The 57,671-nt window shown below is 35.1% G+C and carries 49 protein-coding genes, 1 pseudogene and 1 CRISPR repeat array (2 of these 51 cut by a window edge); of the genes and pseudogenes, 43 read left to right on the top strand and 7 right to left on the bottom strand.

Annotated elements, in window-relative coordinates; genetic code table 11:
* Positions 1-707, bottom strand: the 5' portion of a protein-coding gene (locus JJQ93_RS09720; RefSeq protein ID WP_274893642.1) for an ERCC4 domain-containing protein. Its footprint begins 364 nt before the window's first position; the window shows 707 of its 1,071 coding nt (coding positions 1-707); the start codon lies at positions 705-707; its stop codon lies off the left edge, out of view.
* Positions 708-1,002: 295 nt separating this feature from the next.
* Between JJQ93_RS09720 and JJQ93_RS09715 the strand changes: the two genes are divergently transcribed.
* A complete protein-coding gene (locus JJQ93_RS09715) occupies positions 1,003-2,166 on the top strand; it encodes an amidase domain-containing protein (protein ID WP_274893641.1) in 1,164 nt (387 codons plus the stop codon).
* A 99-nt stretch (positions 2,167-2,265) separates the two neighbouring features.
* Here the strand turns inward: JJQ93_RS09715 and JJQ93_RS09710 are convergent, their stop codons facing one another.
* A complete protein-coding gene (locus tag JJQ93_RS09710) occupies positions 2,266-2,775 on the bottom strand; it encodes a hypothetical protein (RefSeq protein WP_274893640.1) in 510 nt (169 codons plus the stop codon).
* Between the two features lie 356 nt (positions 2,776-3,131).
* Here JJQ93_RS09710 and JJQ93_RS09705 point away from each other — a divergent pair, with 356 nt between their 5' ends.
* The 14 genes and pseudogenes from JJQ93_RS09705 to JJQ93_RS09640 all read left to right on the top strand — a co-directional run bounded on the left by JJQ93_RS09705 (position 3,132) and on the right by JJQ93_RS09640 (position 18,318).
* Complete coding sequence (locus JJQ93_RS09705) at positions 3,132-3,701, top strand: YqxI family protein (RefSeq protein ID WP_274893639.1); 570 nt, start codon at positions 3,132-3,134, stop codon at positions 3,699-3,701.
* 225 nt (positions 3,702-3,926) lie between these two features.
* Positions 3,927-5,109: pseudogene (locus tag JJQ93_RS09700) on the top strand (IS701 family transposase).
* Positions 5,110-5,403: 294 nt separating this feature from the next.
* Positions 5,404-5,970, top strand: coding sequence for a VanZ family protein (locus JJQ93_RS09695; RefSeq protein ID WP_274893638.1), 567 nt, complete (start codon positions 5,404-5,406; stop codon positions 5,968-5,970).
* A 250-nt stretch (positions 5,971-6,220) separates the two neighbouring features.
* Positions 6,221-6,982, top strand: a complete 762-nt coding sequence (locus JJQ93_RS09690; RefSeq protein WP_274893637.1) for a helix-turn-helix domain-containing protein — start codon at positions 6,221-6,223, stop codon at positions 6,980-6,982.
* A 209-nt stretch (positions 6,983-7,191) separates the two neighbouring features.
* Positions 7,192-8,028: a hypothetical protein gene (locus JJQ93_RS09685; RefSeq protein WP_274893636.1), complete on the top strand. Its 837-nt coding sequence runs from the start codon at positions 7,192-7,194 to the stop codon at positions 8,026-8,028.
* 22 nt (positions 8,029-8,050) lie between these two features.
* Positions 8,051-8,383, top strand: coding sequence for a hypothetical protein (locus JJQ93_RS09680; protein WP_274893635.1), 333 nt, complete (start codon positions 8,051-8,053; stop codon positions 8,381-8,383).
* Between the two features lie 269 nt (positions 8,384-8,652).
* Entirely contained in the window at positions 8,653-9,873 is a 1,221-nt protein-coding gene (locus JJQ93_RS09675) for a hypothetical protein (protein ID WP_274893634.1), read from the top strand.
* 72 nt (positions 9,874-9,945) lie between these two features.
* A complete protein-coding gene (locus tag JJQ93_RS09670) occupies positions 9,946-10,626 on the top strand; it encodes a hypothetical protein (protein WP_274893633.1) in 681 nt (226 codons plus the stop codon).
* 95 nt (positions 10,627-10,721) lie between these two features.
* On the top strand, positions 10,722-11,384 hold the full coding sequence (locus JJQ93_RS09665; protein WP_274894089.1) for a hypothetical protein: 663 nt from the start codon (positions 10,722-10,724) through the stop codon (positions 11,382-11,384).
* Positions 11,385-11,672: 288 nt separating this feature from the next.
* Complete coding sequence (locus JJQ93_RS09660) at positions 11,673-12,530, top strand: YitT family protein (RefSeq protein ID WP_085113422.1); 858 nt, start codon at positions 11,673-11,675, stop codon at positions 12,528-12,530.
* Between the two features lie 184 nt (positions 12,531-12,714).
* Positions 12,715-16,977 (top strand): acyl-CoA dehydratase activase-related protein, encoded by a 4,263-nt coding sequence (locus JJQ93_RS09655; RefSeq protein WP_274893632.1) that lies wholly within the window; start codon positions 12,715-12,717, stop codon positions 16,975-16,977.
* Between the two features lie 45 nt (positions 16,978-17,022).
* The gene (locus JJQ93_RS09650; RefSeq protein ID WP_274893631.1) at positions 17,023-17,229 is read left to right on the top strand and encodes an XkdF; all 207 of its coding nucleotides are present in this window, start codon (positions 17,023-17,025) and stop codon (positions 17,227-17,229) included.
* A 112-nt stretch (positions 17,230-17,341) separates the two neighbouring features.
* The gene (lepB, locus tag JJQ93_RS09645) at positions 17,342-18,004 is read left to right on the top strand and encodes a signal peptidase I (protein WP_274893630.1); all 663 of its coding nucleotides are present in this window, start codon (positions 17,342-17,344) and stop codon (positions 18,002-18,004) included.
* A 143-nt stretch (positions 18,005-18,147) separates the two neighbouring features.
* Entirely contained in the window at positions 18,148-18,318 is a 171-nt protein-coding gene (locus tag JJQ93_RS09640; RefSeq protein WP_085113419.1) for a zinc-ribbon domain-containing protein, read from the top strand.
* Positions 18,319-18,357: 39 nt separating this feature from the next.
* On the opposite strand, the gene JJQ93_RS09635 is transcribed toward JJQ93_RS09640, so the two are convergent.
* Positions 18,358-18,795 carry a DMT family transporter gene (locus JJQ93_RS09635; protein WP_085113418.1) on the bottom strand — a complete coding sequence of 146 codons (438 nt, stop codon included), beginning with the start codon at positions 18,793-18,795 and terminating at the stop codon, positions 18,358-18,360.
* A gap of 142 nt (positions 18,796-18,937) precedes the next feature.
* On the opposite strand from JJQ93_RS09635, the gene mgrA reads away from it, so the two are divergent.
* Together mgrA and hcp are read left to right on the top strand one after the other, a co-directional pair.
* Positions 18,938-19,921: an L-glyceraldehyde 3-phosphate reductase gene (mgrA, locus tag JJQ93_RS09630; protein WP_274893629.1), complete on the top strand. Its 984-nt coding sequence runs from the start codon at positions 18,938-18,940 to the stop codon at positions 19,919-19,921.
* A 146-nt stretch (positions 19,922-20,067) separates the two neighbouring features.
* A complete protein-coding gene (gene hcp / locus JJQ93_RS09625) occupies positions 20,068-21,708 on the top strand; it encodes a hydroxylamine reductase (RefSeq protein WP_085113416.1) in 1,641 nt (546 codons plus the stop codon).
* A gap of 63 nt (positions 21,709-21,771) precedes the next feature.
* Here hcp and adhE read toward each other — a convergent pair whose 3' ends face one another.
* On the bottom strand, positions 21,772-24,351 hold the full coding sequence (adhE, locus tag JJQ93_RS09620; protein ID WP_274893628.1) for a bifunctional acetaldehyde-CoA/alcohol dehydrogenase: 2,580 nt from the start codon (positions 24,349-24,351) through the stop codon (positions 21,772-21,774).
* A 310-nt stretch (positions 24,352-24,661) separates the two neighbouring features.
* Between adhE and JJQ93_RS09615 the strand changes: the two genes are divergently transcribed.
* The 3 genes from JJQ93_RS09615 (at position 24,662) to JJQ93_RS09605 (ending at position 27,657) form a co-directional block, all read left to right on the top strand.
* On the top strand, positions 24,662-25,267 hold the full coding sequence (locus tag JJQ93_RS09615) for a tropomyosin (protein ID WP_274893627.1): 606 nt from the start codon (positions 24,662-24,664) through the stop codon (positions 25,265-25,267).
* 58 nt (positions 25,268-25,325) lie between these two features.
* Positions 25,326-26,303 carry an SPL family radical SAM protein gene (locus JJQ93_RS09610; protein WP_274893626.1) on the top strand — a complete coding sequence of 326 codons (978 nt, stop codon included), beginning with the start codon at positions 25,326-25,328 and terminating at the stop codon, positions 26,301-26,303.
* Between the two features lie 133 nt (positions 26,304-26,436).
* Complete coding sequence (locus JJQ93_RS09605; RefSeq protein ID WP_274893625.1) at positions 26,437-27,657, top strand: DUF438 domain-containing protein; 1,221 nt, start codon at positions 26,437-26,439, stop codon at positions 27,655-27,657.
* A 47-nt stretch (positions 27,658-27,704) separates the two neighbouring features.
* Here the strand turns inward: JJQ93_RS09605 and JJQ93_RS09600 are convergent, their stop codons facing one another.
* Positions 27,705-27,893 carry an H-type small acid-soluble spore protein gene (locus JJQ93_RS09600; protein ID WP_274893624.1) on the bottom strand — a complete coding sequence of 63 codons (189 nt, stop codon included), beginning with the start codon at positions 27,891-27,893 and terminating at the stop codon, positions 27,705-27,707.
* A gap of 180 nt (positions 27,894-28,073) precedes the next feature.
* Here JJQ93_RS09600 and JJQ93_RS09595 point away from each other — a divergent pair, with 180 nt between their 5' ends.
* Together JJQ93_RS09595 and JJQ93_RS09590 are read left to right on the top strand one after the other, a co-directional pair.
* Positions 28,074-28,649: a glutaredoxin domain-containing protein gene (locus JJQ93_RS09595; RefSeq protein WP_274893623.1), complete on the top strand. Its 576-nt coding sequence runs from the start codon at positions 28,074-28,076 to the stop codon at positions 28,647-28,649.
* Positions 28,650-28,685: 36 nt separating this feature from the next.
* A complete protein-coding gene (locus tag JJQ93_RS09590) occupies positions 28,686-28,970 on the top strand; it encodes a co-chaperone GroES (RefSeq protein ID WP_041592273.1) in 285 nt (94 codons plus the stop codon).
* A 54-nt stretch (positions 28,971-29,024) separates the two neighbouring features.
* Here JJQ93_RS09590 and JJQ93_RS09585 read toward each other — a convergent pair whose 3' ends face one another.
* Together JJQ93_RS09585 and JJQ93_RS09580 are read right to left on the bottom strand one after the other, a co-directional pair.
* Positions 29,025-29,570, bottom strand: a complete 546-nt coding sequence (locus tag JJQ93_RS09585) for a DUF5673 domain-containing protein (protein WP_274893622.1) — start codon at positions 29,568-29,570, stop codon at positions 29,025-29,027.
* 236 nt (positions 29,571-29,806) lie between these two features.
* Positions 29,807-30,241 carry an RDD family protein gene (locus JJQ93_RS09580; protein WP_274893621.1) on the bottom strand — a complete coding sequence of 145 codons (435 nt, stop codon included), beginning with the start codon at positions 30,239-30,241 and terminating at the stop codon, positions 29,807-29,809.
* 478 nt (positions 30,242-30,719) lie between these two features.
* Between JJQ93_RS09580 and sufC the strand changes: the two genes are divergently transcribed.
* The 21 genes from sufC to cas4 form a co-directional block, all read left to right on the top strand.
* Positions 30,720-31,472: a Fe-S cluster assembly ATPase SufC gene (sufC, locus tag JJQ93_RS09575; RefSeq protein WP_274893620.1), complete on the top strand. Its 753-nt coding sequence runs from the start codon at positions 30,720-30,722 to the stop codon at positions 31,470-31,472.
* 13 nt (positions 31,473-31,485) lie between these two features.
* Complete coding sequence (gene sufB, locus JJQ93_RS09570; protein ID WP_085113405.1) at positions 31,486-32,889, top strand: Fe-S cluster assembly protein SufB; 1,404 nt, start codon at positions 31,486-31,488, stop codon at positions 32,887-32,889.
* 13 nt (positions 32,890-32,902) lie between these two features.
* Positions 32,903-34,069, top strand: a complete 1,167-nt coding sequence (gene sufD, locus JJQ93_RS09565) for a Fe-S cluster assembly protein SufD (protein WP_274893619.1) — start codon at positions 32,903-32,905, stop codon at positions 34,067-34,069.
* Positions 34,069-35,295 carry a cysteine desulfurase gene (locus tag JJQ93_RS09560; RefSeq protein WP_274893618.1) on the top strand — a complete coding sequence of 409 codons (1,227 nt, stop codon included), beginning with the start codon at positions 34,069-34,071 and terminating at the stop codon, positions 35,293-35,295. The genes sufD and JJQ93_RS09560 overlap by 1 nt, the downstream gene beginning before the upstream one ends.
* Positions 35,292-35,705: a Fe-S cluster assembly sulfur transfer protein SufU gene (sufU, locus tag JJQ93_RS09555; protein WP_085113402.1), complete on the top strand. Its 414-nt coding sequence runs from the start codon at positions 35,292-35,294 to the stop codon at positions 35,703-35,705. The genes JJQ93_RS09560 and sufU overlap by 4 nt, the downstream gene beginning before the upstream one ends.
* 167 nt (positions 35,706-35,872) lie before the next feature.
* On the top strand, positions 35,873-36,268 hold the full coding sequence (gene csx20 / locus JJQ93_RS09550; RefSeq protein ID WP_085113400.1) for a CRISPR-associated protein Csx20: 396 nt from the start codon (positions 35,873-35,875) through the stop codon (positions 36,266-36,268).
* A complete protein-coding gene (gene csx2, locus JJQ93_RS09545) occupies positions 36,268-37,563 on the top strand; it encodes a TIGR02221 family CRISPR-associated protein (protein ID WP_274893617.1) in 1,296 nt (431 codons plus the stop codon). The genes csx20 and csx2 overlap by 1 nt, the downstream gene beginning before the upstream one ends.
* 9 nt (positions 37,564-37,572) lie before the next feature.
* Positions 37,573-39,549, top strand: a complete 1,977-nt coding sequence (locus JJQ93_RS09540; RefSeq protein ID WP_274893616.1) for a Cas10/Cmr2 second palm domain-containing protein — start codon at positions 37,573-37,575, stop codon at positions 39,547-39,549.
* Between the two features lie 15 nt (positions 39,550-39,564).
* Entirely contained in the window at positions 39,565-40,116 is a 552-nt protein-coding gene (locus JJQ93_RS09535; protein WP_274893615.1) for an RAMP superfamily CRISPR-associated protein, read from the top strand.
* Positions 40,113-41,234 (top strand): RAMP superfamily CRISPR-associated protein, encoded by a 1,122-nt coding sequence (locus JJQ93_RS09530; RefSeq protein ID WP_274893614.1) that lies wholly within the window; start codon positions 40,113-40,115, stop codon positions 41,232-41,234. The genes JJQ93_RS09535 and JJQ93_RS09530 overlap by 4 nt, the downstream gene beginning before the upstream one ends.
* 3 nt (positions 41,235-41,237) lie before the next feature.
* On the top strand, positions 41,238-41,666 hold the full coding sequence (locus JJQ93_RS09525) for a hypothetical protein (RefSeq protein WP_274893613.1): 429 nt from the start codon (positions 41,238-41,240) through the stop codon (positions 41,664-41,666).
* 22 nt (positions 41,667-41,688) lie between these two features.
* The gene (csx7, locus tag JJQ93_RS09520) at positions 41,689-42,438 is read left to right on the top strand and encodes a type III CRISPR-associated RAMP protein Csx7 (RefSeq protein WP_085113392.1); all 750 of its coding nucleotides are present in this window, start codon (positions 41,689-41,691) and stop codon (positions 42,436-42,438) included.
* The gene (locus tag JJQ93_RS09515) at positions 42,431-43,210 is read left to right on the top strand and encodes an RAMP superfamily CRISPR-associated protein (protein ID WP_085113391.1); all 780 of its coding nucleotides are present in this window, start codon (positions 42,431-42,433) and stop codon (positions 43,208-43,210) included. Before csx7 ends, JJQ93_RS09515 begins: the two co-directional genes overlap by 8 nt.
* The gene (locus JJQ93_RS09510; protein ID WP_274893612.1) at positions 43,197-44,051 is read left to right on the top strand and encodes an RAMP superfamily CRISPR-associated protein; all 855 of its coding nucleotides are present in this window, start codon (positions 43,197-43,199) and stop codon (positions 44,049-44,051) included. Before JJQ93_RS09515 ends, JJQ93_RS09510 begins: the two co-directional genes overlap by 14 nt.
* 32 nt (positions 44,052-44,083) lie before the next feature.
* On the top strand, positions 44,084-44,443 hold the full coding sequence (locus JJQ93_RS09505) for a hypothetical protein (protein WP_274893611.1): 360 nt from the start codon (positions 44,084-44,086) through the stop codon (positions 44,441-44,443).
* 147 nt (positions 44,444-44,590) lie between these two features.
* Positions 44,591-45,331: a CRISPR-associated endoribonuclease Cas6 gene (gene cas6, locus JJQ93_RS09500; RefSeq protein WP_274893610.1), complete on the top strand. Its 741-nt coding sequence runs from the start codon at positions 44,591-44,593 to the stop codon at positions 45,329-45,331.
* A gap of 14 nt (positions 45,332-45,345) precedes the next feature.
* Positions 45,346-47,103, top strand: coding sequence for a TIGR02556 family CRISPR-associated protein (locus JJQ93_RS09495; protein ID WP_274893609.1), 1,758 nt, complete (start codon positions 45,346-45,348; stop codon positions 47,101-47,103).
* Positions 47,103-48,014 carry a type I-B CRISPR-associated protein Cas7/Csh2 gene (gene cas7b / locus JJQ93_RS09490; RefSeq protein WP_274893608.1) on the top strand — a complete coding sequence of 304 codons (912 nt, stop codon included), beginning with the start codon at positions 47,103-47,105 and terminating at the stop codon, positions 48,012-48,014. Before JJQ93_RS09495 ends, cas7b begins: the two co-directional genes overlap by 1 nt.
* Positions 48,015-48,077: 63 nt before the next feature.
* Positions 48,078-48,791 (top strand): type I-B CRISPR-associated protein Cas5b, encoded by a 714-nt coding sequence (gene cas5b / locus JJQ93_RS09485; protein ID WP_274893607.1) that lies wholly within the window; start codon positions 48,078-48,080, stop codon positions 48,789-48,791.
* Positions 48,769-51,132: a CRISPR-associated helicase/endonuclease Cas3 gene (locus JJQ93_RS09480; RefSeq protein ID WP_085113383.1), complete on the top strand. Its 2,364-nt coding sequence runs from the start codon at positions 48,769-48,771 to the stop codon at positions 51,130-51,132. The genes cas5b and JJQ93_RS09480 overlap by 23 nt, the downstream gene beginning before the upstream one ends.
* A 163-nt stretch (positions 51,133-51,295) precedes the next feature.
* A CRISPR array of direct repeats spans positions 51,296-57,102; the repeat unit is 30 nt; unit sequence GTTTTTAGCCTACCTATAAGGAATTGAAAC.
* A gap of 159 nt (positions 57,103-57,261) precedes the next feature.
* Positions 57,262-57,671, top strand: partial view of a CRISPR-associated protein Cas4 gene (gene cas4 / locus JJQ93_RS09475; RefSeq protein ID WP_274893606.1) — the 5' portion only. It continues 88 nt past the right edge of the window; only the first 410 of its 498 coding nucleotides appear in the window; it begins with the start codon at positions 57,262-57,264; its stop codon lies beyond the right edge, outside the window.

Below are 57,671 nucleotides of genomic sequence, written 5' to 3'. Positions count from 1 at the left end.
TCAGCTATCACCTTTGACATATACGATGGCGTATAGACGCCTAATTTGTCTGGATTTAAGTAATCAGAGTAGTTGGCTTCAATGACAAGTGCTGAATGCCTATATTTTTCTAATTCACCCAGCTTCTGATGTAAAATTGGCAAATTAGCGATGTCGGCTCTAAAGTTTTCAAAGCTTTTTCTTTCTACGACGGCTTCTATTTCATTATTGTAAAATAATGCGTAATCACCTGCTGGCAACTGTACTCTCTCAACAATGCAATTGGTAAATTTCCAGGGGTATTTTTCATTTGCATCAATCAATATGTGAAGGTTGTTGCTTCCTTTTGCAGTCAACTTGACACGAGGCTTGTGCTCCTTCAAGCCTTGCTGTGTTCTCCAAAATATCTGTTCGTATTCTCCTTCTTTATTTTTGTATTTCTTTTTAAGAAAGAGAAATTCACACCTTTTATTTACACCGCGGTCTAAAACTACAGATAGACGCTTTCCATATCGATCAATAGAAATAATGGGAACTTTCTCTACGATTTCATAATCATTAGATGAACTATTGCTTGCATCTTTAAGGCAAAATATCTGGCTTCCTGCACCAGGCCATTTGTTCTGCACAAACAATGATAAAAGTGTTGTATCGCCTTTTTTGATACTAAGCCTGTATGGGAATTTATCACTTTTTGTTGATTCAAGTACCCATAAAAGATCGCTCATAATGACCCTTTCCTAAACATAATTCATAATTACACAACTATTTTATTATGAAAAAGAGGTTGTTACAACTTTTTTCATGCGACAAGTACCATCTTAGTACTTTCGTATTAAAAAAATTAGTACTTTTGGTCAATTGACATATTTATGAATTGGATATATTATGAAGTTAAGAGAATTACCGGTAAGTTCTCGTTACGCGTACAAAAAAAGCATCATATGAAATTTCTGAAAATTTTAATAATGACAATGTATCAGAAAATATCACTTAGTAGCACACTAACATTACTATTTGTGCATGAGTGAAAAGGAAGGAATGTGGGTTAGTATGAAAAAAATCGGATACATTTTAGGAAGTATTTTAATAGTTGCAATTTTATTTGTTTCTGCAAGAATAAGCATAGCGGCAAGTTCATTGGAAAATATACCTCAAAATCCATATGTACAGCAGTACTTTAAAGAAAAAACGGAAAATGTGTCGCTACAGGAAAATGCAACCTCGGAAACATTGGTTGATCCGCAATTAGAAGAAAAGACATCTATAGCTACTTTAACCGAGTACTATAATGAAGATATAAAAGTAGCTAATATCATAAAAAAATATTGTCAGGATACAAAATTAATTGAGGAAACAACATCATTAATAAAAAATGACAAAATAAATGTAATGCATGCTATACAAAAAATATATCCTTCCGTTAATGATCTAAATGAGAAAAAAATATTAGTAGCATATTTAGAAAGATACGCAAGGGATTCAAAGGACAATGTATCAATCTCATTTTTGAATAAACTTATTCAACCAATAAAATCAACTAATACAAAAAAAGAAGAAGATTTACTCAAACAAAATAAAGAGTCTGTAAATGCCAATTCGGCAATCACTGCTTCATCGTATGCTGGATCATATTCAGGAGGAGCAGCGGCTGATTGGGCTTACAATCATTACAACACATATAGCACTGATTATCCAGCATTTAATAATCCAAACGGCAGTTATTCTGACTGCACAAATTTTGTGTCACAAGCTATGCATGTGGGTGGTGGTATGCTAATGCAGGGAAATTGGTACTGTTATAAGAAGAATTCTACGTACCCGAGTCCAATTAATGCAGATCAATTGAATTATAGTTGGTCCGTATCTGATCCAAGCCCTTGGATCAGTGTTGGACAGTTTGCAGAATTTTGGACTCCTAAAGCTAATGTAAGTTATTACTCACATGATGATTATGTAACTCGGCATGAAACAATTTATAACTTACCAATATATCGTGGGGATTCTGTTATATTTTACTCAGGAATAGCAAATTGGATTACTTATCCATCACATGCAATGATTATTTCTGGGTATGATACAACAAATAAAGATTTTTTACTTTCAGGACACTCAAATAATAGACGTAATTATCCATTACTTAGTGCAATCGCAAATTATAGCGAGATAGAATTTATTTCTTATTAAAATTAAAAGCATAGAGCTAAGTTATAGGTCTTTAGAAACATACCTAAATATTATATACACCAGAAATAACCTAATATAAGAAAATATTCTTATATTAGGTTATTTTGTAAGACTATTATTCAAATCTTCTTCTGCCCGAGTTTCAATAACTTTTACAAGATTTTTGATTTCTTCATTATTTGGGAATCTAATATTAGCCGGAAATAATTTTTTTACATCTTTATTATAGTTTACTCCATCTTTAGGAAAGTCATGGCTGATAATTGAAATGCCTTTACTGCTTTTTTTAATTTTTAGAACTACAGGTAATGATACACCTTGCCCCCTTTCAAGATTAGTTCCTGCCTTTATATATTCTTCTTTAACTAACCAGATGTAAATTTTGTCTTTGTATGTCCCTAGAAGCTCGAATGCACTATACATTTTTCCTTTATTTGGATAAGCAATGTCATTTGTTTTTGTGTCCAGATAATTTAATATAATTTTTTTATCATTTTGAGTAATTTTTAAAGGATTAGTTGTTGTAATTTTTTGGCTCGAATTACATCCTGCAAAAACAATAATAATTGATAATATCAAAACAAATACTAAAAAAGATCTAATTTTCATAATAAAAACATCTCCCTCAATAATCTTTTTATATTTGTGTGTTTTTGTGTATTCATATATAATATTCTTTTTTGTCTTTTTTCATATTAATACAGTGTTTTTAACATGAGGATATGGACTATTATTTTACAAGCTTTTTCGCAAAAAAATTGTTTATTACACATCTATTTTATTATAATAATAAGGTCATTACAACTTTTTTCATGCAACAAGTACCGTTTTAGTACTTTCGTACTAAAAAATTAGTACTTTTGGTCAGTTGACATATTTATGAAGTGGATATATTATGAAGCTAAGAGAATTACTGGTAGCATATAACAGTTTATGTTAAAAGGAAGGGAGGGAGATGTTAATATATGATAAAACGGTTTTTAACTTTGAAAAAATTCGTTTCATTGTTTTTAGTTGTAACACTTCTTTCAATTTCAACTTTGAGTTCAGTTTATGCTGCTAATCCAACGTTCAATGATACAAATTTAAAGAAATCAATTAATGACAACCGCGCATATACAACTATTGAAAATGATCCAATTGACAAACAAAAAGTTGAGAATGGATCAATGACTGCAGAATATGCACAACAAAAGGACACAAGTGTAGAAGAAAGTGGCAATATTAAACCACAAGGTTTAAAAGGTAAAGCTTTAAAACTATCTGTAAAAAGAATTGCTGGAATGTTAAGGTCAAGTGCGATAGATAAAATAGCTGGATGGATGGAAACTTATATTAATAAAGAAGCTGCAAAATATCTAAGAAAATATTCTATCAAGATTGCAAATAAATTGGATGAGTTTTCTACATGGGGAGATTTGGCACTTCAAGCGATTGAAGATCAAGTAATGGGTCTTCTGAATGGATTAGGTGTACCTTATAGCATTGCAAAAGGAATAGGGCTTGGTCTAAAATACATATGCTCTTCTCAATAAATATACAGCTTATGAAATACAAGAACTTGAGGGATTGTTAAAGTGGGCATTTAATAAAAGCATTGAAAATAATTTAAGTACTATAGATGAGAAAATTAGCTTACATAAATTACCATAATAAACTTACATGAAAAAATTAATAAAAAATAGAGACAAATGCTCACTTCTATGGTATTAATATGTTGTTGTCACACTATAACAATATTAAACATAGGAGTGGAGCAAATGTCTCATAATAAAAGAATAACAGAAAATTCATCAATAATCCAGTACTTAATGAAATTAAATTTTGCATTATATTTTACTAAACCTGTTATTCGCCATATTGTAGAATTTATAATTGCTGCCACTCAAAAAGGTTATAGTGGTACTGTTACTGATATAGTTAATTTAAGCTTTGCTAATTGCCATAGAACTACCTTTGGCAAATTCTTAAGTCAAGGTGTTTGGAATATAGAGTATGCATGGAGAGCTATAAGGCGGGAAGTTATTCGTATTATACTTGAATTATCACAAACTTACAAAAAGCCGATATTTGTGATTTTTGATGATACTATTGCTGAAAAAACTAGGCCTTCGTCACAGGCTAAACATTCTATCCAGGCAACAGGATTTCATCAATCACATTTAAAAGGAAAGCAAGTTTGGGGACATCAGCTTCTTACCATGATGCTATCATGCGGCAAAGTAGTATTGCCTTACTACATCGAACGCTATGAAAAAGGTGGCAAAAGCAAAATCGAAAGAATATGTGAAATGGTATCTATGCTTCCAATACCTAAAGGACCAGCATATGGACTATGTGATTCATGGTACATAAACAAGAAAGTAATAGAAGCACATTTTGAAAGAGGATACCATCTCATAGGAGCACTAAAAACTAATAGAATTATCTATCCACAAGGCATTAGAATTCAGATAAAAGACTTTGCCCAATATATCGAAAAGAACGAAGTTCACCTCGTTACAGTGAATGGTTCTAGGTACTGGGTATATCGCTATGAAGGAGCTTTAAATGGGATAGATAATGCTGTAGTTCTAATGTGCTGGATTGAGAAAGCTTTTAAAAATCAGAAGGCTCTACATGCATTTATCTGTACTGATACTGAATTAGATACTGAGACTATTCTAAAATACTATAGTCAGAGATGGCCTATATAAATATTTTTTAGACAGACAAAGAATAATCTTGGACTAAATCTCAACAAAATCAATAGATAGATTATTATGGCTTATATCATTGACATACCTTTATTGTACGACTTCGGGCGACGAATATTACAAATTTGGGCAGGGAATAAAAATGGTTCGTAAAGAAGTACAAAAGCAGCATGTTCAATGGCTATATGAACAAGCTAAAAACTATGTACCTATTGATGAAATTTTAGAACAACTAAAATTAGCATAGGCAGAGTGTATCTATTTGATGGTAATATTTGTTATTAATTTTTCTCATCTATAGTTAAGTAAAGAAGAATTTATTGAAGAGTTTAATAGACGTTTACCTAAAAGAAAAAATGAACTAAACTTTCTCTTCGAATGCTATAGAAGAGAGAACGTTCTGCCATATTTATGTAATTTAGTTTTAGGAGATAATTAAAAAGCATTTAAGAATAGATTTTTATTGTTGTGTCTTCATCTGGAGATTATGAAACAATATCGAGCCTAAATAATTTAAGTTATATTCGGGAGATGGATTATTTTGGGGATAAATTTTCCGATAGGATTAAAAGCTATTTTGTTTATTTTCTTCATTCCTCTTATTATAAAACAATTTAAGTCGACAAAAAATATTGTTATAGTCACATTTATGACGGGGTTTATTATATATGCAATTGAACTAATAAGTATAGTGTTTTTCCCGATCACATTTTATCCACCTATGCCTAATTATACTCCAAATGTAAATATTGTTCCTATGAAAGATATAATAATTTTTATGAGATCACAACCAATTAATATAGTTATAAAAAATGTGGTTGGGAATATTATACTTTTTATACCGCTTGGATTTTTTGTACCGATAATATATAGAAATATGAACAAATTTAATTATACGTTATTGTTGGGTTTGTGTGTTTCAGTATTTATAGAAATCGCTCAATTTACTATTGATTATTTGACAAAATACCCCAATCATACATCTGATATCAATGATGTTATATTGAATATTATTGGATTAATATTGGGGTTTATGATTCAAAGAGGAATTAGAAAAGTATCTTTTATGGTGAACTATATTAATAATGTTGCAAATAAAATTGAATAATCAGATATGATTTACAATTAATGCTTATTCCCGGAGGGCAGATATTAATCTGTCCCTTGTTTATTATTGATAAAAATTAAAAAATTTATTAAAAACATTAAGAATTTATTAAGAAATGTTAAGTTTTGGTTACATAAAAAGGAATTCAAAAGTTTTTGTAGAAATATGATTATAGAAAAAATACAATAATAAACTTGGACATTTTGAAAGTTGTTAATATTTTAACTTTGTTGTAATAAGGGAGATCAAGATGAAGTATGAAGTCATAAAATATGATACTCATAAATTTTTGTTTGATGAGGCAAGGAGAAGGTGTATAAAAAGAGAACTTAATCAAGATGTAAAGCCATTTATGTTTGTATCAGATCTTTACATTTCCGATGAGAAGAAGTTGCTAATCAAAGCCTTTAGAAAAAGCATTCATGAAATATCTAAGATTAATGGCCAATTTAAAAAATATACATATCTATTGACAGACGAAAACGGCATCATAATAGATTTGATTGTGCCTAACAAAAGTAGTTTTTCTTATTTAAATATAGGTGTTCAGTTAAAAGAAGAATTTGCAGGAATAAATGCAGTATCGATTGCTTTAAATGAAGGAGAAACTGCATTTGTCAAAAAGAATGAACATTATCTTAAGTGCCTCAGTGGGATAGACTGCATAGCTGTACCTGTCTTTGACAATACTTGTCAATTAATAGGAATAGTAGACATATCATCTGAATGTGGATTATTTGATGAATGTGTGTTTACGGCGTTTTTGATGGCAAAATATACAGAATACAATTTTATATTACTTAAAAAAGAAATGATAGAGGAAAAATTGGAAGAAGTAGAGCTAAAGATTTTGAAACTGACAGCGGAAGGAAAGACAGATGAAGAGATTGCAAAAATGATTAATAGATCAATAAGCAATGTAAAATATCACAAGAATAAGATCTTTGAAATATTAAACGTGAAAAATGTAAAAGACTGTATATACAAAGCGGCAAAGATGGACTTGGTGTAATATGCTTTAGTACTTTCGTACTAAAAAAATTAGTACTTTTGGTCAGTTGACACAATTTTGGAAGAAACATATAATGAAATCAAATATCGACTGGCAATTTTTTCAGAATAACTTAAAGCAGCAGAAGTGTCAGAACGAATAAAAAATGGAGGTGGTATTTGAAACTTGGATTGCTACTTTAAATTAAAAATGATGAGAGGATGGTTTAAATGAAAAAATTAGCAGTGTTATTATTAACTCTATGTTTATTTATAACAGCTAGTATTACATCTTTTGCTGCTATCCAATCTTCTTACAAAAATCCATCAAAAGTAAAATTACAAAACACGAATGTACCAGTTGAAGATAATCAAACACAAATTGTTGAAGAATTATCGAAATATGTTTTGCAAGAAAAGGATGGCACACTAACTTTGAATATACCGGATGATTTTGAAAAAAAGATAAATAAAGATATAGAGAAGCAAATAAAATTGAGCATGAATAGAGTAAATAATATAATAGAAAAACAAAAAATAAAAATAGATGTTCTTAAATTTAATTTTATTGATGAAAATAATTTATTGATTACTGGCTATTATAATGACAAGAATATACTAGCTATGAATTGCGTGAAAGTATGCTTATTACCTGAACCTACCAGCAACGTTAAAGACGATGACATCAAATTGGATAAAATAGATAATTCACTTAATAATAGTGAAATTGCTCCAAGTGATATTACTCCGGTTGTAGCGTATGTAGACGCTTATGTCACTTTAACAAGTTCTGGTATTTTATATTATAATGGTGATGTTACAGCAGATTACCCCATTAATGCTCAATTAACTATGAGTCTGTTATGGGCGCTTGGTAGTAGTTGGCAACAAGTAGCCACTCAAAAACCGTATTATGGAACGGGAACTGCGATATATACACCTCTATATTTATATTTAGATAAGACAATAGGCTCGTATATGAGTAGAAATTATTATGTTCTTTCAGCACCAGGACGTGCTGAAGTTATAGGAACTATGTACTCAAGCCAAATACATATTTGGCCATGAAAAATGTAGGTGGTGTATAGTCGTGATTAAGGGTTGTGGAAGGAAAAAAGTAATGCTTAGAAAAAAGGAAAATGGTATTGAATCAGAAAATATAGTTATAACTGAAGATGAACAGCCAACAGAACCATATGAAAAAGATAGATTTGAAAAGTTGTTGAAATATATAAAAGAAAATTTTGCTGAGCTAACAAAAGAATTTTCCGAGGAAGAAAAAGAATTATTAAAAATGCATTGGGGTATAGACATGTCTTTAATGACATTTAGCGAGATAGCTGAGATAAAACATATGGATGAAAGCATCTTAAGGTCTAAATTAAAAGATTTGGAAAAGCGATTTTTTCAGAGTACAAGATGAGTATGTTGATCTAAGAGTGTACATTACTCGATACAGCGATGTTTGAAGGAATTGGGGTGAATAGGTTTGGATAAATTTTTCAAATGGTTGTAATCTATCATTTTGGTTGTATTAGTTTTAAATCTTTTGTTTTTGTCGTTTGTCTTTATCATCAATTGGAAATCTCCTTAACAAGGCAATTTAGTGGACATACAAATGATAGGAATCAAGTAAATTACTCAAATGTATCAACCTATGAATATTATGTTCTGTGGAATTAAGATTAATGAGTGTTTAATTCATACAAAGAAGAAGCTTATTTTGCTTCTTCTTTGTATGAATTTTTAAGGAAGGAGTTTTTGTTCTTTATGAAAAAATTTTTCTTAATGGTCTTTACACTTATATTTATTGCTACAGGTTGTTATACTGTAGACAATACTAAAGTAACAGAAAATGAAAGCCCTAAGAGCGACTCTGAAGAGATAAAAATACCTTTTTTGATATATACAAATGAGCCAGATAATAAACATTCGGCGATGTTAGCTTATTGGGATTTGAATAATTCTAAAGTAAATTTAACTGAAAAGATAGTCTATGTCTCAGAAGACCCCAATTTTGTCACACCTTTATTTTGGGATGGAGATGGCAGGATAGTATTGAGGAAGACGTATTATCCAGTAGATGAATATAAAGACAAAGTAGATTTTGTCAAAGGCAATGATGTGGGTATGGTATACGGCAAGGACATTGAAGCTAAAGGGAATTTGGATGACAATCCTGAACCAATTAAAAAAGTAAAAAACTATACATTATACTTGCACAATGGCAGCGATGTAATGGAAAAGAATGTATCATTTCTGTATAAAACGAAGGATGACAAAGGCAATGATATTACAGTAGGTGAATATAATCAACCATGCTTTATAGATTATGAAAGCAAAACAGGTGATATAACATTTATCTTTGATTATCCATTTGAGACACATTCCAATATATACGTTGCCAAGTGCAATGTAGGCAACATTGACGAGATAAGCTGGGATGAGATAAGGCTTCCCGGAGGTGGCGTTGTTTATACACCTTGTCCAAATAATACAATGCTTGTAGGTTCTAAATACTACATCCAATGTTTCAAAACTTTAGGTGAAGTCGATCTTAAGACAAAAAAAACAACTTTGCTTGATGATGTTGCGAAAGAATGTAGAAGCATCGTGAAAGAGGGAAGTTTTAAGCCAGACTATTCTAAGGATATAACGCCTGTTGGAAAGTATAAAGACGTGTTGATTTTAAACCTTCCTATAAGTACAGATACAAATGTAGAGCCTTTAATATGCGCCTTTAAAGATAATAAGCTATTAGGTGCAATACATCTAAAAAGCGATGATACGTGGGATGTAATTGGTCTTGATAAAAAAGTTGCATCTTCGATGGATGTGAAAGGTAAAAATCTGTACAAAGAATTTGGTGCAGATTTGATGTACTTCCCAGGCCGGGAAGACATAAGTTATTAGCATATAATAAAACCAAAGATTGACTGATAATGTTTGCGAAATATTTTAATACCGAAAGGAGGTGGAATTAAAGTGAACAAAAAATCAATCCGAATATCAATATGTTTAATCTTGATACTCATCTTAAGTTTAAGCTTAAGTGGAACTTCATTTGCTTTACGAGGAGGAAATGTGGATACAGGTAGTAAACAAATTTCCGCCTCAAATGTAGAAAATTTTGAACCATCATCTGAGACGACAAAAATGACATCTCCGAGGCAAGTTCCTTCAAATGTGGATATAATCAGTAATCAAATAACTGTTTCAACTGAAGAAAATGCTAAACCAGCTTCTGAAACCACAAAAATGACATCACAAAAGGTAGCTTCTTTAAATGCAGATATAAATCCAATGTCCCTTAGTCGGCCGACTAAAGGAACAAATCTACCTTATGGCGGTGCTTTCAGTGGAGTTAACACGGAGATTTTTTCAAACTACTATTTTTTCACAAATGGTTCCACGCAGCTATATGTGGACTGGAATGTAAGAGCTGATTATACTGCTAATGTGTTATGGCACATTAATGTTTATCAAGCTGGCACGAATAAGTTTGTAATGAGCTCGGATCAATTTTCAACAGATTCTAATACTGGCTGGTGGACAACAAGATTTTACAATTTGGACCCCGCATACAATTACTATATTTCTTTTGTAAATGATGGACCACAGATTGGCTCTCCCATATCAGGCGATTTTACGGTTAGACTAAAGTAAAAACAATTCGAAGATAAACATATAAAGGCCTTCCACTTTATGTAGAGGGTCTTTATATTGGCAATATATATTTGGTGGTGGTATGATTGAGAAAAATGATATATGTTTTGTCATTTATTGCTGTGGTTTTGTTTGTCATCATAGCTTTTGATTTATCAAATGTCAATACACAGAAAGATACTGAAAGTACAAACGTTGATAATATGCCAGCAAAGACAATCAAATTGAAATATGGCCATATAGATGTGTCACGAGATAATATCAATATATCTGAGTCAAAGTTGGATTCTGATGGATTTTCAAGGATTGAAGTTTATGACAAAGACAACGGAAAATTCATTGAAGCTTATGGTGTAAAAGAAGAGCCTTTAAATGTATCGGGTTTTACCAATAAAGCATCAAAAGTGACAATTTACAAAGAGCGCAAAGATTATTCTGCCGTAGTGAGACTTTACGTAGTTTTGACGGTTTATTCCGATAGCTTAAGACAGATAAAAAGCATTGATAAGACGTATTGGGAGAAAGCTGATGATGGCGATTGGCAGTTGAAAAATCCACATGCGGCTGCGATTTCTACAACAGGTGTCTTTCCTTCAAAGGAAATCGAGGCAAGCGGTACTGCAACGATAGAAATGAAAGCCAATATATTTACGGTAGGGCTTTTAAATAAGTCTGGGTTTAATGTTTTTCAATCAGGTGAAAATGGATATTATATAAGAAAGACAGTAGAGTTGGGCTTTAGATACAGCCTGGATTAATGTGTAAACTTAATGTACAATTTTGGTATGCGGTAAAAATAGGGGAAAGTAAAGTGTCTTCTGTTCACATGAGGCGCCCACTATAATGTTGGGTTTCAATTAGATTAGCATTTATAGTATAATAATATGGGTTTTTTATGTAAAGCACTTTGTGTGAGAAAAGTTATTTATTAAAATGTGCTTATTTCATGCAATGAAGTTAATACACAAGATATGCCAAGTAAATGTTCTTAAGTGATTATCATATAAATTAAACAGTGATAAATTTTAATTTTAAGGAGGGATTATATGACGAAAAATCATCCAATTGTGCGAGAAATGATTAGATACATTTTCCTCTTTTTAGGATCGATTTTAGCAGCAGTAGGATTAGAAATATTTCTCATACCCAACAACATTATTGATGGTGGAATCACGGGAATATCAATAATCTCAAGCTATTTGACCAAATTGCCGCTTAGCTTATTCATAATCGTTTATAATCTTCCATTTCTATTTATAGGGTACAATCAGATAGGTCGGACATTTGTCTTGTCATCTTTGTTTTCCTTATTATCTCTGTCGTTATGGGTTTCAATTTTACACCCTATACCCGGTATCACAAATGATGTTTTGCTTGCGTCGGTTTTCGGCGGAGTAATCTTGGGGATTGGCGTAGGAATGATTATTCGATACGGCGGATCCCTTGATGGGACTGAAATGGTTGCAATCATAATAAATAAGCGTACGGCATTTTCAGTGGGAGAAATGGTGATGTTTTTTAACGTATTCATTCTAAGCAGTGCAGGATTAGTTTTTGGATGGGACAGAGCAATGTATTCTCTGATCGCTTATTTTATTGCGTTTAAGGTGATAGATATAACAATAGAAGGACTGGACGAAGCTAAGGCGGTCATTATCATTTCAGAATATGGTGAGGAGATTGCAGATGCCATAACTGCACGGTTAGGCAGGGGCGTCACATTTATTGAGGGAAAAGGAGGATTTTCGAAGAACCAGAAGACTATCATTTACTCTGTCGTCACTCGTCTAGAAGTGGCGAAGCTCAAATCCATCATATATGATAAAGATGAAAATGCCTTTGTCACTATCAATGATGTTTCTGATGTGATGGGAGGCAAGCATAGGAAAAGATCAATTCATTAAAAATTATTTGTTAAATAATTAGCCCATCATTTATTTTGGGCTTTAGATACAGCCTGGATTAATGTGTAAATAGGAATTTTGTTTTTAAACTAAATAGTGCTAACATAAATTTAAGGAATTATTTATAATTAAATCTATCTATTATATAATAATTACAATACGTATATCTGAAGGAGAAATTGAAGTGAATAGAAATTTGCACTATTTAGGAATAGACGTAGGTTCCACTACGGCCAAAATAGTCATCTTAAATGAAAATGATGAGATCATCTATAGTAGATATGAGCGGCACTTATCTAACATAAAAGATACTATTGTAAACTTGATAGATGACGCGTATTCTAAATTTGGTGACCTTGTTGTATCTGCTGCTGTAACAGGTTCTGGCGGTATGGCAGTGTCTGAGTGGCTTAATATGCCGTTTGTGCAGGAAGTGATTGCAGGTACCAAGACGGTGGAAAAGTTTTTCCCGGATGTAGATGTGGTCATAGAATTAGGCGGCGAGGATGCCAAGATTACATACTTTGACGGTACTATCGAACAGCGGATGAATAGCAGTTGCGCAGGCGGCACAGGTGCATTTATAGATCAGATGGCATCACTTTTAAAGACTGATGCACAAGGTTTAAATGAGCTTTCCAAAAACCACAAAGTCATATATCCAATAGCTGCAAGGTGTGGTGTTTTTGCAAAGACGGACATTCAGCCTCTTTTAAATGAAGGAACCGCAAGGGAAGATATAGCAGCCTCCATATTTCAAGCAGTTGTAAATCAGACCATAAGCGGACTGGCTTGTGGACGGCCTATAAAAGGGAATGTGGCATTTTTAGGTGGGCCTTTATATTTTCTTCCGGAATTAAGAAAGAGATTTATAGAAACATTGAACTTGAAAGATGAAGAGGTCATCGTTCCTGAAAATTCTCAATTGGCAGTTGCCATAGGTGCGGCATTATCTGCAAAAAATGATGAGATCATTGCATTAAGAGACTTATACAATAGAGTACATACGATTCCATACAAAGTGAAAAATGATGTGGAGAGATTAAGACCGCTATTTGTAGATGAAAATGAGTACAATGAATTTAAAGATAGGCACAAAGGCATTGATATTTTGGAGAAAGACATAAAAGATGCTAAAGGTGGTCTTTTCTTAGGAATAGATGCAGGTTCTACTACAACAAAGTTAGTTGTGATAGATGAGGATGGTGCAATTGTCTATTCTTACTACGGCAGTAACGAAGGAAATCCACTAAATTCTGTCATAAAAGTGCTATTAGACATATACGAAAAGATGCCTGATAGCGCATTTATTGCTAATTCTACTGTCACAGGATACGGCGAAAACCTTATTAAAGCAGCTTTGATGGTGGATATAGGTGAGATTGAGACAATTGCACATTACAAGGCATCAGAGCATTTTTTGCCTGGTGTCGACTTCATACTTGACATAGGCGGACAGGATATGAAGTGCATAAGGATAAGAGATGGCATAATCGACAGTATAATGCTAAATGAAGCATGTTCATCGGGTTGTGGTTCGTTTTTAGAGACATTTGCGTCGTCTCTCAACATGTCAATTGATGAGTTTACTGAAGCTGCTCTAAAAGCTCAAAACCCAGTCGATTTAGGTTCTCGTTGCACTGTCTTTATGAATTCAAGGGTAAAGCAGGCACAGAAGGAAGGGGCATCGTTAGGTGATATTTCTGCAGGTCTTTCGTATTCTGTCATAAAAAATGCCTTATACAAGGTCATAAAGATAAGAGATCCGAAAGAGCTGGGAGAAAAGATAATCGTTCAAGGTGGCACATTCCTTAACGATGCCATATTGAGAAGCTTCGAGCTTATTACAGGTAGAAATGCCGTAAGGCCTCAGATAGCAGGGCTAATGGGTGCGTACGGTGCAGCACTTATCGCAAAGGAAAGGTACAGTGGCGGTATAAGTACAATATTTACGAAAGACAAGCTCGAAAGCTTTAGTGTAGAAGTGTCAAGCGGCAGGTGCAATAAATGCACAAACAGATGCCTTTTAACTATAAATAAATTCAATGACGGCAGAGTATTTGTATCTGGAAACCGCTGTGAAAGAGGAGCAGGAAAAGAGATAACTAACAATGATATACCAAATCTTTACGACTACAAGTACAAAAAAATATTTGGATACAAGCCATTAAGTGAAGACGAGGCGTATAGAGGTATCATTGGCATACCGAGAGTTTTGAACATGTACGAAAACTATCCACTGTGGTTTACATTTTTCACAAGGCTTGGATTCAGGGTTATATTGTCTGACAGGTCGTCAAAAAGGCTTTATGAATCAGGCATGGATACTATACCGTCAGATTCCGCATGCTATCCGGCGAAAATCGTCCATGGACACATAGTCAACTTAATAAATAAAGGCATAAAGACGATATTTTATCCATGCATACCTGTTGAGCAGAATGTATTTGAAGATGCAGACAATCATTACAATTGCCCAATTGTGTCGTCATACGCTGAAGTAATTAGAAATAACATGTATGTTCTTAAGGAAAAAGACATTTTATTCATGAATCCATTTTTGGCATTGGATGACAAAGAAAAACTTGCCAAAAGGCTTTATGAAGAATTGAGAGTTTTTGGCGTATCAAAAGGTGAAGTGGAAAATGCCTTAAAAGAAGCATTTGATGAAGATAAAAGGGTAAAAGAAGATATAATGAGAAAAGGCGAAGAAGTCTTAAAATATCTGCGAGATACGGGAAAAAGAGGAATAGTTCTTGCAGGCAGACCATACCATATAGATCCAGAGATAAACCATGGCATACCGGAAATAATAACATCGTTGGGTGTGGCAGTATTGACGGAGGACTCTGTAGCGCATTTAGGCAAACTTGAGAGAAAGCTTAGAGTAGTTGACCAGTGGATGTACCACACAAGGCTTTATGCGGCGGCAAGCTTTGTGGCTGACAGCGATAACTTAGAGCTTGTACAGCTTACTTCCTTTGGATGCGGCATCGATGCTGTCACATCCGATCAGGTTCAGGAGATCTTAAGCTCCCGGGAAAAAATATTTACGCTTATAAAGATAGATGAAGGTACAAATGTAGGCTCTATAAAGATACGCATAAGGTCATTGATAGCCGCTATCAATGAAAGAAAAGATGAGAAAAGAAGCAAGACTTCATATACGATGAAAAGAATACTGTTTACGGACGAAATGAGGAAGAAGCACACTATACTGGCACCGCAGATGTCGCCAATACATTTCCAGTTTTTGCAGGAAGCCTTCAATGTATCAGGGTACAACTTGGAGGTTCTTCCATCTATAGATAAGCCGGCTGTTGAAGAAGGGCTTAAATATGTCAATAACGATGCATGTTTTCCTTCTATAATAGTCGTAGGGCAGCTTATTGAAGCATTGAAATCTGGTAAGTATGATTTAAACAATACGTCTGTCATAATCACACAGACAGGCGGTGGTTGCAGAGCTACCAACTACATAGGTTTCTTAAGAAAGGCTTTGAAAGATGCAGGATTTGAAAATATACCCGTCATATCATTGAATTTTGTTGGCATGGAGAAGAATCCTGGATTTAAAATAACGCCAGGACTTCTGAATAAAGCATTTATAGGCCTCGTATATGGTGACCTTCTACAAAATGTGCTGCTTAGGGTGAGGCCATATGAGAAGATACCTGGTTCTGCTAATAAGCTTTATGAAAAATGGGTGGCAAAGTGCATAGAGTCCGTAAAAAGTGGAGATTTGAAATTATTTAAGAGAAATGTCCATCAGATTGTTCAGGATTTTGAAAATCTTGAGATCAATAATGTAATTAAGCCTAAAGTTGGCATTGTCGGCGAGATACTTGTGAAGTATCATCCTACTGCAAATAACAGCATCGTGGATGTGCTTGAAAAAGAAGGAGCAGAAGTGATACTGCCGAATCTGATAGACTTTTTGATGTTTATACTGGATCATGCAAATGAAAAGTATAAGTATTTGTCAGGCAGCAAGATAAGGCAGGTTTTGCAGAATATAGGCATTGCAGGACTTGAGTTCTATCGAAAAGAGATGAGAAAGGCTTTAGAGAAAAGCAAAAGATTTATCTCTCCCAAAACCCTAAATGAGCTAAAGGAGTTGGCGTCACCTATAGTATCTCTTGGTAACATAACTGGCGAAGGCTGGTATCTTACTGCAGAAATGGTGGAGTTATTAAAAGAAGGCATATCAAATATTGTTTGCATACAGCCTTTCGCATGCCTTCCAAACCACATAACGGGGAAAGGCGTCATTAAAGCATTAAGGGAGCTTTATAAAGAAGCTAACATTGTGGCGGTTGATTATGATCCCGGCGCCAGCGAAGTAAATCAGCTAAATAGAATAAAGCTTATGCTGTCTGTAGCTTTCAAGAAATTAGAAAAAAGCAATGAAACATTCGAGCAGATTGCTGCCACAGAGAAAATATAGTTTTTTAAAATGTGGGCATTATAAATAGTACGGGAGGTTTTACGGATGGATAAGATTTCTTATGCAGTGAAACTTATTAAAGATGGCTATAAACCGTACTATTTTAAGCCCAGCAAAAACATACCTGCAACATTTGATTCTAAGCTTACTCTCATATCAGAAGATGGTGATAAAAAGACAATTGTGTTTAACGGAATGGAAGTAAGTGCCGCTGATAAGGCGTATATGAACTATTTTACCAGTGAGGAATAAGAAAAATTTGCTACCATAGATTAAAACATCAATTTTAGAAATATTTAGCGAAAATAGGCGAGTATTAGTAATCAATTGAGAAACATATATATTGAGATGGAGGAATTAATTCATGGGAAAATCCAAATTCGCAAAATCAGAAAGTAAGAAAACATTAAAAAGAGAAGTGTTTGAATGGATTTTGACATTATTTATTGCATTGACTATATCAATATTACTTAAAAGTACAGCTTTTGCTATGGTTCAAGTAAAAGGAAGTTCTATGGAAAATACTTTATTTAATGGTCAGAAATTATTTGAAAATAGGCTGGTATATAATTTTGAAGAGCCGAAAAGAGGGGATATAATTATATTTAATAAAGTAGAAAAAAGCAATGGGGTTTTATCAAATGTAACTTCAGAATTAAAAGAAACATATAATAATATCATTGGATATCAAGATGATAATATTTTAATAAAACGTGTGATTGGGATACCGGGTGATAAAATTGATATAAAAAATGGATATGTATACGTAAATGGCGTTAAACAAGATGAGTACTATGCTAAAGGAAAGACTTATCCATATGTTAAAGGGAATGGCTATCCTAATGCCTTAACATTCCCGTTAGTGGTTCCAAAAGGTAAAGTCTTTGTGTTGGGCGATAATCGCGAAGTCAGTCTAGATAGCAGGATAATAGGATTTGTAGATTATAAGCAAATAGAAGGAAAAGTATTATATAGGATATGGCCATTTGATGAGATTGGTTCTATTTATAGCAATAGCCGATATTAAATTAAATAAAAGTATTGCATATTGTGATGAAACGTGGTATACTTTAATTCGTAGTTAAAAAAGAGATTTAACAACATTTCCCCTTTTTAGGATGGAATTTGGTTTGTTTAAATCTTATAAATCTTAAAAAGGAGGAAAGTGTTGTGGCTGATAAGACATTAGTATGCAAAGACTGCGGCAAGGAATTCGTCTTTACAGAAGGCGAGCAAGCTTTCTATAAAGAAAAAGGCTTTGAGAATGAGCCTCAGAGATGCCCTGAATGCAGAAAAGCAAGAAAGCAGCAGTACAATAACAACAGAGGCTATAGAAGATAACCTGAGAAAAAACCTTATAGAAAAATCTATAAGGTTTTTTTATGCTTTTATTAACCTTACACCTATTATGAGAAGCACAACACCTATTACTTTGAACCAATTGATGGGAGTTTTTTCCACACCAAATAATCCAAAATTATCGATAAGCACAGCAGCAATCATTTGAGCTGAGACTATAATAGATGCAAAAGTCGCTGCACCAAGCTTTGGAATCAGAATGATTGATCCTAAAACGATTATAGATCCTAATACGCCGCCAAATAGAAGATATGTTGGTGCTTTAAATAAACTTGCAAATTGTTTTATACTGCCGTCTGATATGCTGATGAGGACTAATATTATAAGTCCAACTAAATTATTTAAGACTGCAGAGTTTTTTGGTAAAGCTATCTTGCCAAGAGCTGAATTCATCGGCGACTGCAGTCCTAAAGCAAGTCCAACAATAATGGCGCCTATATAAAGCATTATAGAATTCATTTGATGTTCCCCTTTCAAATAGTTTACTTATTTAATATACCATATTTTTAAATTGACAAAAATTAAATTAACTTTTAAATATTTTGTTTTTAATAATAATTATTATATAATTAAAATAGAAACCGATTTAGGAGGGAGAAAAATGAGCTACATACCAAACGAAAATAGATACGAAAAAATGATATATAGAAGGTGCGGAAGAAGTGGCATAATGCTTCCTGCGATTTCACTTGGACTATGGCACAACTTTGGCGGATATGATGTATTTGAAAACATGAGAGAGATGGTCAAAAAGGCGTTTGACCTTGGCATAACCCATTTTGATTTGGCAAACAATTACGGGCCGCCTCCAGGATCTGCTGAGGAAAACTTCGGCAAGATTTTAAGGACGGACTTAAAAGGCTACAGAGATGAATTGTTGATTTCCACAAAAGCTGGTTACACAATGTGGCCTGGCCCTTATGGTGATTGGGGCTCAAGGAAATATTTGCTATCAAGTTTGGACCAAAGTTTAAAGAGGATGGGCATAGATTACGTTGATATATTTTATTCCCACAGGAGAGATCCAAATACACCTTTGGAAGAAACCATGTCAGCGCTGGCACAGGCTGTGAGGCAAGGAAAGGCTTTATACGCTGGCATTTCAAATTACAATACTGAAGATACCAAGAAAGCCGCTGAAATCCTAAGGCAGCTTGGGACGCCGCTTCTAATACACCAGCCCAGCTACTCCATGTTTAACAGATGGATAGAAGATGGGCTTACAGATGTCCTTGAGGAAGAAGGCGTCGGAAGTATAGCATTTAGTCCATTGGCACAGGGACTACTTACTGATAAATACTTAAATGGAGTTCCGGACGATTCGAGAGCTGCCAGAAAGAACACTTCACTGAGAGGTAATCTTACAGAGGAGAATATAAATAAGGTAAGAGAACTGAAAAAAATCGCAGATAGAAGAGGCCAAAGCATTGCACAGATGGCTTTGGCGTGGGACTTAAGAAAAGTCACATCTGTTATAATTGGCGCCAGCCGGGTAAGCCAGATAGAGGAGAATGTAAAGGCGCTTGACAACCTGGAATTCAGCCATGAAGAATTGAAAGAAATAGATGATATACTGTCTAAATAAAATATGAGGGGAAAAACCCTCATATTTTTGTTATTGTGATATTTATCACAGAAAAAATCGGTTGACGATTGTATAATAATAAACGTACGAAATACTGTATACAATTCGCACATTGGCGAATTGAAATAAATGAAGGAGGAAATGATATGGGAATGTTTTGTTACCAATGTCAAGAAGCTTCAAAAGGCGTTGGCTGCACATTAAGAGGTGTGTGTGGCAAAACTGACGACACAGCAAGACTTCAGGATTTGCTCATATACACATTAAAGGGAATAGCAATAGTAAACCAAGAGGCCAGAAAACACGGTTTAAACAGTGAAAGCACGGATTCATTCATCATCGACGGATTGTTTTCAACGATAACAAATGTCAATTTTGACAAGAATTATTTTGTAGGAAAGATTAAAGAAGGCTTGAATTTAAGAGAGTCCATAAAAAGCCAATTAAGTGCAAATGGAGTACAGTTAAGCGGATTGCATGATGCGGCTACATGGACGAAAGATGAAAGCGAATTTGATGAAAAGGCTTTATCAGTAGGTGTCCTTGCTACTGAAAATGAAGACATAAGATCATTAAGAGAGCTTATAACTTACGGCATAAAGGGTATGGCTGCTTACGCATTCCACGCTGCAAACCTTGGCTTTAAAGATCCTAATATATCAGAGTTTATTGAAAAGGCGTTAGTTGCAACATTGGATGACAGCTTAGGTGCAAATGATTATGTATCACTTGCATTAGAGGCTGGTAAATACGGCGTCGATGTGATGGCGCTTTTAGACAAAGCAAATACGTCCACATACGGCAATCCTGAGATCACAAAGGTAAATATCGGCGTCAGAAACAATCCTGGCATATTGATAAGCGGACACGACTTAAAAGACTTGGAAGAGCTGTTGGAGCAGACAGAGGGAACAGGCGTTGATGTATATACACACGGTGAAATGCTTCCAGCCCACTACTATCCAGCATTTAAGAAGTATTCACACTTTGCAGGCAACTACGGCAATGCATGGTGGCAGCAGGATAAAGAATTTGAAAGCTTTAATGGCCCTATACTAATGACGACAAATTGCTTGACGCCGCCAAAAGATTCATACAAAGACAGACTTTACACGACAGGCGTCGTTGGATTTGAAGGTGTGAAGCATATTGATGCTGGTCCAGACGGCAAGAAAGATTTTACAGAGATAATAGAGCACGCAAAGAGATGCAAACCGCCAGTAGAGATTGAGAGTGGAGAGATAGTAGGAGGATTTGCCCACAACCAAGTATTAGCTTTGGCTAATCAAGTAGTTGATGCAGTAAAGACTGGAGCTATAAAGAGGTTCTTTGTAATGGCAGGCTGCGACGGCAGGATGAAGTCAAGAGAATACTACACAGAATTTGCAAAAGAACTTCCAAAAGATACGGTCATATTGACAGCAGGATGTGCAAAGTACAGATACAATAAATTAAATCTTGGCGACATAAACGGCATACCGAGAGTGCTTGATGCAGGACAGTGCAATGACTCGTATTCATTGGCTGTGATTGCGCTTAAGCTTAAAGAAGTATTTGGACTTGAAGATATAAATGAGCTTCCAATATCATTCAACATTGCATGGTATGAGCAAAAAGCTGTAATAGTATTACTTGCGCTTCTGTACCTGGGGGTAAAGAATATTCACTTAGGACCGACACTTCCAGCATTCTTGTCGCCTAATGTCGCAAAAGTTTTAGTTGAAAACTTCGGTATCGGCGGCATAACAAACGTGGAAGACGACATAAAGATGTTTATGGGGAATTAAATATAGATAAAAAAAGACGGCTTATAAGTTTTAATTTACTTGTAAGCCGTTCTTTTTTATTACTTATGCACCGTATGCCTTCCTGTAGATCTCTGCAATTTCTTTTGTGAGAGGCATTCTTGGATTTGTTCCTGTGCACTGATCGTTGAAGGCGATGTCTGACATTTCCTCGATTTCTTTTTCGAATTGTTCTTTGTTTATGCCAGCGTCTTTTAGAGTCAGCGGAATGTTAAGCTCTTTCATGAGATTCTTTATAGCTTCGATTAAGCTTTCTACGCCTTCTTCAACGGTTGATGCAGGCAGTCCTAAGAATTTGGCGATTTCTGCATATCTTTCTGCTGCCTTTGGATATTCGTATTGTGGGAATGCCACAAACTTTGTAGGCTTTTCTGCATTGTACCTTATTACATACGGCAGAAGTATTGCATTTGCTCTTCCGTGTGGTATGTGGAACTTTCCACCCAATATGTGTGCCATGCTGTGGTTTATTCCTAAGAATGCATTTGTAAATGCCATGCCAGCCATGCAGGAAGCATTGTGCATCTTTTCGCGGGCTTCTTCATCGTTGCCGTTTTTATAAGCCCTTGGCAGGTATTCAAATACGATCTTTATAGCCTTTTCTGCCAGCGCATCTGTGTAGTCTGATGCCATTACTGATACGTATGCTTCTATGGCGTGTGTCAACACATCCATACCTGTATCTGCTGTTACAGATGGTGGCACTGTCTTTGTAAGGTCAGGATCTATTATGGCTATATCAGGTGTAAGCTCGTAGTCTGCCAGTGGGTACTTGATATTTCTCTTTTTGTCGGTTATTACGGCAAATGCTGTAACTTCTGAGCCTGTACCGCTTGTCGTCGGTATTGCGATGAACAGCGCTTTTTTGCCAAGCTCTGGGAACTTAAATGCTCTCTTTCTTATATCAGCGAATTTAAGTCTCAATGTTTCAAACTCCGTGTCAGGATATTCGTAGAAAAGCCACATTCCCTTTGCTGCATCTATTGCAGAACCGCCGCCTACAGCGATTATTAAGTCTGGATTGTATGAATTCATTATTTTTACGCCGTTCATGACGGTGTCAACAGATGGATCTGGCTCAACTTCTGAGAATATTTCGTAGTCGATGTTTGCCTTGTCTAATTGATAAGTCACTTTGTCTACGAATCCAAGTTTAACCATGAATGGATCTGTGACGATAAAGGCTTTTTTCCTTTTGACCTTGCACAGATACTGCAGTGACCCGCTTTCAAAGTAAATCTTTGGTGGAATCTTGAACCATTTCATTCTATCCTTCCTTATCACGACACGCTTAATATTCAAAAGATTGTTGACACTTACATTGTCTGTTGTTGAGTTTCTTCCCATAGAACCGCAGCCTAATGTAAGTGATGGCGTGTTTGTATTGTATATATCTCCTATTGCTCCCTGTGATGATGGTGAATTTACGATAAGTCTTCCTGTGCGGACTCGCCTTGCAAATTCATTTATGACGTCTTGGTTTTCAGAGTGTATTACAGCAGAGTGGCCTAAACCTCCAAATTCAGTCATTTCCTCGCACTTTTTGATTCCTTCGTTGTAATCTTTGACAGTGTAGCAAGCAAGAATTGGACTTAGTTTCTCCCTTGATAGAGGATATTTTGGACCTACTCCTTCGTATTCTGCCACTAATATCTTTGTGCCTTCAGGAACTTTGAAGCCTGCCATCTCGGCAATCTTCGTGGCTGGCTGACCTACCACTGCAGGGCTCATAGCACAGCTTTGCTCGTCGATTGCGAATTTTTCAAGCTTCTTGATTTCATCTTTATTTAGGAAGTAGCAGCCGTACTCTTTCATAAGCTTTTTGACTTCATCTGCTATTTCCTCATCTATTATCACAGCTTGCTCTGATGCGCATATTACTCCATTGTCAAATGTCTTGCTTAAGATGAGATCTGATACAGCTCTTTTTATGTTTGCTGATTTCTCAATGTAGCATGGCACGTTGCCAGGACCTACGCCTAATGCTGGTTTTCCTGAGCTGTATGCTGCTTTTACCATTCCTGCACCGCCTGTTGCAAGGATTAGAGATACGCCTGGATGTGTCATGAGAAGCTGTGTTGCTTCTATCGATGGCGTTTCTATCCAGCCTATGCATCCTTCAGGTGCACCTGCCTTTAATGCAGCTTCGTACATGACTTTTGCTGCTGCGATGCTGCACTTTATTGCCTTTGGATGGAAGCTGAATATTATGGGGTTTCGCGTCTTTATGGATATTAAGCATTTAAACATCGTAGTAGATGTCGGGTTTGTGACAGGTGTGACACCGGCAATTACGCCTATCGGTTCTGCCACTTCCATGTAGTTTTCTTCTATGTTCTCGTTTATGATTCCTACAGTCTTTTCATTTTTTATGTCGTGGTACACGTACTCTGTGGCAAAGAGATTTTTTGTAATCTTATCTTCGTACACACCCATTTTTGTCTCTTCATATGCCATCTTTGCCAGCTCTACGTGTTTGTCTACACCTGCTAAAGCCATTGCCTTTACGATTGCGTCGATTTGCTCTTGTGTGTAAGACATGAATTTTTTTTGAGCCTCTTGTGCTCTTGATACAAGTAAATCTATCTGCTTCTGAACGTCTAATTCCGTTTTCGTCGTTGCCATGATAAACACCTCCGTGTTAATTTATTAACAATAAATTTTTATATTTGGGGTGATTGTACGTGTTATTCAAGCATTTTAATAGGAAATTTGCCTGAATGGATTGAATCTTGAACCGTATGATGTAAATAATTTTTGTTATTCATTTAACAATCACCTTACACTTATATGATATATTATCACTATTAGTTTGTCAATATAGAAAATTTTTTATAAACGATTAACTAAAAAATTTTACTCAAATTATTTCATTGCTTGTGATTTTTGGGTGTGTTATAATGGACACAAAGGTAAAAGGGGAGGGAAAAAAACCTTGACAAATGAAGAGTTTATGACTTTGGTGCTTCAAAGATTTGACTCGATTGACGTGAAACTGGAAAACATGGACGGAAGACTTGTCAGCGTTGAGAAGAGATTGGACGACGTAGACAAAAGACTGGACAATATGGATAAAAGGCTTGACAATGTAGAAAAAAGACTTGACAATGTAGAAAAAAGGCTTGACGGTGTTGAAAGCAGGCTTGATAGTGTTGAAAATAGACTTGATGGCATGGATAAGAGGTTTGACGGTGTTGAATATAGACTTGACGAGATTGACAAGAGGCTTGACGGTGTTGAAAATAGACTTGATGGCATGGATAAGAGGCTTGATGGTGTTGAAAATAGACTTGATGGCATGGACAAGAGGCTTGATGGTGTTGAAAATAGACTATACAACCTTGAAAGGCAGCAAAGTGATGTTGAGTACATCTTAAAGCATACATTTGAAGAAGTCACAAAGCACACAAGCCAACTTGGCAAGTTTGAATTGAATTTTAAGAGGATAGATAAGAAATTTGACGTTTTGAATGACCACATACTTGAAAGAGAAGCAGATGTGAAGCTGCTTTTAGATATACACAAGCTTAATGATGTTTAAATGGCGCTATGGGCGCTTTTTTGTTTATCTTTATACACTTTGAGAGGATGAATGGCATATGAAGTTTTCTCATGTTTACGTTGAAAAAGATGTTTTAAACCACTCTACTACAGAGAAAATATTAAATGCATTGAAAAGAAGTACTGTTATTGAAATCCAAAGGTATAGCGACTTATTTTTAAGGCAAAGGCAGAATTATGTCATGCAAAAGAAATATCCAAATATAATACTGGCAAAGAAAAGGTACGATTTTATATACAGAGGTTCTGAGATGTGCGAAAACTTTGGGATTGATGAGTTTTACCATACTTCGAATGTCTTAAACTGCATTTACTCTTGCGATTACTGTTATCTTCAAGGCATGTATCCATCGGCTAATATCGTGTTTTTTGTCAATTTAGAAGACTTTTTTGATGAGGTTGACAAACTTTCTTGTGACAAAAGGATATATTTAAGCATATCATATGAGACAGATTTATTGGCGTTTGAGCCGTTGACAAACTTTGCATCTATGTGGATTTCATACGCAACGACTAATGATAACTTGTTGATGGAGATAAGGACAAAATGTGCTAATGCGGCGTTTTTTGAATCTACAGCGATTCCTAATAATGTAATATTTTCGTGGTCCCTTTTACCTCAGGAAGTGATTTCGATTTATGAGACTTCTACTCCATCCCTTGACAAAAGGATAATGGCCATAAGAAAGGCTATTGAAAAAGGAGTAAAAGTGAGAATATCGTTAGAACCTATCATGTATGTTGATGGTTTTGAAAAGATATATTCGGACTTTATAGATAAATTGTACGAAGAATTGCCACTTCAAGATATATACGACTTTAATATAGGTGCATTTAGGATGGTAAAGGAGCAGGCTAAAAAAGTGGAAAAGCTTAAAGAAACATCATTTGTATTTTGCTACGATACGGAGGTAAAGGATGGAGTATTTACATATAAAAATGAAAAGTACATGAAAGAATTTGTGTACGATAGATTGGCAAAGCATGTAAGCAAGGATAAATTATTTTTAAAGTAGTGATTTATATCACAGTAATAACTGTATTTTGAGGTAAAATTAAGTTGAGACATCTGTTTTAAATAAGAAGATAGACGGCATAATAAATATGAATGCAACAATTAGATAATAATTTAAGAAAGGAGGATTTACTATGAGTGAGCTTATAAACAATAGAGAGCACAGGCAAGAGCTTTTAAAAGAAGTGATAAGAGAGCTTCACAAAGGCAAATCGGTGGATGAGGTGAAGCAAAAATTCAAAGACGTAATAGACGGCATTACGCATACAGAATTGTCTCAGATAGAACAGGAGCTTATGAACGAGGGGCTTTCTGTAAAGGAAATTCAAAGGCTTTGCGATGTTCATGCGGCTGTTTTCAGAGAGTCATTGGAGCAGCTAAAGAAACCTGAGACTATACCCGGACATCCGGTTCATACATTTAAGGAAGAAAATAGAGCAATTGAAAAACATATAAATGAAAATTTAAGGCCAACATTAGAGGATTTTAAACGCAATGGCACACAAGAGAGCATATCAAAGCTTTTGGGAAATATAAATCTTCTCATGGATATTGATAAACATTATTCAAGGAAAGAAAATCTTTTGTTTCCATATCTGGAGAAGTACGGAATAACAGGTCCTCCAAGTGTCATGTGGGGTGTGGACGATGAAATTAGAGAGCTTTTAAAATCCACCATCGGGGATTTAAAAGAATACAATGAATCTAAAAAAGGTGCAATTGAGGATGAATTAAATAAGCTTATCAACAAGATGATAGAGATGATATTCAAAGAGGAAAACATACTTCTCCCGATGGCTTTGGATACGCTTACTGAGGATGAATGGGTAAATATCATGGATGAAAGTGACGAAATCGGATATTGCTTAATATCACCTGAGTCAAAGTGGAAACCAAAAAGGGAAAGTTTAAAGGCTAAAGAAGAAGGAAAACTTGCAAATGATGCACAGCATGGATACATTAAATTTGACACAGGTGTTTTGAAGGTGGAAGAGATAGGTGCCATATTTGATAATTTGCCTTTTGATGTGACGTTTGTTGACAAAGATGATGTGGTAAGGTATTTTTCGAATGGGAAAGACAGGATTTTTGCCAGGACGAAGGCTGTAATAGGCAGAAAGGTTCAGTATTGCCATCCGCCTGCCAGTGTCCATGTAGTAGAAGAACTTTTGAGGGATTTTAAATCAGGGAAAAAGAGTCATGAAGATTTCTGGATAAAAATGGGGAACAAATACGTGTACATCAGGTATTTTGCTGTAAGAGACAAAGATGGAGAGTATTTAGGAACACTGGAAGTGACACAAGATATAGGACCTATTAAAGCCTTGGAAGGAGAAAAACGATTAATGTCATAAGATGAGGGGCAGCTATTTTCTGTAATCGAGAAAGGCTGCCCTTGTTTTTAGCTTAATTTTTTGCCTTCCACCAAAAAACCGACAGGAACATCCATGATGGCGTTGTCGTGCAAAAATTTGATATTAGCGTATTTTTTATTGGGATTTAGAGAATTTATCCATACTGCCTGACCATCATAGATAACTTCATAATTTGATGGAGAATTGTATATTTCTTCAGCTCTTTCATATTTCATAAAAACAACTCCTTTCCTTATAGATAGTATACATTAGCTTATATAAACATATACTGTTCTCGTGATATTTGATATGTTGACATTTTAATGCAGTGTGAATATAATATATTGTAGATTAAACCAGTTACCATTGGGGGGTATAAACCCGCGACTTATATACGATTATAAGAGGTGTTGCGTATGTTAAGCTTTATAAAGGACAGGAGTGAATTTGAGGACATAAAAAAGTCGGCAGATTTCTTTATGCTGTTATTTTACTCTAATAAATCTCAAAAAAGTTTAGAGGCGTTAGATAATTTAAAGAAATTCAGCGATAAAAACAAGGATGTAAAAGTCTATGCAGTAAATGCGTCAGAAGTAGGATTGCATACAGAATTTGGCATTACTGCTGTACCTGCTTTAATTGCTTACGGTGACGGGAAAGTACAGCAGATAGTCTACGGCGTACAGACAGAAGATTATTACGAAAAGTTGCTTACTACATCGCCTGTAAAGTCAAGCGATGGATCAAAAAAATACCATAGGGTTATTGTCTACACATCGCCTTCGTGCCCGTGGTGCAGCGCCACAAAGTCGTACTTGAGGCAAAACAATATACCATTTAGAGAAGTAGATGTAACCAAAAATCCTGGTGCTGCTGAAGAACTTGTAAGGAGAAGCGGACAAAGAGGTGTGCCACAGACGGACATAGATGGTACAATAGTAGTGGGATTTGATAAGGCCAGATTAAACACACTATTAGGTATCCAAGGATAAAAATTATTTATAAATATAATAGAAAGGATGATGTACATGGAAAAGATACAACCAGTAAATGGGAACGCACTTATAAGGCTTGAAGAAGCTGAAGGAGATAAAAAAGTTGGCGGCATAATAATCCCAAGAAACGCACAAGAAAAGCTTCATGAAGGAATTGTGGAAGGCCTTGCAGCCGGTGCCACAGATGAGATATCAATAGGCGATAGAGTCATATACAAAGAATTTTCTGGTACTAAGATAAAGCACGGCGATACCGAGTATTTGATAATTCCTGTTGACGATATAATAGCTAAATACGTGGATGTAGATGAAATATAACCGAGAGTAAATCTCGGTTTTTTCGTGGCTTGTTATTTTATTTGTTGATTGACGTTAGCGCTTTATATGCTCTTTTAATAAGAGTTTAATATTTTCTTTATCTTCTTTTTTGACAATTAATTTGATTTTATTAGTGGCGGAATTTAAAGCTATGACTAAGAAATTGTCTGTAAAGCTGTAGCTTTGAATTTTATCCCATGTGTATAAAATGCCCCAATGAAATATGCCTTTTTCGTTTATTCCGTCTTTTAATATGGAATGAAAAAAGGGGATTAGTCCAGATACAAAGATAATTGAGATAAGCATGGTGTGCAGAGAGTCTTTAGAATCAATGCTTAAAGCCGGTATTAAGATACAATATAAGTTGATTGTAAGCAGTAATGTATTATTGGTTGATTTTACTATCCATTTTGCTTTTCCAAAATATCTTTTATCTTTGAAAAGAAAATATGTATCGTATATTAAAGCCAGTATTGTTGTAACTAAGAGAACAGAAAAAATTTTTTCTAAGATGTTATATCTACTTAATGATCCTATAATTAATCCAAAGGCCATTATTAACACAGCAATAATTATTGTTATAATGTTCTTTCTATTCATTTACAATGATACTCCTTCGGAAAAATTTTAAAATTTTTACTTGATGAGCAAGCTAATAAGCATATATGATATGAAATAAACTAAGAACATAAAGGCGAATTGCTTTAAACTCTTCTTTTTATAGTCACTTTTTTCTCTTTTTAATAACAGAAACATTAACAGTGTAAAAATTAAACTAGAAATCAATGCCCTTATAAAAAGTTTCAGCAATTTGCTCCTCCCTCCATTTGAAAAGTTCAACTTTTTATTACAAAAGTACCAGCAATTATATCATGCAAAGCTTGCTTGTATCTCGTCCAGCCGGCCATAGCAAAACCTATGAAAATTATTAAAGTGGACAAAATTTTTGAAAAGTATCTGATTGTTGCTTTTTTGAAAGAAATTTTTTTGCCATCGTAATCTGTAACTTTAATGTTTAAAACTACTTTACCTAATGTTCCCTGAAAATTTGATGATTCCATTAACGAATAGTACAACCAATTACCAACTATGAGTACAATTAAAATAAACATTCCAATAGCCGTATCAGTCTGACTACTACTTTTATCTACATTTCCTGTCAATTGTAAAATTACTCCAAAGATTAAAAGCAAGATCATTTCAGCTATGACGATGACAATGTAATCTACTAAAAAAGCGATGAACCTTCTCCAAAAACCAGCATATTTCATGAATGTTACCCCTTTAGCGTTAATTAATTTTTTTATTACTTGGATTTGGTTTGTTGGTTAAAAGTTTTGTAAAATTCATAAGAGAATGAAATGAATATTGCAAATAAGAATATTTTGTCTATAACACCTTTAACGATAAATACCTTGATAATTCCATATGATGCAATTAACAAATATAATAGTCGATCGATTAAAATTCTAATTAATGGCTTTTTCATCATCATACCCCGTTTTTGTATAATTTTGAAAAATAAAAACTTAATTTTATTTTATCAAAGATTTTATATCGATAAAAGTAAAAGAAGTAAATTTTTTAAATCCATATTATTTTTCTTCGCTATAGATTATGTTACACAAGGGAAAAATAAACAATGATTATATTTTTCATATATTTATTGATTTTTTTTAATATTAGGGTATAATTAAAACATGGAAGTAATCCCATTAAAATAGTAGGAATTAAAAAGGGAGTGTAAATATGAAGGATAATTTGTTAGAAATAAAAAGTGTCAAAGCAGAAGTGGACGGCAAAGAGATATTAAAAGGACTTAATTTGACTATAAAAAGAGGAGAAATACACGCTATTATGGGCCCTAACGGCAGCGGAAAAAGTACCCTCTGCAATGTAATAATGGGAAATCCACATTACACAGTTACAGATGGTGAGATACTTTTTGAAGGGGAAAATATCGTAAACCTCAAAGTAAACGAAAGGGCGAAGAAAGGCATATTTTTATCGTTCCAATCTCCTGAGGAAATCCCAGGGATTACGGTAGATAATTTCATAAGGACTTCTTTAAATGCAGTTACAAATAAAAACATGCCTATGCTGCAATTTGCAAAAAGCATGAAGGAAAAGATGGATATGCTGGACATGAAGCAGGAGTACAGGACAAGGTACTTAAACGTAGGTTTTTCTGGCGGAGAAAAGAAGAAAAGCGAGATCTTGCAGATGGCTATGTTAAATCCAAAGCTTGTCATGCTGGATGAAATAGATTCAGGCCTTGACATAGACGCTTTAAGGGTTGTTGCTGAGACAGTAAGGAAATTGAAGACAGAAGATATGTCAATACTAATTATAACTCATTACAATAGGATATTGGATTACTTAGAGCCAGACGTAATATCCGTACTGGCACATGGAAGAATTGTCAAAGAAGGAGACAAAAATCTGGCGAAGGAGCTGGAGAAGACAGGATACGAGTCTATACTGGACGAAGTTCTGTCATAAAGGGGTGAATCAGATGAAAAAGACCATTGTTAATGATATAGATTTTTCCAGGTACAACATAAAAAACGAAGTCAGGTATTCGTACAAGACGGAAAAGGGGCTTTCTAAAAAGATCGTTGAGGAAATATCAGAGAGAAAAAATGAGCCTAAGTGGATGAGAGACTTTCGCTTAAAATCTCTTGAAATATATGAAAGCAAGCCAATGCCTACATGGGGTGTTGATTTAAGTCAGCTTGACATAAACTCCATTGTAGCATATCTAAGCCCTGACGCTAAATTAAAAAACTCATGGGACGAAGTACCTGAAGACATACGAAATACGTTTGAGAAGTTGGGCATTCCTGAGGCAGAGAAAAAGGCTTTATCTGGCGTAGGTGCACAGTACGACTCAGAAGTTGTTTACCACAGCATAAAAGACAATCTGGCAAAACAAGGCGTAATATTTGAAGACATGGACACGGCTTTAAAAAAATACCCTGACGTTATTAAAGAGTATTTTATGACGAAGAATGTTACGCCAAATGACCACAAATTTGCGGCGCTACACGGGGCCATATGGAGCGGTGGCACATTTGTGTACGTGCCTGAAAATGTGAAAGTAGAAGTGCCGCTTCAGGCATATTTCAGGATGAATGCACCAGGAACAGGCCAGTTTGAGCACACGCTTATTATAGCCGATAGAGGCAGCGAAGTGAGATTCATAGAAGGGTGTTCAGCACCACAGTATGCAGTATCCAATTTACACGCAGGCTGTGTGGAGCTTTTTGTAAAAGAAGGAGCAAGGCTTATTTACTCTACTATCGAAAACTGGAGCAAAAATACTTACAACTTAAATACAAAGCGAGCTTTAGTCGATAAAGATGGTGTCATAGAGTGGATATCAGGCTCTTTTGGCAGCCACAAGACTATGCTTTATCCGGCGTCTGTATTAAGAGGTAAAGGTGCGAAATCTGAATACACAGGTGTGACATTTGCGGCAAAAGGACAGCATTTAGATACAGGATCTAAGATGATACACTTAGCACCGTATACATCGTCCAAAGTATTGGCAAAAAGCATATCAAAAGACGGTGGAATCACAAATTACAGAGGACTTTTAAGGATAGGGCCTAATGCAGAAGGTGCTAAGGCATCTGTACAGTGTGAAGGCCTTATGATAGATGAAATATCGAGATCAGATACGATGCCTATAATAGAAGTTTTAAACGACAATGTGGACATAGGGCATGAGGCAAAGGTAGGAAGAATCAGCGATGAGCAGATATTCTACCTTATGACAAGAGGATTAAGTGAAGATGAGGCAAGGTCCATGATCGTAAGAGGATTCGTAGAGCCTGTAGCAAAGTCGCTTCCGCTTGAGTATGCCGTTGAGCTTAATCGCCTTATAAAGCTGGAGCTTGAAGGAACTATAGGGTAAAGGAGATGTTTCTATGATTAAGTCATTAGATTACAATACAATACAAGATATTATAAAGGAAAGCGGAAGTGAAGAGAAAGAGCTTAGAGTGAAAGGCTACGAGGTATTCGCAAAAGTGCCAATGCCTATGTGGAAAAGAGTTAAACTGGATGATGTCCACATTCCATACTACAAAGAGTACAAAAGTGCAGTCATTGGCAATGACGCTCAAGAAGGACTTGTGGTGAATCCTTTGACAAAAGCTTTGATGGATGACGATTTGAATGCGATAAAGTCCGCATTGGATCACAATTTTGGCGTTGACGAAAAGTTTAAAAATATGGTTTTGGCGTTTTACAATACAGGCTATAGCATAAGAGCGCTGCCAAATTCAAATGTTAAACTGCCTGTCACAGTGAATTACAGTGTAGTTGGTGATGACGACACTATAATTGATTTAAACCTTATTATTGCAGAGAGGCTATCAAACTTGACAGTTGTGTTTGATTTGGTTTCAGATAAAAGAGGATTTCACAATGGCCTTACAGCCGTAATTGCCAAAGATGGCGCAAGCGTAAATATAGTGAAGATTCAAAGGTTCAGTGATGATTCTTCAAATTTTGACAATAATATAATAATAACAGGAAATGATGCTACTGTAAAATGGACGCAAATCGATTTAGGCGGAAAAGTAGATGCTTATGATGTGACTGCAGAATTGGAAGGCGCAGGCAGCAGTGCTTACTTCAGCTCCATATTCTTGGGAGCTTACGATCAAAGCCATGATATGTCATACAGGGTTAATCACATAGGAATCAGGACAGAAAGCAACGTTGATGTGAAAGGCGCATTGAAAGATAAAGCAAAGGCGGTTTTCAGAGGAAACTTAGACATGAAGCGGGGAGCTAGAAAGGCAAAAGGCAATGAAAGCGAGGTAGTTTTGCTGCTTGATAAGACAGTAAGATCTGACGCAATACCGGCATTATGGTGTTCTGAAGATGACGTGCAGGCAAACCATTCTGCCAGCGCTGGACAAATCGATGAAAATAAGCTTTTCTACATGATGTCAAGAGGTTTAAGCATGGAAGAAGCAAAGCTTTTGATGGTGGAAGCAAGCTTTAATCCAGTAATTGACACACTGCCTGATGACAGTCTTAAGGAGGCAGTTAGAAGTTACATCGGAAGGAGGATTTCTGGCTGATGCTGGATGTTTTAAAGATAAAAGAAGATTTTCCTGTGTTAAAGACGACTCCACACGGGAAAAAGCTCATATATTTTGACAATGCGGCTACGACTCAAAAGCCAATGTATGTGATTGATGCGGTTGCTAAGTATTACAAAGAGTACAATGCCAATGTGTACAGAAGTCCTCATTATCTAAGCGCATTGTCGACGGAAGCTTACGAAAAAGCAAGAGATGCTGTAAGAAGGTTTATAAATGCCAAATCATCTGAGTCAATCGTGTTTACGCGAAATGCCACAGAGTCTATAAACCTTGTGGCATATACATGGGGACTTAAACACATTGGTGAAGGTGATGTGATAGTATTGACGATAGCCGAGCATCACAGCAATATCCTTCCATGGCAGATGGTGGCGGAGAAAAAAGGTGCAAAGCTTAAATACGTTCACCTTGATGAAAATTCCAGGCTTGATTTAGACGAGTTTAAAAGCATTTTGAGAGACGAAAAAGTTAAACTTGTGGCTTTACAGCATTCGTCAAATGTTTTAGGCATCATAAACCCTGTCTACGAAATTGTGAATTTATCGCATGAAAATGGTGCTAAAGTATTGATAGACGGTGCACAAAGCATACCAAATATGAAGATAGATGTAGAAAAGCTTGGATGTGACTTCTATGCATTTTCAGGCCATAAGATGATGGCGCCTATGGGTATAGGTGTCCTGTATATAAAGGAAGATCTTCTGGATGACATTCCTCCGTTTTTAAGCGGTGGAGAGATGATAGACGAGGTTTTTGAGGATCATTCCACATTTGCACCATCACCACTTAAATTTGAAGCAGGTACGCCAAATGTTGAAGGTGCTTACGGCCTTATGAAGGCTATAGAGTACGTAGAGAAAATAGGCCTTGACAATATTTTAAGACATGAGCAAGAGCTTACGGAATATGCTTTAGAGAAATTGTCTAAGATAGACTACGTAAAACTGTACGGACCTAAAGATGCAAAAGATAGGACAGGTATAATATCATTTAACGTGGAAAATGTACATCCTCACGATGTGGCTACGATACTTGACCAGGATGGGATAGCGGTAAGAAGCGGTCATCACTGTTGCCAGCCTCTCATGAGGTACTTAGGTGTTCCTGCCACTGTGAGGGCAAGTTTCTACGTTTACAACGATAAAAGCGAAGTAGATGCTTTTGTAGATGGATTAAAAGATGTCAGGAAGTGGTTTAGATGAGCGACTTAAATCAGCTTTACTCAGAGATAATAATGGAGCACTATGAAAATTCTCCCAATAAAAGGGAGATGGATAATCCTACCATAAAAGAAAGAGGCCACAATCCTCTCTGCGGTGATGACATAACGCTGGAGCTTAAGATGAACGGCGATGTTATCGAAGATGCATCATTTGTGGGTCATGGTTGCGCCATAAGCCAAGCATCAACATCAATGATGTGTGACCTTATAAAGGGAAAAGATAAAAAAGAAGCTTTAAAATTGGTGGAAAAATTTATAGACATGATACACAAGAAAGATGTGGACATAGACGACCTTGGCGATGCACAAGTCTTGCAGGGTGTTTCAGACTTTCCAGCCAGAGTAAAATGTGCCTTGTTGGCATGGAAGACACTTGAAAAGATAATATAACAATAAGCGCTTTAACTTACGTTAAGGCGTTTTTTTTATTTTTTAAGCAGGAAATTTTTGATTTATGTAGAAATATCTATATAAATGTCATATTTAGCCTACCTATCAGGATTATCATTTCTTTTAGTCTATATCCTTTTATAATTCATAAAAGAGGTCATGACAAAATGAGAAAAATATTTTTAGTATTTTCACATCAACTTACAAAGGGCCAAATGGAAGATGCTTATAGCACTTTTGGCGTCGATGAATTTATATATCTTCCAGATGACCTTAAAAAAGTATGGACATCTATACCGCCGGAGGAAGAGTCTATACGTCTTTATGTAGATAGGATTGCTGAGTGGATAAAGCAAAATTCTAAAAAAGGCGATTATGTCCTTATACAAGGCGATTTTGGAGCTACATTTTTATTGGTGGATTTCTGCTTTGAAAGCGGATTGATACCTGTATATTCTACGACTGCGAGAGATGCAGATGAAAGGGCATTTAATGATGGCACTGTAAAAGTTCAAAGGATATTTAGACATGTAAGATTTAGAAAATATGAGAGGTGGAAATGATGGCAACAAAATTTTTTTCATTTTTAGGTACAGGCAAATATGCTGAATGTAATTATTTGTTGGATGACGTAAAAATCGACGCGATTTGCTATATTCAAGAAGCGCTTATAGATATCTTTTTAAAAAAAGGCATCAAAATAGACGGCATTTACATCTTTAAGACAAAAGAAGCTACCACAGCTAATTGGCTATCAAATGCAAGTCATCCTGATAAAAGTGGGCTATCTGGTGTGCTTAAAAAATACGAAGGCATAGTAGATACTATTGAAGCTGTAGATATTCCGTCTGGGGAAGTAGAAGAAGAACTTTGGGATATATTTGACAAAGTATTAGGAAAGATAGACTACAAAGATGAAATAATATTTGACATAACGCATTCGTTTAGATCACTGCCTGTTTTAGCACTTATAATATTGAATTACGCAAAATTTGTAAAGAAATGCGAAATAAAAGGAATGTACTACGGAGCTGTAGAAGCTCTCGGAGTCCCATCAAACGAAATTGAAAAAAGGCTAAAATTGGAAGATAGAAATGCGCCTATATTTAATCTCACTCCTTTTATAAATCTTCTTGATTGGACGGTTGGAATCGACCGCTTCATAGAGGACGGCGACTCAAGGTACATAAATAAGCTTATAGAGCGTGGGAAAGACCAGCTTTTAAAAAAAGGCATGAGAGATGACAAGGATATATTAGAGAAGGTTGGTAAATCGATACAGAATTACACAAACAATGTGGCAGTTTGTAGAGGTAAATCAATATCAAACGATGGAATAGAGCTTAAGGAAAAGATAGACTTTGCTTTTAACATATCAGAGAAAAGCTACATAAAACCTATGACACCATTAATAGAGAACATAAAGAATCATTTTGACAATTTTACTGATGATGAAGACAAAAACATGATACAGGTGGTGAAATGGTGCAGAGACCACAACATGATACAGCAAGGGCTTACGATACTGGAAGAAGGCATAATAACTTATTTTTGCAACAAGTTTGGGGTTGATAAATGCAATCAAAAAATCAGAGATGCTGTAGGTCAAGCTCTTTACATAAAGAGGAATAATCTCCCTAAAGAAAAGTGGAAAGACGAGGCAAAAATTTATGAAGATATTGTAAATAACATATTAGAAAGCGAGAATAGTGATAAATTTGCTAAACTGATTTACAATATAAAAGATTTTAGAAACGACATAAATCATGCTGGTTGGAGAGAAAACAGCAAACCGTATAAAACTTTTGTAAAAAAACTTAACAACTTTATAAATGATGTAGAAAAAATCATAGAGTGAGGTGATAGCGTGTACATAGATTTCAAGGATGAGAAAGTTAGACATGAGAAACTTCCCGGTGGATATATAAGTTGGGTAGACATTGTTACTGGCATCAATTACTGTATGAAAATGGATGATTATGAAAAGAGATTTAAGAAAATAGCTCGAGACATATCTGTGATGAACAGTGATGAAATATACGAGTACTTGAAAAACGATGTAGACGAAATACCGTACATTAGGCCATACAAAGACAAAAAAGATGTTAAGGCGCCATCTTTAAAAGATGCTGCTACATTGGCCGTTTGCTTTGCATATGCCATGGACAATTCAAATGATGTAAGGCTCGAGATGTATCATCACTTTTTTGAGATAGAAAAATCTCAAAGTGAAAGCATAAATACCGCGTTAAAAATGGTAGACATGCTTGCCCTTGGGGAAAAATTTGAAGATTCCATCAGAAATGCAGATATAAAAATAATAAAAGGCGGTGTATACAAGACAAAAAAGTACATCGTTGAGAACAATGATATAAAGTGCTTGAGAGGTTCCAGTTATCTTTTAGATAACATAAACAGAGTAAGGATTCCTGATTACTTCAAAGAGAAGTTTATACCGGAGGCCATTATCTACTGTGGTGGAGGAAATGTCTTTGCAGTAGTTCCTGATAATGATGTTGATATAGAGCATGACTTAGAAAGACTTTATGAAGATGTGACGATAACAGCTCAAAGCGCCTTTATATCGTACAAAACAACTTTAAAAGATCTACTGAATGATTATAAAGATGTCATAAGAGATTGTGAAGAAATGCTGGAAGATAGGAAAAAGTTAAAGCTGTACTTAAACGTTGATCCTAATTATGGCGATGTAAACAAAGGAATAGAAGACAAAGACATGGTGATAAATGAGATAACCCACAAACAGATAGAAAGCAAATCTAAACTGATATGTAAATTCTGTAATTTGAGAGATGCCCACTATACAATTCAGACAAGTGAAGGGGAAAAAGGAGTATGCTTAAGCTGCCTTCACAAAATTGAAGCTGGGACTTACGCTAAAAGTGGATTCCATGAGGAGTTTCAGAGAATGCACTTAAAAAGATTTGGACAAGGACAATACGGCGGCAAAAAAGTTCAAGGCTTAGACGAGATTGGGGCTTTTAAAAACAATGGATACATGGCATTAATATACGGTGATGGCAATAACTTCGGGAACATAATAAAGAACATAAAAAATGTGTACGAGATGATGTATTTTAGCAGAAAAGCGGAAAGTTCTGCTTTTAAAGCGACATTGGAGGCTATACGGAAAGGGTATGAGGTAGAAGGAGAAGAGATCCCATTTGAAGTTATTGAGCTTGGAGGCGATGATATATTTATAATAACCCCTGCAAAATCCAGTTTGATAATGGCGTCAAAGCTTATTGAAACATTTGATAAAGAATTTCAAAACAAGTCAGATATTAACAAAAGTGCAAATGTGACAATGTCTATTGGCGTTGCAATAAGCAAATATTCCACACCTATACGGAATATGTTTGAATTGGCCAATAAGCTTTTGAAAAAAGCTAAATCATATTCAAAAAAGATGGACAACAAAATTGGTACTGTTTCATTTGCGGTTTTAGAAAGCAATATGTATTTGGAATTGAATAGGGATAAAGGTAGCAATTATGATTTCATACATCAAGGTATTTTAAATTACACGTGGATTGAAATGACTAAGCTTGTAGACTTGATACTGAAAATGAAAGAAAGCAAAAAGATGATGAAAAACCATATATACAAACTTAGGGATGCTGCAAGCATGATGTTGCCATTGGAGTTTAGGCTTTTTTACATGTATGATAGGTCAAGGTCAAATATAGAAGACTTTGAAAAAGGACTTGTGGAGATAGCCAATGGCTGTTTTGAAGAAGGGCTTTTTAAGTTTTCAGGTGAAAACGGCATGGAATACTACTCGCCATGGTATGATATTACCGAGATTTGGGATTATGTATAGGATTGAGGTGATATTTTGAAAAAGACGTTTAACATAGTTGTAAAATTAAAATCCCCAATGTGCATTGCTACAGGCAGTAGCACTGGCAACCTTGTGGATAAATACTTTATAAAAGATAGGCTCGGAAAACCTTATATCCCTGCTTCTACAATGAAAGGGATCATGAGGCAAAATTTCATGTCTTTGATCGATGAAGAACACCGTGATGATATGAAGTGCACGTGCCCTGTATGCAAGGTATTTGGTTCACCTGGGTATAACCCATCTAAGTTGTATATAGATGATTTATTATTAGATGAAAGTAGTGTTAACATTGGCAGCAGGACTATAAGGTATTCAACGTCTGTTGATAGGTATAGAAAAGTGGCAAAAGACAATTCGTTAACCTCAATGGAAGTCTACGAAGGCGGTACATTCAAAGGAACAATGGATTTATACTTAGATGAGAGTACGGAAAAGTACGAAGAACTCATCTTGATATCTTTAAAAATGATAGAAAGCATTGGGGCAGGTAAAAGCAGAGGATATGGATGGGTCCATGTTGATGTTAAGGAGGGGGATGAATGATAAAGGTAAAGCTAAACCTGATTTCACCTCTTATAGTAGGTGGCAGAAACTTAGTCGGCAATTTTCTAAGCACTAAGGATTATATTCCTGGTGACGTTATAAGGGCAGCTATTGCAAGAGAGATTTTGAGAAATTGTCCACTGTACGATGTAGATAAACCAGATAAAGATGGAAGGTACAATTGGATATACATAAGAGATGATGAAAAGTGCAGCAGATGTAAGTATAAAGATTGGTGTAGGAATTTTAGCAATATAAGATTTTACAACTTCTATTATGATGGTGCAAGGCCATTTCCGCTTTCTGCAATGAAATGCAAGTATTACAATGACCATGGTCTTGTAGATGTGCTTTTTAATAGAAAGAGTGAATGTCCAAGATGCAAAGAGAGAATGGAGTTTGCTACAGGGTATTATAAAGATGGGAAAATGGTAGATGTCCCTAAGAGGCTTTTTACAAGAACAGCAATCGATCCATACACGAAGACAGCAAGAGATGGAGGATTGTACAGCATATTAGCAATAGAAGAAGGCTTAGAATTTGAAGGGTATGTAGATGGAACAAATGATCTTGAAGAATTTAAAACGCTAAGGATTGGTGCAGATACTTCCAGCGGATTTGGTAAATGCGAGATCGAAATATGTAGTGAAGGTGCAGGAAATGAAGTTGATTTGATAGAAAGAATCGAAAAGTTGAATAAAATTGTCGGCAAAAGGCAGTATGGTGGTAAGACATATAAGACGCTTATAACGCTTGATTTTTATTCAGACATGATACCTGATATAGACTATAATATTCCTTTAAAGACGACAGATGATTACAAAGAATTGTGGAAGAAAATATTAAATCTTGGATTTCAATATGACGTGATAAAAGTTTACTCAGAAAGCAATTTATACAGAGGATACGATACATCAAAACCAACGGATGACATGAGGGAGAAACCATCAGTTTATATAGAAAAAGGCTCTGTCGTTTTAATCGGTACAAATGAAGACATTGATGGCATCAAAGACAAGCTGTATTCTGCGGAGAAGTCAGGTATTGGGCAAAATACTGCAAATGGATATGGGAATGTGAAAATTTGCGATAAAATACATTTGAATGGAGGTAATTAAAATATGAATATAGGCAAAGAGTTAAAGCAAAAGCTGATTGAATATTCAGATGAAATAGCATCAAAAAGAGATTTTTTATCGATTCACGCAAATGATGAAAAAGGAAGAGAAAAAGACAAGATTGGCATATCACAATACAGGACATTGGCTGAAATTGCTTCAAATATCGACTCTTATGATGAATTTGAACTTTACATAAAGTACAAAGAATCAAGGGGCAACGGCTGGAATAGCATCTTTGATGGCATGAAGTATGGAGATAAGATAATAGAATACATGAGGAAGATAAAAAATGATGTACCTGAAGATATTTTGCCAAAGGCTTTAAGTCTATTTTTTGGATATTTGTATTGGCAGTCATCTTACAGAGTAAAGCCGATGAGAAACAATGAGAGTCAAAGCGGCTATTTTAAAAATAGAAATAAGCATTAAAGGATGATAAGAGGTGATGTAGATGTTTGATAAATTTGAAAATAAGTATATTGTGAAAGGTACAATTGTAGCTTTAAAGCCTATTCACATAGGCAAAGGCCAAGAAAGCATGGATCCTACTGAAGTTGATTCACCTGTTATAAAGGATGAAAATGGTCTACCTTTAATACCTGGCTCAAGTCTAAAAGGAGTCCTTAGAAGCTTTGTTGAAAGAGTCCTTTCAAGCGGCGCTTTTGAAGGTTATAGGTCATGTCTAATAGTCAATGATGAACCTTGTGTGAGTGATGACGATGTTAAAAGATTAAAAACTAAGTACGACAAAGATTACAAAAAAATTGCAGAAGAAATATACGAAAGTTCTTGCAATGTTTGTAGGCTTTTTGGCTCAAATCATTTAGCAGCAAAACTTACTATAAAAGATTTAAATTCGATAGATGAAAAGACTTTTTTTGATATGAGAGATGGTGTTGGCATAGACAGAGATACAGGTACTGCGAAAGATGGAAAGAAGTACAATTACGAGATTACTCCATCTGGCACGAGATTTAAGCTTCACATGATAGGGGATAATCTGGATGACGACGATATAGAACTTTTAAAAATTTGCCTAAATGTGCTTAAAAATGGGCAGATATCAGTAGGAGGAATGACAAGCAGAGGTTTAGGAACTATTAAGCTTATTGATGAGAAGATCTATAAAGTCGATAAATCCAATCTAAAGGAGTACGTATCTAATGGTTTAAATGAAGAAATGAGGTGGAATGATGTTTAAAGAACTGCACAATGAAGGATATTTCAAATTTTATTTAAAGACCATGAGCCCTCTTTCAATAAAAGCCGCTGACAACAATGATTTTGATCCGACAGTGCCTGATAACAAATTTTTAAGGTCTTATAAAGATGGTAAGTTAACGGTAGTGATGCCTGGCAGCAGTATAAAAGGTGTATTTAGAAGTAGAGCAGAGAAAAAGTTAAAAGGCTGTGATATATTTGGATCCGAATATTGTGGAAAGAAGCTTAGTAGCAGTATGAATGGAAAAGAGCGGTACAGAGAAAGCTGTCCTGCATGTAAAATGTTTGGCAATACTGCTTTAAAGAGCCGAATTCTATTTAAAGATGCTTATCCAATAGGAGAAGTTAAGATGGGCAAGAGAAAGAATGTTGCCATCGATAGAATAACGGGTGCTTCAAAAGGAAAAGCGTTATTTGAGCCTGAAGTTGTAGAAGATGGCATATTTGAATGCGAAATAAAAATGGAGAATGTGTTTAATTGGCAGATTAAAGTGATTACGGAAATATTAGATGAAATCGATGATGGGTATGTAGTCTTTGGAGGCATAACATCAAGGGGTTTTGGCCGCATGGCTGTACAAGATGTTCAGCTTACAATGAGATACTACGATAGAAAAGACGTATCAGGTTATGAAGATTGTGGATTTTACATAGAGAGAAAGTTTGACAGAGAAACATTAAGAGAAAAATTATCCAAGTTGTCATTGAATGATGAGTGTTTCAGGAAGGTGGAGTTTGATGAAACCTTATAACTTTGTACCTATATTAGGTGCTAAAAAATATGTGAAATCGTCTGAGTTAAAAAGTGGTAAGCTTAGAATAAGCATTGAGGTAGTGACGCCAGTCCATATATTTTCAGGATATTACAATGAAAACGGCAGCACTGTATTTAGAGAATTTGCAAAGTACAATGGAGAGTATATCATACCTGGTTCATCTTTAAAAGGATGCGCAAGGGCCATAGCTGAGAGCGTATCAAGAAGCTGTATAAGCACAAAACAAGACATACGCAAGATTGGAAAAGATGTAAATGACCAAAATGACTGCATAATATGCGATATGTTTGGCTCATTAGGCAAGAAAAGCAGGTTGCGGTTTACTGATTTGGTACTTGTGAAAGATAATTGTGTAGAAATAATAAACATACCGACATTTTACGAACCAAAGGCAGAGAATAGCCTTTATTATGATTCTAATGGGAAATTTAAGGGAATAAAATTTTACAGCCATGGAGATGCGAATATAATAGAAAAAGGCACAGTACCTTGTGAATTTGTAATGCCGGGCAGCATATTTGAAGGGGAAGTATTTTTTGATGGCTTAGATGATAATGAATTAGATCTCTTGTGCTTTTCACTGGGATTAAGTGGCGATATCTACCTTAAATTAGGTTATGGCAAGCCTGCTTACTATGGCTCTGTAAAGGTGAAATCAATAGACGATCATATTGATGCATCGAAAAGAGCTAATAGGTATGGGGAAAATGATGGTGATGTGGCCAAGAATGTAAAAAGGTTGAAAGAGTTGCTATCTTGGAACAGAAGGCATACAAAGAGCGTTTGGCATACTGTAAACAATCAGAGAGGATACTGAGAGGTGATAAAATGCAAGACGGTATTTATGATATGGCAGTAAATATGGGGCAATACTTTGTAAAAAATAAATTGACGAATATATTAGACATTGTTATAAATCTTTTTGATAGTGCGAAGAAAGCAAGTGCTAATGAAAATGAAGTGAAAACAAAATTTTTTAATATGCTTAATCTTGTAAATAAAGATCCCTTTATGTTAGGCGGCGGGAAATCACAAAAAGAAGCATTTAAAAAGTTTGTAGAAGGGTATCTATCCATTGTGTATAAGTTTAAAAATGAAGAGTGCTGCAATATAGATTTTGCAAGACTTACGACAGATGAGATGATTTATGTTTTGTGCTGGGCTAATAGATATGTAAAGTGTTTTGGACATGATAAAAGACCTTCTTAAAAAGCGGTATCATCCGCTTATTATTTTTAAAAATTTCCATAACTTTAGCAGGAAAATGGAGGATTTTGGAGAATATATTACATTGGAAAAAATTTTAATAGGAATGTGGTGTGGATGTTCTTTTTGAAAATGAGGAGGTATCAAGTGATGAGGGTGGTATTGGAGTTCAGCGGTGACAAAGAGTTGCACTTGCCTATACAGTACAATCACATAGTGCAAGGCTTTATATATAACAGCATGACAGATGGAGATTTCAGCGCATTCATGCATGACGAAGGATTCAAACATGGAAAAAGGCAGTTTAAGTTATTTACGTATTCGAGGCTTGAAGGGGAATTTAGGCTTTTAAAAAGAGATGACAAGATATTGATAAAGCCACCATTTAAGCTTACTGTATCTTCTCCCATTGATGAGTTTATATACGACATTTCACAAAACATATTTAAAAAAGACTTTTGCGTATTCAATAACCAGACATTTAAGCTTAATTCAATAAACATCGAGAATCCACCTGTCTTTAGAGATAAGGCAAGGATAAAGTTTTTGTCACCTGTCGTCACATACTCTACAATCGAGGACAAGGGTGTAAGGTATACTTATTACTACTCACCTTGGCATGAAAACTTTTCTGATCTTTTATTAAAAAACCTATTAAAAAAGTATGAGGTAATTTATGGTGAGAAGGTAAAAGATCCATATTTTAAGTTTTATCCGATTGGCAACGAAAATGTGAAATATCAAAAAATCATGAAGTACAAAAATACAGTCATAAAAGGCTGGATGGGAATATATGATGTGGAGTGTAACCCGGATCTTTTGAAGGTTGCTTACTACTCAGGACTTGGGGCTAAAAACTCGCAAGGTTTCGGATGCTTTGAGATATTGTAAAGGGGGTGCGCAAAATGCTGGATGCTGTAAAAGACATAGGAGAGATGTCTATAAGTGCTGGAAGGAAAAGTCTCTTAGATGTTTTGATAGAAGATCCAAATCAAAATGGATCGTATAAAAACATCATAGCTATTAATTTTACAGTCGATGGTAATGATGTAAAATACAAAGATGTGACGATAGAGGAGACAGACAGCCAAAAAATATCAAGGTACTTGTACTCAAGCGCTGGTGGCAATGGCCCTGGTTATATGCCTGTCGCAAAGATTACAGAGCCTGACAAGACGTTTAACGGTAAGATTCTAAGTTGGTTTAAAATCCTTAGCAAAAAAGGATTAAACATCGATGAAGATGAAAGGCGATTTCTTGAAAATTTGAACAGTGCTATTCAAGAAAATAGAGATGAGATATTAGAAGAAATCGTGAAGTTTATCAAACAATCTTCTAAAAAGGATAAGTTTGTGCTCATGCTGAAATTCGTAGAAGGCAGTACATACAAATACATCGGCGATATGCCGCTATTTAGAAAACTCCTCGTAGATACGGACAATGAAAAATACAATAAACTTTCAGCAAATGACAAAGTATGTTCAATATGTGGTGAGAAGAAGGATTTGGTTTTTGGCAAGGTTGACACGTACGCTTTCTACACGATTGATAAAACAGGGTACATAGTCGGAGGGTTTGACGAGAAAAAATCGTGGAGAAACTTTCCTGTGTGTCCAGACTGCAGATTAAAGCTTGAAGAAGGTAAGAAGTACATAGAAAACAATTTGACATTTAAGTTTTATGGGCTCAAATATCAACTAATACCCAAATTTCTAATAGGTGAAAAATTTGTAAAAGAGGAGATATTGGACATATTCAAAGAGTCTTCAAAGCTTGTGTCCTTAAAAGAATCAACGAAAAAAAGAGTCATAACGGATGAAGACGACATAATGTATTTTTTAAAAGATGCTGATGACTCAATTTCATTAAACTATCTATTTATAGAAAAGCAAAATTCTGCTGAAAGAATACTGCTTCTTATAGAAGACGTGTTTCCTTCCCATTTAAGGGAGATTTTTAAGGCGAAAGACACAGTAGACGGCATTTTTAATGAAAACTTCACTTTCAAAAATATACGTAATTTTTTGTTTAAGTCCGACATGAAGAAGCGAGACAGCGATCTTGACGGTTACTTTTTAGATTTGACAGACAGGATCTTTAGAGGCAGGAAAATTGACATAAACTTGATACTAAAATTTATAATGAAGCGGGTAAGAGATGAATTCATTCAGGACAAATACTATCAAAGTGCTATAAAAGATGGAATGATGACAATTAAGTTTTTACAAAATTTAGGATTAGTAGAAATGGAGGTTAAAGCCATGGAGGAAAGACCATTATCAGATTTCTTTAAAAAGTACGATGAAAACTTCGAAACGCCTATCAAAAGAGGACTTGTGCTATTAGGTGCTCTTACAGAGTTGCTTCTCAGAAAGCAGTACAAAGATAGAGGTGCAAAGCCTTTCATGAAAAATCTAAAAAGCCTCAAGATGGATGAAAAAGACATAAGAGGGCTTTTGCCAAAAGTGCAGAATAAGCTTGAGGAGTACGATTCATTTGATAAAGGCAAGAGGCTGCTGGCAAAGGAGGTATCAAATTATCTTCTTTTAGCGGGAGATGATTGGCATATGCCAGTAGATGAAATAAACTTCTACTTCGCCTGTGGATTAAATCTTGCAGACGAAATAGCATCAATAATTTATAGTAAAGGGGAGGAACAATGATGAGCAACGTTATAAACAACCGCTCAGAAATACTTTTTCTTTATGATGTAAGCTTTGCAAATCCAAATGGAGACCCTGTAGACGAAAACAAGCCCAGGATCGATGAGGAAACAGGCATAAACATAGTTACAGACGTAAGACTTAAAAGGACCATAAGAGATTATTTGGCAGAGTATAAAGGAAAGGATGTGTTTATCTTAGAGACGAGAGATGAAAGCGGAAAACTGCGGACAAAAGATGATAGAATAAGCGACTTCGGGTCGAATGACGATATCATCAATAAATGTATAGATGTTAGGCTTTTTGGTGCTACGACAGCAGTGAAGGACAAAACTATGACTTTAACAGGTCCTGTTCAGTTTGGATATGGAAGGTCCCTTCACAAGGTCAACATGACTTACATAAAAGGCACAACTGTAATGCCGTCACAGAGCGGCAATGTTCAAGGAACATTTACAGAGAAATATATACTTCCATATTCTCTTATCTCGTTCTATGGTATTGTAAATGAAAATGCAGCTAAAAATCAGAATATACCGCTTACAGATGACGATGTAGATTTGATGTTGGAAGCAATGTGGAATGGCACCAAAAACCTTATGTCTAATTCAAAGATGGGCCACATGCCAAGATTTTTGCTTCAGGTAGTCATGAAAGAAAAAAATTATCAGATAGGTGAGTTAAACAAAAGGATAAAATTTGTCCATGATACAGAAGACGAAGAATTGCGGGACATACAAGATGGAAAGATCGAGATAAAAGAATTAATCGAAAGCCTTAATGCAAACAAAGGCAAAATTGAAAAGTTGAGATATGCGTTAGATGAAAGGACAATTTTTGCAGTAGATGGTGTCGTATGTGATTTTGACGATGTGGTAAAAGACTTTACTGCAGAAAAGTTAAGCTTTTAGGATAAATCAGTAAACATCTCAGGAAAAGATGATAATGAGGTTCTTGAGAAAGGAATGTATAGAATGAAGTTATTGATTTTTGACGTATACGGTGATTTTGGGCATTTTAAGAAGTACTATACCACATCATCGCCGCTTACATTTTCATTTCCCCCGCCGCCGACTATAAAAGGATTAATAGGTGCGATAGATGGAATAGGGAAAGAAGATTATTTAAAAGTTCTAAGCTCTGACAAATGCAAATTAGCGGTGAGAATTCTAAATCCAGTCAAAAAAATGAGAATGGGACTTAACCTTATAAATACAAAGGATAATTTTTGGATCCCACTGAAAAAGAAAAATCACGAAGCCCGAACGCAGGTAAAGATGGAGCTTTTAAAAGACCCTATGTACAGGATATATTTTCATCACACAGATGAAGATCTTTTTAATGACATAATTGAAAAACTAAAAAATCACAAAAATGTGTACACAGTTTCATTAGGGTTAAGTGAAATGATTGCGGATTATAGATTTGTTGGCGTGGAAGATGCTTTTGAGACTGGAGATGTTGAGACTGAGATATCCTCTGTTTTACCATATAAGTATATTTTAGAGGATAGGATAGTCTTTGAAGACGGCAAAAAATACTTTAAAGAAAAGATTCCTGCCGATATGGACGAAGAAAGAATTGTATTGGATTATGCGGATGTAGTATATGAAGCCAACGGCAAAAGCATAAGATCGTACGTATCAAATAGTTGGGTGATAAAAGATGAACACATCGTGTTTTTCTGAGCTTTATTCACACCCTGATAAATATTTAGAAGAACATTTATCAGGATGTGCAGATTTAACAGAGCAGTTTTTAGATGAAGTCAAGGTTAATTTGATGGATGAGGAGTTTCTATCAAAGCTTGTCAAGATTGTGGCTTTATGCCATGATCTTGGCAAGTCTACAGGCTTTTTTCAAGAATACTTGACTTCACAAGATAACGATAAGAAAAAAGAGCTTAAATCAAAGAAAGAAACACATCATTCACTGATTTCGGCGGTTATAGCTTATTTTGCTGTAAAGCAGGAGATAAGCGGATTAGACATTGACAATGATACTAAAATATTGCTTCCTTTTATATCGTATATAGCTGTAAAAAAGCATCACGGAAATCTGAATGATGTAGCTACAGAAGCCTCTTTAGAAGACAGCGACATAGAGATAATGAAGTCTCAACTTCATAGCATAGACGAGACAAAATTTAAGATATTAAGCGACAATTTAAAGAAAGCTGGTTTAAATATTGATCTTAATAAGACAACTATAGCTAATAATATAGAGAATATAAAAAATGAGATGAGAAGCATAAGGTCATATCTAAGGAAGATAAAGCAAAAAGAGGATTTGACGTACTATATTCTCATAAACTATGTATTTTCACTGCTTATAGATGCAGACAAAAGTGAAGTCGTGATTGGAAAGATTTCGCCATCTTATACGGAATTGACTTCAGACGCAGTTGATAAATACAAATCACAGATTAGCTACAAAGATAGCAAAATAAATGTATTAAGGGAAAATGCGTATAGAGAAGTAAATGAAAATGAGATAAATGTAGATGAAAGAATTTTATCCATAAACCTTCCTACAGGGCTTGGCAAGACTTTGGCGTCTATTTCATTTGCTTTAAAATTGAAAAAGAAGCTTTACGATGTATACAACAAAGATTTCAGGATTATCTATTCGCTTCCATTTTTAAGTATAATAGAGCAGAACTATCAGGAATTTGAAAAGATATTAAAAAGCAATAATATAGATATTAGCACAAATGTATTGTTGAAACACCACCATCTTTCAGAAGTAAAATATAGTGACAATGAAACAGAATTTGATACAGAAAAGTCAAAAATAATGATTGAAGGCTGGAATTCGGAAATCATAGTTACGACATTTATACAGCTTTTTCACACTCTTTTGTCTAACAGAAACAGCGCATTAAGAAAATTTCACAGAATAGCAAATTCCATAATAATACTTGATGAGATTCAGTCAATACCTTTTTATTACTGGAAGCTTGTGAAAGAAGTCTTAAAAGCAGTTGCATATAAATTGAATTCATACATAATATTTGTTACGGCAACACAGCCTATGATATTTGACGATAATGAGATTGGGCAGCTTACAGACAAAAGAAAGTACTTCAGTCAAATGGATAGAGTAGTAATAAGGCCAGTTTTACAAAAAGAAATGCATCTTGATGAACTAATAGATATGTTTAATTTAAGGGATGGAAGGAGCTATCTTTTTATACTGAACACCATATCATCAGCGAGACAATTTTATCAATTATTAAAAGAAAAGTTGCCGGATGAAGAGATAGTATACATGTCTACCCACGTAATACCGCATGAAAGGCTTGAAAGGATAAACCTTTTAAAGACAAATAACATAAAATACGCTGTTACCACACAACTTGTGGAGGCTGGTGTAGACATAGACTTTGACGTTGTTGTAAGAGATTTGGCACCGCTGGATTCTATAAATCAATCAGCAGGCAGGTGTAACAGAAATTGGGAGGAAAAAGGAGAAGTATATGTAGTATCATTGATTGATGAAAAAAATAGGAAATACGCTTCGAGGATTTACAATAAAGTCATGCTAAATATTACTGAAAGGATCTTGTCAGAGTACGAAACAATATCAGAAAAAGATTTTCTAGACATAATAGATCATTATTATAGGGAAATATCACAAAATCTTTCATCAAAAGAAGCACTTGACATTTTAGATGCGATTTTCAAGCTAAAGTATGACAGTGATGATGGGACGCCAAGTGTAAGCAAATTTAAACTCATTGATGATGAATACTACAAAGTAGATGTGTTTATAGAGTATAACGAAGAAGCAATAGACTTATGGCAAAGGTATACCAACCTCAAGAAAATAAAAAATCTATTTAAAAGGCGAAGTATATTTGACGAATTTAAAGCTGATTTTTATAAATACGTAATATCAATACCAGAGAAAACAGAAAACATGCCTGCAGAAGTAGAAGGCTTCAAATATGTCAATGCTGCTTCTTTAAAAGATTATTACGATAGTGAAACAGGGTTTAAAACGAGTGATGTGTTAAGCATTTGGTAAGTGTCGTCGATGTACAATAGTGCAAAAATTGCTGGACATCGACGACACATTGCTATAGCGATAAGTTGAATTTCCGGCAGTTTGTGATATAATAAAGGCATAAGCTTTACATGAGATAAATTTTGCGCAAGATAAAAGTGCTGGATTTTCTACGTTCTAACGAGTTTTTAGCCTACCTATAAGGAATTGAAACCAGACATCCATCCTGCCATATGTAGGCGGCTTGACAGTTTTTAGCCTACCTATAAGGAATTGAAACAAACTAAGGCCCAATCCTTATATGTCAGCTTCTGACGTTTTTAGCCTACCTATAAGGAATTGAAACCTGTAAGTAAATTTGATGTAAAGTTTTGGTTTTCGGGTTTTTAGCCTACCTATAAGGAATTGAAACACATAAATTGTACCGCCTACCTGCTTTGTTTGACTTAGTTTTTAGCCTACCTATAAGGAATTGAAACTTGCTTTCTTGATTGCTTTCCAATCTGCCAAAGTTAGTTTTTAGCCTACCTATAAGGAATTGAAACCCTGTTGTATTTATTGATGTTGGAGATGGAATTGCTAGTTTTTAGCCTACCTATAAGGAATTGAAACACAGAAGTGAAGCCGAAAGAGGAAATACAGCCGAAGGTTTTTAGCCTACCTATAAGGAATTGAAACTATAAAAACAAATGATAACAAATATTATACAGAGTATGTTTTTAGCCTACCTATAAGGAATTGAAACAGCCTATCGGTAGTTTTACTGTAGTAGTACCTGCGCGTTTTTAGCCTACCTATAAGGAATTGAAACAAGACTCTGCTACCTGATGGCCTTGTTACAGGAATGGTTTTTAGCCTACCTATAAGGAATTGAAACAGCTTTCTTCTCTTTTGTTCCACTCTTTTTCTAATTCTGTTTTTAGCCTACCTATAAGGAATTGAAACCGGCAATAGCTACGCTTGGCTTGATTTTGTACAAAGTTTTTAGCCTACCTATAAGGAATTGAAACTACAAATTTAAGCCCAGCAATAAAGCAATTCCGAGAGTTTTTAGCCTACCTATAAGGAATTGAAACACAACTATACCGAGCTGTTTCAATGGCTCTACTTCGGTTTTTAGCCTACCTATAAGGAATTGAAACAGTCTTCAGGCGTTGTGCAATTATAATGCTCTAGTAAGTTTTTAGCCTACCTATAAGGAATTGAAACAGAAAACTTGGCAATATGTTGAAGAAAAAAGCCATGTTTTTAGCCTACCTATAAGGAATTGAAACAGTTTAAGAGTTCCTTTTCCGTCATATCCCGTCACTGTTTTTAGCCTACCTATAAGGAATTGAAACTGAAAGACCAAGAAATCAAAGAAGCTAATACAGGCTCGTTTTTAGCCTACCTATAAGGAATTGAAACCAGGAAATTATGGCGGGATATTATATAAAATTCAATGGTTTTTAGCCTACCTATAAGGAATTGAAACACATAATCACAAAGTTTAAGTATACTTTTTGGAATTGTTTTTAGCCTACCTATAAGGAATTGAAACTTTTTAGTCACTGATTTATAAACCGTCTGAACACCGGTTTTTAGCCTACCTATAAGGAATTGAAACTTTCTATCCTGAAGTAGAGGTTCTCCACCTAATATGTTTTTAGCCTACCTATAAGGAATTGAAACCAAGGGGGAAAACAAATGAAGATAGCTTCTACACAGTTTTTAGCCTACCTATAAGGAATTGAAAGTATTGACTGTTTATTCCGATGAATATCCTGAAGATTTTGTTTTTAGCCTACCTATAAGGAATTGAAAGTAGACTTACCGGTAGAGGGGTCAGTTACATGAATAAGTTTTTAGCCTACCTATAAGGAATTGAAATCGTCGACGCCTTGCACGTCGACGACTTCTAAAAACGCGTTTTTAGCCTACCTATAAGGAATTGAAATTCCACATAGGTACAGTTCCACCAAGAACAGATTGGGTTTTTAGCCTACCTATAAGGAATTGAAATTAGGTTGCTATGCTATTCTTCGTTTTGGTATTAGACAAGTTTTTAGCCTACCTATAAGGAATTGAAATTCTTGATAAATGATTTCCCCGCAAACGTCACATGTGGGTTTTTAGCCTACCTATAAGGAATTGAAATCGATAACATAAGAACAAACCTAACATAATTACTGCAAGTTTTTAGCCTACCTATAAGGAATTGAAACCTGGAACAACTGTTATACTTATCAATCAAGTTCGTGTTTTTAGCCTACCTATAAGGAATTGAAACATAAATATAATCCTTCCAAGAGTGCCCGGCAACCGTGTTTTTAGCCTACCTATAAGGAATTGAAACTCTATTAGACTGGCTTTATTTATGCAAGTTTTGTATGTTTTTAGCCTACCTATAAGGAATTGAAACAATGAGTGTTATTTTTTTGCTCCTTTCAAGGAGGTGAGTTTTTAGCCTACCTATAAGGAATTGAAACTATGTTTTGTGTCAACAGTGTCAACAAGCTGTCAAGTTTTTAGCCTACCTATAAGGAATTGAAACCTTTTAATTCTTGCATCTCCATAGTTTATCCTCTCCTTGTTTTTAGCCTACCTATAAGGAATTGAAACATAAGAGAACTAATACATGAACTATAAATAAAAAAGCGTTTTTAGCCTACCTATAAGGAATTGAAACGATTGCGAAAGGCTGATTAGCACCGTAGAGCGTAGAGTTTTTAGCCTACCTATAAGGAATTGAAACTCGTCCTGTGGAAATACTGTGACGTTTTTGTCGTAAGTTTTTAGCCTACCTATAAGGAATTGAAACATCTCTCTTATATCGCTTTGCTTTTCTATAGCATCGTTTTTAGCCTACCTATAAGGAATTGAAACTCCGCAACGTTAAGTAGCCACGGCGTACACTCACACGTTTTTAGCCTACCTATAAGGAATTGAAACATTTTAAAAGTATGCCTGAGTATAATTGACAAAGCATGTTTTTAGCCTACCTATAAGGAATTGAAACTCCAATATTCTATATAAGCGAATGTCTTAAATGGCAGTTTTTAGCCTACCTATAAGGAATTGAAACTCTGATAATTGGGGTACTGATAATAATGCTGCTATTACGTTTTTAGCCTACCTATAAGGAATTGAAACCGCCATTCGGGCAGAATGCATATGCGAGTGATACGGGTTTTTAGCCTACCTATAAGGAATTGAAACCAAATAGAAGAAGATAACAGCTCTTTTATAGAAGCAGTTTTTAGCCTACCTATAAGGAATTGAAACATTTTTTGTTTTGTACTGCTTGCTGTGCGTTTGCTGGTTTTTAGCCTACCTATAAGGAATTGAAACAAATGTCTATTGGAGAAAATATAAAAAAGTATAGAAGTTTTTAGCCTACCTATAAGGAATTGAAACCTGCTTCCATTTGGTATAAAGAGCAAGATATAACCAGTTTTTAGCCTACCTATAAGGAATTGAAACCAGTAAATACTTCATTCAACATGGGAGGGCAAAAAGGGTTTTTAGCCTACCTATAAGGAATTGAAACCAGCAGGAACAAAGTTCACAACCGGCGCAAAATGGGTTTTTAGCCTACCTATAAGGAATTGAAACTAAACATCCATGCTTCGTCAACAATAACTATCTTTCTGTTTTTAGCCTACCTATAAGGAATTGAAACAAGACATTGTAGTATTTTAGGACTGGTATGGAAATTGTTTTTAGCCTACCTATAAGGAATTGAAACTTTTTTCATAATATCGACCTTTTCGCTCTTTTTGCGTTTTTAGCCTACCTATAAGGAATTGAAACTCTTCTTGGCAAAAGCGATATTCGCAATCCAGAGAAGTTTTTAGCCTACCTATAAGGAATTGAAACTCCAATAAAGTTACTTTTATCTCTTTTATCTTTTTTAGTTTTTAGCCTACCTATAAGGAATTGAAACTATTACCTCTTTAATTTTAGATATGTTCATAATTAGAAGTTTTTAGCCTACCTATAAGGAATTGAAACAAACACATATAAGGAAGGAATAATGCTTGAACAAACGGGTTTTTAGCCTACCTATAAGGAATTGAAACAATATTGTGCCTGTTCAAAAACCTTCATATAACTTAGTTTTTAGCCTACCTATAAGGAATTGAAACTTCAGGAAGTTAGAAAAGATTATTGTGAGTATTGCGTTTTTAGCCTACCTATAAGGAATTGAAACACACAAAAACCTTTGCGTCGCCGGTTTCTGATGCAAAAGTTTTTAGCCTACCTATAAGGAATTGAAACCAAGAAAACTTGTTGTAATACCGCCAGAAATTCCCAAGTTTTTAGCCTACCTATAAGGAATTGAAACTAGGAATTGCCCCGCTTTTCTTGGTATTTTCTTTTGTTTTTAGCCTACCTATAAGGAATTGAAACAAGGAAAAGGTGAGCTGTTGAAAGAATATGAACATTTGTTTTTAGCCTACCTATAAGGAATTGAAACTTTTTTGAACCACAAATACAGATTTGCCAGATCCAGGTTTTTAGCCTACCTATAAGGAATTGAAACTAATCACTCTTTAATAAATCCTTTGGGCGTTCCGAAGTTTTTAGCCTACCTATAAGGAATTGAAACCAAGATGTTGCAATGCTATTTAGAGATTTAAGAAGGTTTTTAGCCTACCTATAAGGAATTGAAACTCTCCTTTCTGCAATAGCGTTACTACACTGCATCGAGTTTTTAGCCTACCTATAAGGAATTGAAACCACGAAATACAATAGAAACCGAAAAGGTTGGAACATTGTTTTTAGCCTACCTATAAGGAATTGAAACAATAGTTTTGCAATGCCTGACTTCGAGCACTATCTGGTTTTTAGCCTACCTATAAGGAATTGAAACGATGCTTTAGAATTTTTGCCACATACATTGCAGTGAGTTTTTAGCCTACCTATAAGGAATTGAAACGCCGCTATTGTATTCATAATAGTTTGAAAATCAGTGGTTTTTAGCCTACTTATAAGGAATTGAAACGATACTTTGCATTGGTATAATCAGACTTCTACTATGGGTTTTTAGCCTACCTATAAGGAATTGAAACGATTGAGGCAGTGAAATTAACGACATTGACGTACAGGTTTTTAGCCTACCTATAAGGAATTGAAATTACGGAATATATTCGTAACCTTCAATATGTTCTTCGTTTTTAGCCTACCTATAAGGAATTGAAACACTTGACCATAGAAACTAATCTCTCTTTTGACGGTGGGTTTTTAGCCTACCTATAAGGAATTGAAACATTTGGATTTGCAAATAGTGCGTCAATTGATAGATAGTTTTTAGCCTACCTATAAGGAATTGAAACGGAGTGGAACCGTAGAATATTGGCTGCGGTTTATAAGTTTTTAGCCTACCTATAAGGAATTGAAACTAGCCTGCTATGCTATTTCCCATTTTGGTATTGGACAGTTTTTAGCCTACCTATAAGGAATTGAAACCACCCCCTCCGAGCACGCTTGCATATATGTAAATTATGGTTTTTAGCCTACCTATAAGGAATTGAAACTTCACAAAAGTTTTTCCGCATTTATCACATTTGAACGGGTTTTTAGCCTACCTATAAGGAATTGAAACTCGTCAAATACAACCGTATATTGCACATTAGCAGGTGTTTTTAGCCTACCTATAAGGAATTGAAACAGTATAATCTCAATCTTGCTTTTTCTGCTTCAAGTTCGTTTTTAGCCTACCTATAAGGAATTGAAACCTTCACGTGATAGCCTTTTTGCTTTTTCAAAAAAGGTAGTTTTTAGCCTACCTATAAGGAATTGAAACCAGTTTTTTCTAACCACCTATCAAGCCTGTTTTTATATGTTTTTAGTCTACCTATAAGGAATTGAAACATAGTGGGGGTGGTACAGGATTTGAAAATTATGTTGCGGGTTTTTAGCCTACCTATAAGGAATTGAAACTTAGTAACCAGTTACTCGCTAAAAAGCTTTTTCTGGGTTTTTAGCCTATCTATAAGGAATTGAAACAGTGGTTTTGAAAAGATTTCTTATACATTTCTTTTCACTGGAAAGGTGGTATAATAGCGATGTTTGTAGAGGAAAATGATGGCGATATTGTGGGAATTTCATTTGACCAGATAGGAAAAGTGGCATGGCGAATGAGAGAACACTTAAAAAGGTGATATTATGTATGAAGAAGTTACAGGCTCACTTGTGCAAAGCTACAACATTTGCAAAAGGCAGGTATGGCTTATGGCTCATCAGATAATTCCTGACCAAGAGCATCCATACATTGAGATGGGACGCTTGATCGATGACATATCTTATGACAGGGACAGGAAGAAGATAAATTTTGAGAATGTCGTCATAGATCTTGTGAGAAATGACAATGGCAATTTGTTAGTGGGCGAGATAAAGAAAAGCTCAAAAGCTGTAGAGAGTGCCAGACTTCAGCTTCTTTTTTATTTGTACAAATTGAAGCAAAGTGGCATTGATGCGAAGGGGCAGCTTTTTTTCCCCGATGAGAGAAAAAAGATTGATGTGCGTCTTACGGATGAGTCGGAGATGGAAGTTGTAAGTGCTATAAATGAAATAAG

It is taken from the genome of Thermoanaerobacterium sp. R66 (genome assembly GCF_028895185.1).
GTDB lineage: Bacteria > Bacillota > Thermoanaerobacteria > Thermoanaerobacterales > Thermoanaerobacteraceae > Thermoanaerobacterium.
Note: the sequence above shows the minus strand (reverse complement) of the source record. Positions and strands in the feature narration are given on the sequence as shown.

What these genes read in the sequence shown, in the direction of transcription:
- JJQ93_RS09715 (WP_274893641.1), top strand. Translation starts at nt 1,003, where the DNA reads ATGAGTGAAAAGGAAGGAATGTGGGTTAGTATGAAAAAAATCGGATAC.
- JJQ93_RS09710 (WP_274893640.1), bottom strand. Translation starts at nt 2,775, where the DNA reads ATGAAAATTAGATCTTTTTTAGTATTTGTTTTGATATTATCAATTATT.
- JJQ93_RS09705 (WP_274893639.1), top strand. Translation starts at nt 3,132, where the DNA reads ATGATAAAACGGTTTTTAACTTTGAAAAAATTCGTTTCATTGTTTTTA.
- JJQ93_RS09690 (WP_274893637.1), top strand. Translation starts at nt 6,221, where the DNA reads ATGAAGTATGAAGTCATAAAATATGATACTCATAAATTTTTGTTTGAT.
- JJQ93_RS09685 (WP_274893636.1), top strand. Translation starts at nt 7,192, where the DNA reads ATGAAAAAATTAGCAGTGTTATTATTAACTCTATGTTTATTTATAACA.
- JJQ93_RS09665 (WP_274894089.1), top strand. Translation starts at nt 10,722, where the DNA reads ATGATATATGTTTTGTCATTTATTGCTGTGGTTTTGTTTGTCATCATA.
- JJQ93_RS09660 (WP_085113422.1), top strand. Translation starts at nt 11,673, where the DNA reads ATGACGAAAAATCATCCAATTGTGCGAGAAATGATTAGATACATTTTC.
- JJQ93_RS09650 (WP_274893631.1), top strand. Translation starts at nt 17,023, where the DNA reads ATGGATAAGATTTCTTATGCAGTGAAACTTATTAAAGATGGCTATAAA.
- lepB (WP_274893630.1), top strand. Translation starts at nt 17,342, where the DNA reads ATGGGAAAATCCAAATTCGCAAAATCAGAAAGTAAGAAAACATTAAAA.
- JJQ93_RS09635 (WP_085113418.1), bottom strand. Translation starts at nt 18,795, where the DNA reads ATGAATTCTATAATGCTTTATATAGGCGCCATTATTGTTGGACTTGCT.
- mgrA (WP_274893629.1), top strand. Translation starts at nt 18,938, where the DNA reads ATGAGCTACATACCAAACGAAAATAGATACGAAAAAATGATATATAGA.
- hcp (WP_085113416.1), top strand. Translation starts at nt 20,068, where the DNA reads ATGGGAATGTTTTGTTACCAATGTCAAGAAGCTTCAAAAGGCGTTGGC.
- adhE (WP_274893628.1), bottom strand. Translation starts at nt 24,351, where the DNA reads ATGGCAACGACGAAAACGGAATTAGACGTTCAGAAGCAGATAGATTTA.
- JJQ93_RS09610 (WP_274893626.1), top strand. Translation starts at nt 25,326, where the DNA reads ATGAAGTTTTCTCATGTTTACGTTGAAAAAGATGTTTTAAACCACTCT.
- JJQ93_RS09605 (WP_274893625.1), top strand. Translation starts at nt 26,437, where the DNA reads ATGAGTGAGCTTATAAACAATAGAGAGCACAGGCAAGAGCTTTTAAAA.
- JJQ93_RS09600 (WP_274893624.1), bottom strand. Translation starts at nt 27,893, where the DNA reads ATGAAATATGAAAGAGCTGAAGAAATATACAATTCTCCATCAAATTAT.
- JJQ93_RS09595 (WP_274893623.1), top strand. Translation starts at nt 28,074, where the DNA reads ATGTTAAGCTTTATAAAGGACAGGAGTGAATTTGAGGACATAAAAAAG.
- JJQ93_RS09590 (WP_041592273.1), top strand. Translation starts at nt 28,686, where the DNA reads ATGGAAAAGATACAACCAGTAAATGGGAACGCACTTATAAGGCTTGAA.
- JJQ93_RS09585 (WP_274893622.1), bottom strand. Translation starts at nt 29,570, where the DNA reads ATGAATAGAAAGAACATTATAACAATAATTATTGCTGTGTTAATAATG.
- JJQ93_RS09580 (WP_274893621.1), bottom strand. Translation starts at nt 30,241, where the DNA reads ATGAAATATGCTGGTTTTTGGAGAAGGTTCATCGCTTTTTTAGTAGAT.
- sufC (WP_274893620.1), top strand. Translation starts at nt 30,720, where the DNA reads ATGAAGGATAATTTGTTAGAAATAAAAAGTGTCAAAGCAGAAGTGGAC.
- sufB (WP_085113405.1), top strand. Translation starts at nt 31,486, where the DNA reads ATGAAAAAGACCATTGTTAATGATATAGATTTTTCCAGGTACAACATA.
- sufD (WP_274893619.1), top strand. Translation starts at nt 32,903, where the DNA reads ATGATTAAGTCATTAGATTACAATACAATACAAGATATTATAAAGGAA.
- JJQ93_RS09560 (WP_274893618.1), top strand. Translation starts at nt 34,069, where the DNA reads ATGCTGGATGTTTTAAAGATAAAAGAAGATTTTCCTGTGTTAAAGACG.
- sufU (WP_085113402.1), top strand. Translation starts at nt 35,292, where the DNA reads ATGAGCGACTTAAATCAGCTTTACTCAGAGATAATAATGGAGCACTAT.
- csx20 (WP_085113400.1), top strand. Translation starts at nt 35,873, where the DNA reads ATGAGAAAAATATTTTTAGTATTTTCACATCAACTTACAAAGGGCCAA.
- csx2 (WP_274893617.1), top strand. Translation starts at nt 36,268, where the DNA reads ATGGCAACAAAATTTTTTTCATTTTTAGGTACAGGCAAATATGCTGAA.
- JJQ93_RS09530 (WP_274893614.1), top strand. Translation starts at nt 40,113, where the DNA reads ATGATAAAGGTAAAGCTAAACCTGATTTCACCTCTTATAGTAGGTGGC.
- JJQ93_RS09525 (WP_274893613.1), top strand. Translation starts at nt 41,238, where the DNA reads ATGAATATAGGCAAAGAGTTAAAGCAAAAGCTGATTGAATATTCAGAT.
- csx7 (WP_085113392.1), top strand. Translation starts at nt 41,689, where the DNA reads ATGTTTGATAAATTTGAAAATAAGTATATTGTGAAAGGTACAATTGTA.
- JJQ93_RS09515 (WP_085113391.1), top strand. Translation starts at nt 42,431, where the DNA reads ATGTTTAAAGAACTGCACAATGAAGGATATTTCAAATTTTATTTAAAG.
- JJQ93_RS09510 (WP_274893612.1), top strand. Translation starts at nt 43,197, where the DNA reads ATGAAACCTTATAACTTTGTACCTATATTAGGTGCTAAAAAATATGTG.
- JJQ93_RS09505 (WP_274893611.1), top strand. Translation starts at nt 44,084, where the DNA reads ATGGCAGTAAATATGGGGCAATACTTTGTAAAAAATAAATTGACGAAT.
- cas6 (WP_274893610.1), top strand. Translation starts at nt 44,591, where the DNA reads ATGAGGGTGGTATTGGAGTTCAGCGGTGACAAAGAGTTGCACTTGCCT.
- JJQ93_RS09495 (WP_274893609.1), top strand. Translation starts at nt 45,346, where the DNA reads ATGCTGGATGCTGTAAAAGACATAGGAGAGATGTCTATAAGTGCTGGA.
- cas7b (WP_274893608.1), top strand. Translation starts at nt 47,103, where the DNA reads ATGAGCAACGTTATAAACAACCGCTCAGAAATACTTTTTCTTTATGAT.
- cas5b (WP_274893607.1), top strand. Translation starts at nt 48,078, where the DNA reads ATGAAGTTATTGATTTTTGACGTATACGGTGATTTTGGGCATTTTAAG.
- JJQ93_RS09480 (WP_085113383.1), top strand. Translation starts at nt 48,769, where the DNA reads ATGAACACATCGTGTTTTTCTGAGCTTTATTCACACCCTGATAAATAT.